Source organism: Vibrio metoecus (assembly GCF_009665255.1).
GTDB lineage: Bacteria > Pseudomonadota > Gammaproteobacteria > Enterobacterales > Vibrionaceae > Vibrio > Vibrio metoecus_B.
Map to the genome: position 1 here is coordinate 865,071 of NZ_CP035687.1, position 57,671 is coordinate 922,741.

Sequence of the window (57,671 nt, forward strand, 5' to 3'; positions counted from 1 at the left end):
GTTCCTGAATAACGGACTAACGCCTGTTTTAAGGCGCTTTTCACTGTGTTATCCAGATGTGTAGTGGGTTCATCTAAAATCAACAGATGAGTGGGTTGCAGAGTTAGTTGGCATAGTTTGACCTTGGTTTGTTCCCCACCGCTTAATGAGCTGATGGGTTGAAGCACCATTTTCCCAGATAAACCAAACTGCGCGAGATGCTGACGGATCGTTTTATCATCGGATTGATGAGCGACCGATTTCACCAGCTGCACTGGCGTGGCATCAAGATCTGACCATTTAAGCTCTTGCTCGAAGTAGCCGATTTTTAAGCCATTGGCTTGCTCGATGTTGCCACTGAGCGGAGGTATTTGCCCAATCAGTGTTTTCAGCAACGTGGATTTACCAATACCGTTAAATCCACGCACCGCCATTTTTTCCCCTCTGCGAATTGCAAATGAGAGGCTTGGGAGCAACGGGCGTGAGTAGCCAATGTACAGTTCAGAAGTCAGCAGCATTTCTTGGGCACGACACGGTGCACTTTTAAAAGAAAAGGCCACGGATTTTTGTTTTTCAGGAGCCGCTAAGCGCTCAATGCGCGCTAACTGTTTTTTGCGGCCATTGGCAATGCTGGCATTTACGCCCGCGCCATTTTTGGCAATAAACTTTTCCAGCTTTTCAATCTGCTTACTCTGCGCCTGATATTGTTTGGTATAAGCCTCTTGATCGCGGCTTTTCTGCGTTAGGGCTTTATCGATATTGCCTTTGTATTTGTAGAACTGCTGATGATCAATATCGCAGGTTGTGGTCGCAATACGATTGAGAAAAGCACGGTCGTGAGAGATCACCATGAATGCCCCTTGGAATACGTTCAAATAGTCCGCCAGCCAATCAATGTGTACGGTATCGAGATAGTTGGTGGGTTCATCCAGTAGCAACACATCGGGCGATTGCAACAGCAAAGCCGCCAAAATCACCTTGTGCCTTTGGCCTCCACTTAGGTACTTAAGTTGCGTGTTTAAACCCAATTGGACAATTCCCAAACCTTGCGCGACATGTTCAATCTGCGTATCCAATGTGTAGAAAGCATGGCTTTCTAACTTGGTTTGGATCTCTGCCGCCCGCTGCAAAGCATGCGAATTAACGCATTGTTCAGGGTCGGCGTAGATGGACATCATCTCCGCCTCAAGCTCATACAGTGCTTTGAAGGTGGATTGCAGATGTTCACGAATCGTGAGTTGCTCATTCATTTGGGCGTGTTGATCCAGATAGCCGATCTGGACATGGCGCTGCCACTCAATCTGCCCGCGATCGGGCAGCAGTTCCGCTTGCAGCAATTTGAACAGGGTACTTTTTCCCACCCCGTTATGGCCAATCACGCCGATGTGTTCGCCCGCGTGCAAAGTAAAGTGGGCATTATGATAGAGAACCTTGTCACCCACTTGGTGAGAGAGGTTTTGGATTGTCAGTAAACTCATTGCATTACATCCATAAAAAACGAGGGCGGTTGATTGGCCGGCCCTCGTCTCAAGAAGTTGAAACTTCAAGTCTGACGTTAATGCACGCCAGAAATGAAAAGCCGACGATGAAGCATCATCGTCGGCCAGTCTTCTGCAATCCTTCAGCTACAAAGTTACGCCTCTTGCTAAAAGCAAAAGGTGAGTCTTATCGCTGATGAAGATTTAAAAGATTAAGCTCCGAGCAACACTTCATCGTGTTAATGCGCGGAGTTCAGCCTTCTAACAAAACTCTTGAAAAGGATGTAAAGCATTGCAGAAAAGTTCCTAAATTATTGCTGGGCGGGAATTTACTCTTTTCTCGAATGGGGGTCAACCAAAGGCACTTTTTAATCGTTTCGTTGAAGTCATCACAGCATTTCCCTTGCTAGGGTGATTGGTGTTACATTTTGTCACGATTTCAACCATGAATAAGAGAGATGATGTATGGCAGGCGCAAGCTTATTGACCCTACTCGATGATATTGCGACGGTACTGGATGATGTGGCTGTGATGTCGAAAATGGCCGCAAAAAAGACGGCGGGTGTGCTGGGGGATGACTTAGCGCTCAATGCGCAACAAGTCTCTGGCGTGGCAGCTGAACGTGAAATTCCAGTGGTCTGGGCAGTCGCCAAAGGTTCGTTTCGTAATAAGCTGATTTTGGTTCCGGCAGCACTTATCATAAGTTCCATCGCTCCTTGGTTGATCATGCCTTTGCTGCTACTCGGTGGTTTATTCCTCTGTTTTGAAGGTGCAGAGAAGATCCTCGAAAAATGGCTGCATCCAGTCCCCAAGCAGGATACCGAACAACGCGCTGCCGCTATGATGACTGAGGGTTTAGAAACAGAAAGCTTGGCGACAGAAAGTGTGGCTGAGTACGAAAAGCGTAAAATTGGTGGTGCGATCCGCACCGATTTTATTCTGTCGGCAGAAATCATTGTGATCGCTCTCGGTACCGTGCTGGGGCAATCCATGCTCACGCAAATTCTGGTGGTCAGTTTGATTGCGGTCATCATGACGATCGGTGTGTATGGTTTGGTGGCAGGCATAGTGAAGTTGGATGATTTAGGTTTTTACCTGCAACGCCAATCCAAAGGCCAAGGACTCAAAGCCAGTTTGGGTGGTGTGTTAGTGCGTTTTGCGCCCAAGTTGATGAAAGGGCTGACGGTAGTCGGAACCGCGGCGATGTTTTTAGTCGGCGGCGGGATCGTGGTGCATAACGTGCCCACAGTGCATCATGCTCTTGAACCGATTCTGAACACGGTTGAAGCATGGCCAGCGGTGGGGGCGCTTATGCCGACCCTCATTAATGGTGTGATTGGGGTGGCGGCTGGTAGCCTCTTAGTGGCTGTGATGGAAGTGTGGCATAAACTTCGCGGTTAATTCTCCCGCTTAGCTGTCGCTCCAAGTCGTTTGGAGAATCTCCTGCTTATCGGCAGCGACAGCTGTGTTGGCGACAACATGAAGTAGGGTATCCGTAAAATTCTCGTTGTTATTTTCGGGAAGGCAAATAAACTAACGGCTTTTGTTTTTCGGCGGTCGATATTATGCAGTGTGAGTTCTTTATTCAAAAACGGTGTACCTCTTGCCACCAGTGTGCGCAGCCGTATTCCCAGCAAGTTGAGAATAAAGATCAGCAGTTGCGTGAGTTGATTGCGCCAGCCATGGATGTGCAGTGGTTACCTCCTGTCACCAGTGCTGATACCGCGTTTCGCAATAAAGCTAAAATGGTGGTGCTCGGTGCGGCTCACGCGCCGATTTTAGGCATTGAAGATGCGCAAGGTCAGCCTTTGTCGCTGGTGACTTGTCCGCTTTATCCTCAGCCGATGCAAGAGCTGCTCGCTTATCTGGAAAATTGGATCCGCATCGCGGGTATTCCGCCCTATAACAAGCTGAAGAAAAAAGGTGAACTGAAGTTTATTCTGCTCACCCGCAGTGAAAACAGCGGCCAATTTATGCTGCGTTTTGTGGCGCGCAGCCATGCTGTACTTGAGCGAATTGAACGCAATTTGCCGACATTGATCACGGCTTTCCCGATGATCGAAGTCATTTCGGTCAATATCCAGCCGGTGCATATGGCGCGTTTAGAAGGTGAAGAGGAAATTTTCCTCACCGAAACGCAAAGCCTGCTTGAACAGTTCAACGATGTGCCTATGGTGATCCGCCCGAAAAGCTTTTTCCAAACTAATCCCCAAGTGGCTGAGCAGCTATACGCGACCGCGCGTGCTTGGGTGCGCGAGATTGCGCCAACGCAAATGTGGGATCTGTTTTGTGGCGTTGGTGGCTTTGCGCTGCATTGCGCCGCGCCAGACACTGCTGTAACGGGCATTGAAATTGAACCAGAAGCGATTGCCAGCGCGCAACGTTCGGCGCAAATGATGGGGATTGATAATCTCAGCTTTGCGGCGCTCGATTCTGCCAAGTTTTCACAAAGCCAGATGAGTGCACCAGAGTTAGTGTTGGTCAATCCTCCACGCCGTGGTTTGGGGAGCGAGCTGACCGCGCAGTTGGAAGCGCTTGCGCCAAAACACATTCTTTATTCCAGCTGTAACCCGCAGACCATGGTCAAAGACATCGCTGAGCTCGCCAGTTACCAAATGATTCGCGTGCAGTGGTTTGATATGTTCCCGCATACGGATCACGCCGAAGTGCTGACCCTGTTGATCAGAAAATAGGTGCTGAATAACGGATTGAAGAATAAGGGGCGGTTTGCCCCTTATTGCATTCTTATAGGATTAAGAGTGACTTAGCTGTGATTGGCCACTTCAGCGCTGCAGATCACCTGTGGCTCAGCATCAAGCAGCCAAGAAATCCAACGCCGACGGGAATTGAGGATGAAGCCTTCATCGGCAGCAATGCTACTCACAATGTAGCCATCCACCTTTTTACGCTCTTCTTTTGTGCCAAATACCCAATCATCGCTGTGAATTTTCTGCCCTTCGAGTATCGCTTCACTCAAGCGTGGATTGGTGATCGCAATCATCAAACCTTGAGTCGAGTGAATACCAATATTGGCTTGTGAAAAGCTGCCAATCGCGACTGGCACTTCTATCGAACACTCTTGTCCTTGCGCATTTTTGGCTTGATATTTTCCTTCACCCACTCGCCCCTTTAACCAAAGAAGCTGCCCTTGGGTCATTTTCGTGATGGTCAGTAGGCCAATGGTTTGCTCGGGTAAGTTGCCATTGAGCTTAAGAGGATCCGCCGAAGCAAGATTCGCCATTGAAACCAGCAGTAAAACTAATAGAGTTCTCATGATAAAAGCGCCTTATCGGTGAAGTGAGAGGAAGAGGGCTGAACCAGTAAGTAAATTAGCCAGAAAGGGCCAATCACGGGGATCACAAATACCCATGCCCACCATCCGGAGCGTTGGGTATCATGCAAACGCCGAACTAAGATGGCGAGCATCGGGATAAAGCTGATGAGGCTGTAAAACAGATCTAACCAGCCTGGGTTGTTTGTGGCGATCTCCACGCCGATCACCGTCAATGTGACCAGTAGATGAGTGAGCATGAACCACCAAAAATCGTCTCTGGTTGTTTGCCCTGAAAAATCAAAGTATTGTTTCCACGCCTGCAAATAGGCGGTCAGTAAAGGTGTCATGTGCGTTTCTCATGTTGGGAATTGGCACAGAGAATGGTGGGGCAATCTGTGGCGAAAAACGTCCTAAAACGGGTTTGAGGACGTACTTGAACGGGTATTAGTCTAAGCTGTGGCGTAATCAGACCGTTCAATGCGGTCTCTCGTTTACTTTTTCAGGGAAAGATATGTTGATGATTCCAGTGCCCTTCGTGGTTTCGCTGATGCTGCTGTTATTGGCGGTGACGCTCTACTTGCGATTGGCTGAGCAGGCGAAAAGTGCTTGTCTGTTTTTAGTGTTGTGTGCGGCAACCACGGCTGTGGTTGGGTTACGTTGGACGGTCGATTGGCCCGCACTGCGCATGGCACAACCTATTTTAGCTTCCCTCATTCCTGTTGCTGCGTGGTGTACCTTTACTCGCACCCATGAAAAAGGCCTGTCGCGTTGTTATAAGCACTTATTTGGCCCAACTCTGGTGTTGGTGAGCTTGTTGGCTCAGCCATTTTGGTCGCTACCTCTGGATGAAACTCTGACCGCGATTTATCTGTTTTACGGGATTTCGTTGGTGCGTTATTCCTCACAAGATGCGTTACGAATCTATGTCGCGTTTAACCATTGGGAAAACGTCAAACGGGCTGAAAATATCGCAGGTTGGATGCTGCTGTTTTCTGCATTGATCGATAGCGCGATGTCTCTCGATTTCATCTACAACCAAGGGCGTTTTTCGCTGTATATTTTGACCGTTGGGCATGTGGTACTGATCCCTGTTTTGGCCTTCGCCGTGATTGTGGTTGGTGTGAGTACATCCAGCACTGATGAAGTCGCTAATTCGGAACTGGCGACCTCGCATGAAGAGAAAGAAACGCTAACCGATGAGGGGATGCCAGAAGCACGAGCACAAGAGATTGTGGCCTTGTTTGATCGGCAAATGAGGGCGAAAACTCACTACTTAGATCCTGAGCTGACCTTATCTAAGCTGTCACGCAAGTTAGGTATTCCCGCGAAACAGATTTCGGCGGCGGTTAACCAAGTGCATCAAAAGAACATTTCCAAGTTGATTAATGAATACCGAATTGATCATGCGTTGCAGGCGCTCACCAAGAGTGAAGATTCCATCACTCAGATTTTTATGAACTCGGGTTTTCAGACCAAATCGAATTTCAACCGCGAATTCTCACGAGTAACAGGGATGACGCCGAGCGATTATCGGAAACAGCATCGGCAGATCTAAAGTCGCGTAATAAAGAATGAAAAAGGAGAGGCGAACCTCTCCTTTGATGTCACTGGACTGAGCTTATTGCACAGCCCACTCGATGTTTTCACCGGCGCGGATTGGCACCACGATATCGCTGCCAAACGGCATGCTTTCCGCAACTGGCCATGCTTGCTTGGTGAGCGTGACGGTCTCTTGGTTGCGAGGCAGGCCGTAGAAGTCAGGGCCATTAAAGCTGGCAAAGGCTTCCAGATTTTCGAGCTTGCCTTCTTTTTCAAACACTTCGGCATACAGCTCAAGAGCGGCATGGGCTGTGTAAGAACCTGCGCAGCCACAAGCGGCTTCTTTGCGGCCTTTGGCGTGCGGGGCAGAGTCCGTACCTAGGAAGAATTTCTTGCTGCCTGAGGTTGCCGCTGCCACTAACGCGTGTTGGTGGGTAGCACGCTTTAGAATCGGTAAGCAGTAGAAATGTGGGCGAATACCGCCAACCAGCATGTGGTTACGGTTAAACAGCAAATGGTGAGCAGTAATGGTCGCCGCAACGTTATCGCCTGCTTTCTGAACAAAGGTCACAGCATCGGCGGTGGTGATGTGCTCAAGCACAATTTTCAGTTGCGGGAAGTCATTCACGATCGGCGCAAGCACGGTGTCTAGGAAGGTCTTTTCACGGTCAAAAATGTCGACTTCGTGCGTGGTGACTTCACCGTGTACCAGAAGCAACATGCCGACTTCCTGCATCGCTTGCAGAACAGGGTAAATGTTTTTGGCTGAAGTGACGCCTGAATCCGAGTTGGTGGTCGCACCGGCAGGGTAAAGCTTGGCTGCAACGACTTTGCCGGACGCTTTGGCTTTGCGAATTTCCTCAGGTGAAGTGTTATCGGTGAGGTAAAGTGCCATCAAAGGTTCAAAGTGCGGCTGTGGCTGAGCGGCCATAATGCGCTCACGATAGGCTAAGGCCATCTCGGTGGTGGTTACAGGGGGAACAGTATTCGGCATGATCAGTGCGCGGCCGTTATAACGGCTGATGTCGCGTACGGTATCGGCAAGTACATCGCCATCGCGAAGGTGAACGTGCCAGTCGTCTGGGCGTGTAATCGTCAGTGTTGTCATTGAGTGCTCCCACCATGAATGCATGAAATGATTGGAGCCTAAAGCGTCGCGCAAACGCTTCCGCTTAGGCGACAGGATGATAGTGGAAAGTGTAATCCATTTCACGTGTTATTTGTTTTGGTCTGTTTTGCCCTTGGTATCTGAATAGAAACCAGAACCCTGATTTGTAACAACGTGTTAGTCTGAGGTGACGATTTGTTCTATGATGTTGCGCAAATGACAACAGCAAAAGGAAGCACCATGTCGTCTGGACTCTTATCTCAAATCAATGTCTTTCCAGTGAAATCGTTAGGTGGGCTGGCGCTGTCGTCCGCTTGGGTAGAAAAGCAAGGCTTAACCTTTGATCGTCGTTTTATGTTGGCACTGTCTGACGGAAGCATGGTGACGGCGCGTAAATTTCCACAAATGGTGCTGATCAAAACCGCGCTGCGTCATGACGGTGTGCTGTTTTCCGCACAAGGTCATCCCTCTCTCACCATCCGTTATGCAGATTTCAAGTTGCAACCTGTACCCGCGCAAGTTTGGGCGGATAATTTCACCGCGTACACCACCACCGATGAAGCAGACGATTGGTTTAGTAAGGTATTGGGGATTCGTGTTGAGCTCTTATACAGCGGCGAGCAATCCAATCGTGTGCGTGAAAAAGTGGGTCACAATGTCAGCTTTGCAGATGGATATCCGATGTTGGTGATCAGCCAAGCATCGTTGGATGAACTCAACCGCCGCAGCCCTGAGTTTCATTCGATGGATCAATTTCGTACCAATTTAGTCGTTTCTGGGACAGAGCCCTTTACCGAAGACAGTTGGAAGCGTATCCGTATCGGTGAGGTGGAGTTTGAAGCCGTCAAACCTTGTGAGCGCTGTATTTTAACCACGGTTGAAGTGAAGAAAGGGGCGTTTAGGCCAACCAAAGAGCCGCTGCGTACTCTCTCTCAATTTCGTGCTAATGAGCGTGGTGGTGTGTTTTTCGGGCAAAACTTGATTGCCAAGAATGAAGGAATGATTCGAGCGGGCGATCCGATTGAAGTGTTGGAATACAAAGAGAAAGAAGTTTACCCAGACCAAGGTATCAGCCACTTCACACTGACTTGTGTTGAGCGCGAAGAAATTGCCCGCGATTTTGTGACTTTCTGGCTAGAGCCAGCCAAAGGCATCGCACCTCAGTATCTGCCGGGGCAACATCTGCCGATTGAAATGGTGATTGATGGTGAGTCTGTACAGCGTTATTACACGCTTTCCTCTAGCCCATCGCGTCCGGGACGTTTGGCGATTTCGGTGAAACGCATTGATGGCGGGCGAGTTTCTAATTGGTTACAAGAGAGTTTGCAGATTGGCACGACCTTGACCGCGCAGCATCCGGCGGGTCATTTCCATCTGGATACTACAGCGCCACAGCCTTTGCTGCTGCTTTCGGCTGGCAGTGGTGTTACGCCAATGCTATCCATGCTGCGTTATCTGGCTGACCATAACCAAGTGGATGATGTGGTGTTTTATCATCAATGCCGAAGTGAGCAGGATATACCTTGCCGAGCGGAGCTGGATGCCTTGGCAAAACAACATACTGGGCTGACGCTCATCTATGCATTAACCCAACCCTCGGCTGAGTGGCAAGGTGAGCATGGTCGTTTAGCCTTGTCGCACATTAAGCACATTCCGGATCTTCCTGCTCGCCAAGTGTTTGTGTGTGGCCCTGATGGCTTTATGCAAAAAGCTAAGAATTTGCTGCTCAAACAAGGGGTAGCCGAATCGGCTTATCATCAGGAAGCTTTCGGTGCGGTGCACGTAGCGCCGCGAGAGAAGAAAGATGTGAAACTCAGTTTCAATGGTATTCAAGTCTCTGCGGATAATCAGAAAACCTTGCTAGAGCACGCCGAAGACGCGGGGGTGAAAATACCCAATAGCTGCCGTGCGGGCATTTGTGGTGCGTGTAAAGTGAAAGTAAAGTCAGGTTTAGTGGAGCAGCCTAAAGTTCCTGCTTTGATGGATCATGAACGCTCGATGGGCATGGCTTTGGCTTGCTGCTCGGTCGCTGACACGGATCTGGATGTCGAGTTTTAGCCGTTCAGATTTGAAGTGATAAAAAAACCTCCCGTTGGGAGGTTTTTGCATTTTGGTGAAGGTTACACTTTGAATTTATTCAAGATTGCATCCTGTTCGCGGATATTTTCCGTTTGGATCTGCATCGACATGTTCGCTTCATCAGCAGATTCAGCAACTTGATCCGACAGGTCTTTGATCTTGACAGTGTTGTTGTTGATCTCTTCTGCAACTAAGCTTTGTTCTTCCGCAGCGGAGGCGATTTGAATGTTCATATCGCTGATCTGCTGAATCGCAAGGCGGATTTTTTCTAACGCTTCATTTGCGCCTTGCGCTTGGTTGACCGCACTCGTCGCCGTATCTTTACTGTGGCTCATGGCAACCGCAACCGCATTGGCTCCAGATTGCAGTTTCTCAATCATGTTACGAATTTCAGTCGTGGATTGTTGAGTACGCTGTGCCAGAGTACGAACTTCATCGGCGACTACCGCAAAGCCGCGGCCAGATTCACCGGCTCGCGCCGCTTCAATCGCTGCGTTGAGCGCCAGTAAGTTGGTTTGATCTGCGATGTCGTTAATCACTTTCAGCACGGTTTCAATGTTTGCGGTCGCGCTTTCCAGCACTTTCACATCGTCCACGGCAGCATCGATGGTGGCTGAAAGGGTATCGATCGCTTTGGTGGTTTTGGTCACCACGTCGGTTCCCGATGCCGCGGCTTCATCGGCTTCTTTTGCCGCAGAGGCAGCGCCTTGCGCATTATTGGCTACATCTGATGACGTAGTGGCCATTTCATGCATTGCAGTGGCAAGTTGTTCCAACTCATGAAGCTGAGAACGCATCGCTTCTGCCGATTGTTGTAGCGTCATTGATGTGGATTCTGAACCGCGTAAGATCTCGGCACCAATCGCTTTTGATTGGATCAACTGCTTCTGTAGCGTTTCAGTAAAGGTATTAAAACCAATCGCCAGTTTGGCGAACTCTTCATCGGTATTGGTGCTCAAACGCTGTGTTAAGTCACCTTCACCAGAAGCCACGTTTTGAATCGCGTCGTTAAGAGTATCGAGAGGTTTCATTAGTACACGAACGATAAACAGTAGAACAAACACGCTGATCACTAGGGCTATCACAGTGAAAATGAGCGTACTTCTTTGTAGTTCATCTAACGCGGCGTAAGCAATCTCTTCATCAATCACCACACCGACATACCAATCTTCGCCCTCTACATCGGAGAAGCTGACCGCATAGGGTTTACCATTGATGATGACTTGATGGGTATCAACATTGATTTTGCTTTCACCCAAAAATTCTGACATGGGTTTGCCATTGAACTCTTTTTTCGGGTGAGCGATGGTGGTGCCATCTTTGGACACAATAAAGACATAACCCGCATCAAACAGTTTTACTTCGTTAACCAGTTCAGCGAGTTCAGCCAAGCTGACATCGTAAAAGATGGAACCGAGGAATTGCCCTGTTGTGCGGTCTTTGACTGGCGTTGCGACAGAAACCAGAATTTCGCCGCTGGCGGAATCGGCGTAAGGTGCGGTAATCACTAATTTACCGGCATTTTTGGCGTCTTTATACCAAGGACGAACACGTGGATCCCAAGTCGGACCTGGGTTCCAACTAGGGTCGTTATTGATATTCGAACCATCTTTCTCTAAACCAAATCCTACTAAAAGGAAGGTGTTTTTGATCAAGGGTTGCGAGATGATCGTGCGCACACTATCGGGTTCAGGATTGCTCTCAATCAAGCTAGTGGCGTATTGAGCGATACTTTTTCTGCCATTGATGACTTCGGCGGTCGTTTTACTTACGCCATCGACAATCTCATCAACACTGTCAGAAACCATGCTGCGGATTTCATCTCGGACTTTGAAGTATTGGCTACCCGAAAGCAGCGCAACAGTAGCAAGCAGAAGTACAGACGACGCAGCAACAATTTTATGGCTGAATTTCATCGTGATTCCTTTCATAACTATGGGTTATTGTTATTAATAAATTTATAGTTATGTTTTGGCACTTCAGCCAGTTAGGGATCACACTTTTATACGGGGTTTGTGATAATGATTTGATTTATATTGATATTTTTTGCAACTGCGCACTTATAGTGTTCGTCCTAAAACTAACGTACAAAGCTGGTGATAATGCTCGGCATTGCCGGAAAATAGTTCCTCGATAATGCTGTGTGTCTGAGCGCCGGATTGGGAGCGTTTGAGCGCTTCACGCACTAGCAGTACCACATGTTGTTCTTTGCTAACAGTCGCATGCGCTTGCGGTTGCCATTCCGCGATGGCTTGGGTGAGTGGCGACATCTTCAGTTTTGGGTCACAAGTGGTCAGCTCAAGCATGAGCAATTGGGTGAGATGAGTAAACGCAGGGTGGTTGCGCTCACAACTTTGTAAGCGATGCAGTAGGGCAAGCGCAAGCTCGGAGCATTTGATTAATCCTGCGTTGTGCGGGAAGCGAGTGTTTAAACGCAGTGAAAAATCAACGCGAGTGATCTGCGTATCAGGAAAAAATGTGAGGCCACACAAGCAGTCGAAAGGAATCCAAAGCGTTTGTCCGCATTCCACGGCATACTCGTGTTTTCCGAGTCGACAGAGCAATAAACCTTGCTCAACGCGGATCAGGCTGTGTTTTAGCGTACGTTTACGTGCCGTTACCTCAAGGTAGGGATAATGGCGCGTTTCAGACTGAATAGCGTAGTTCATAAGATGCCTCGGGAATTTTAAGGGCGCTAAGATTAACGCTTATCGCATCAAAAGCCAATTCCCGTTATTTTGGGATACATTACTCTGGTCTGACCTTAGACATCCTTGCTGATAGCATGGCTAAGTATGCGTAGAATAGGCCAGCTTTTTATCTGATGTACAAACCTATGACCTCAACAACTGATCCTTATATTGATATTCGTCCTTACAATGATGACGAGATTCCGGCTGCACTCTCTCGTCTGATCAATGACCAAGAGTTTATCTCGGCGATTTTACAACATCGTTTCAAACATCATTCTGCTTTACTGCGTACCTTAATGGCACCGCTAGTGAAACTGTACCTTAAACGGAAATGGGCGAAGCTAGACAGCGTCGAAGCCATTCAGCTTGAGGTGAAAAAATACCTAGACCAAACGCTGGAGCAGACCACCAACGGGGTGAGTTACAGTGGTTTGGAGAAGTTAAGCAAAGATCAAGCTTACTTATTTATTTGTAACCACCGTGACATTGCAATGGATCCTGCTTTGGTCAATTACGGCTTATATATGGCAGGTCACCGCACTGTAAGGATTGCGATTGGCGATAACCTGTTGAAAAAGCCTTGTGCGACAGAGCTGATGCGCTTGAACAAAAGCTTTATTGTGAAACGCTCTGCAAAAGGTCCACGAGAAATGATGAAAGCTCTCGGTACTCTGTCGGCTTACATCAAGCATTCACTGGAGACAGGCCATTCCATTTGGATCGCTCAAAAAGAGGGGCGTGCCAAAGATGGTAACGACCAAACCGATCCTGCGATCTTGAAAATGTTCCACGTTGAAGGACGTCGTCAAAAAATTGAGTTTGCGGACTACATGCGCTCTTTGAAGATTGTGCCTGTATCGATCTCATATGAAAACGATCCTTGTGACATCGCAAAAGCGCGCGAGCTGTACGAGAAAGCCACGCAAGGCCGTTACGAAAAAGGTGAATTCGAAGATATTGAAAGCATCATCCAAGGCATTGTGGGTGATAAAGGCCGTGTGCATGTCGCGTTTGGTGACGTGATCGCGCAGCCTTTCGAAACCCCAGAAGCGTTAGCGCAAGAGATCGACCGGCAGATCCACCAGAACTATGTGCTGTTCCCGATCAACCGTTTAGCGGCTGGGCAAGACGATAAAGACATTACGCAAGAAGTGCGCGCTGTGTTACAGGCAAAATTGGCTCACTTGCCAGAGGCAGCGCATCAATATCTGTTGAACGCCTATGCAAACCCTGTCCGCAATCATATTGCGCCCGAAAAGGTGTGATGGTTTGACGATAAACACAAAGAGGAGCTTTTTGCTCCTCTTTTTTATGGTCAATAAACCCCACTGATTAACGGGCGACTGCGCCACCTAGCGTTAATTTTGTTGGCCATTTGCTGATTTGGTTTCCACCAAGGAAAATATTGCCGTTGACCGTCATCGTATCGGGAAACTGAGTGATTTTGGAGCCACCAATATACAAATTACCTTCAATTACCACCCCATCTGGCAGTTCGGTGAGCGGGGTGCGAATCACACTTAAATCCCCTTTCACCGTCAAACGTGGAGGCAAACTGATTAACGGAGTATCGGTAAAATTAAGGTACCCCCGACGGTTATTCCCGATGGCCAAGACTGGATTTTAGTACCAAGTAAATTGGCATAACCTTTGATTTTGGTTCCTCGAGGGATTTTTTCTAACAGACTGTTCGAAGCATCAAGACTGCCATCGATCATGATCCCTTTCGGGAGGGATTTCATAGCCGTTTTGGCGATATTGAGATTGCCTTTGATGTGAAAATTATCAGGCAGGGAAGTGTAAGGTTTGCCACGTAAATCAAGGTTGCCATAGTTATCCAAATGATTGAGCACCATGTATAGATCAAGGGCAACCGCGTGTGAGTAACCAGCAATCAGTGCAAAAGAGAGCGCGATAATACGGAATATCATTGATGACGGTTCATTCTAGATAACGAGTTTGGCAAGTATAAACAGTATCGGCGAGAGGGGGGATAAGCTTTATCCAGAATATGATTGATTTCTTGCGCGGGTAAACAAAAGCGGGCATATAGCCCGCTTCGAATTGTACTTTGCTCTTAGCGAGCTAACGCTCGGGTTTTCAGTTCAAAAATCAGCTTTTCAGCACTGACTTCAAATTTAAAACGAGCGTGTAACTCAGTGGCATCGCTCTCTGCCGGGGCAACTTCATATTCCACGTTGGCGCACACTTGTTTTGCTAGGGCAACGTACTCAGCCAGTTTTCCTTCCAGATGTGCTTTATCGGAGCCAAATAAAGAAACTTCAGCGACATCGTCACCTTCACGAATGATAAAGCCGATTTCACCTGCACAACCACAGGCTTCACATACTTCATTTTCGACACAGGTTTGGTTACTCATACCCTAATCCTCTTACTAATAATGTGGCCATTTTAGACTTCTCTCCTTGCTTATGCCACAAAAATGGTCTGTGGCTTGGGAAGAAATTTAGAGCGGAATATGTGACAAGATTTTTCATTAACAAAAGCTTTGTTGGGTCGCTCAGATACGGACTAATGTGATCTTCTCCGGTAATTTGGAGTTCCAAGTGTCGGAAAATTGTCAGAATTTCGACCAGTTCATTGTCACGCTCAATAGTTTGTTGGATTATTTGCTAACCAAAATATGATTTAGTGTGATGATCGATTTGGACAAGTGACCTTGTTCAAAAAAGTAACAAAGGCTTATGCAAAAGAGTGAATTCACTTATCGAGTGACTAGTATTGAAAGGGCAAGTCAAACAGTGATCGACTCGCTCCCTCTTTGCCTTCGCCCCGATCATTTGAAAAATAACTATTGAGTTTCCTTGCTGTAAAACAGACAAAGAATTGACGTTAGAAAAGAGCCTGACCATGCCTAAGCGTAGTAAAGAAGATACTGAAGTGACGATTCAGACGATTATGGATGCGGTTGTCGACCAGTTGCTTCGACTGGGTTATGACAAGATGTCTTACACCACACTCAGCCAGCAAACCGGAGTTTCACGAACGGGGATCAGTCATCATTTCCCTAAGAAAACCGATTTTGCTTCTGCTCTTGATGGGCGGATTTTTAAAATGTTCATGGAGTACCTCGATTTCGAGCATGATATCGGTGCATTCCGTGCCAGTTGGCTAGCCGCTATGGAGAAATCAGAGTTTGTAGCGATTTTACGCCTCTTATTTCACCATATTGTGACCGCTGAACGTGCTCATGATTTTGCCCATAAAGGGGTGAGCCGCCTGTATAAAATGACAGAAGAGAAGTTTGGTCAAGAGAGCCAGAAAGAAGTGGAATGGCTGCTTGGCCGTTCTCTGGTTAGCATGGTGAACTGAGTCAGCTCACCACTAACTCAACAGCTTATATCGATGTGAAAACCGCTAAGTATCCTACTTAGCGGCTCTATTTAGCTGGGTGCCTTACTCGAAAGCTATCTGAACGACTCTGCTGATCTCGTGTTTAAATACCTACGTGATTATGTGAGCTTTTCATTGGATATCATGCCGGATAAACCATAGGGAAATCTCGGGTAGGGTGTGCCGCAACGAGAGCTCGGTAGCCATACACACTTTCAATGCGTTCCGATGTAAGTGCTTGCCATGGCGCGGCATCACACACAATTTTTCCTTGGTGGAGCAAGATTAGTCGATCGGCATATTGCGCTGCAAGATTGAGATCATGCAATACCACGACCACCGCACAAGCTTCTTCATCGGCTAATTGGCGTGCCAGTTGGAGAGTATTGTGTTGGTGTGCCAGATCGAGTGCCGAGGTTGGTTCATCAAGCATCAAAATCCGTTGTTCTCCGGCTTGGTGAAGTTGAGTTAACACGCGAGCTAAATGCAAACGTTGTTTTTCACCGCCAGAGAGGGCTGGATAGAGACTATGGGCAAGATGCAACACCTCGGTTTTTTGCATGTAATGCCTCGCCACTTTCTCGACTTCCTTACGAGGTAAATTGAGAGGGATCGCGCCAAGTTCAACGACTTCCTGCGCGGTGAACGGAAAACTTAACGAGCTTTGTTGAGGCAAAATACCTAAGTGGGTCGCTAATTTTTCTGCAGGCCAATTCTGAGCTGGAATACCAAAATAATGCAGCGAACCCGCACCTCTCATTTCTCCACAGAGTAACTTTAGTAAGGTGCTTTTTCCTGCTCCGTTTGGGCCAAGCAATGCCGCGACTTCACCACGACGTAAAGTGATATCGACATGGTCGAGTACCGAGCGTGAACCGTAAGCCACACAAAGGTCTGAGCCTTGGATTGCAATTGTGTGCATCAGAAAATGCGCCCTTTTTGTTGAAATAACAGGTATAAAAAGAAAGGCGCGCCAACCAGTGCCGTGACGATACCAATCGGTAATTCGGCAGGAGCAACCGCCACGCGCGCGACCATGTCCGCGAGAGTTAACATCAGTGCGCCAAGCAGCGTCGATATCGGGATCAAGTTACGATGATCGGGTCCAACTAACATTCGGCCAATATGCGGTACCACTAAGCCGACAAAGCCAATCATTCCTGCTGCGCTAACCGCAATCCCGACTCCCATGGCCGATAAGATAATCATCTCTCGTTTGAGTTTTTGTACTGGCACACCAAGATGACGCGCTTCTGCTTCGCCAAGGAGTAGGGCGTTGAGTGCCATGGCTCGCCAACGAAAATAACCAAACAGAATGAATAACGTGATGCCACTGAGCACAATGCTAGATGTGCTTGCACCAGCCATGGAACCCATCGACCAAAGTGTTAAATCACGTAGCATTTGATCACTAGCTAAATAGTTGAGATAGCCAATTCCTGCACCGGCAAGAGCCGATATTGCAACCCCCGCAAGTAACATGATGGTCACTGAGGTGCCAAATTTCGAGGTACCAAGACGATAGACTAATACGGTGGTTATTGCGCCCCCGAGAAAGGCGGCGAGAGGTAACACTAAGCTATTTAACCAAGCGAACTCGAACGTCAATTCACTCAATAAAACGATAGCGAGCGCGGCACCGAGAGATGCACCTGAAGAGACACCAATAATTCCAGGTTCTGCTAACGGGTTACGAAATAACCCCTGCATTGCTGTGCCGCAGAGCGCCAGAATAGCGCCGACCAGTAAACACAGCAGTGTTCGTGGTAAACGAATATCGTGAATCACCAAATGAACGGCGCCCGCGAGCTGATCGGAACGAAAAAGTAAGCTTTGAATACTGTCGGTGATGGTGATGTTCATTGGGCCAACGGTAATGGAGTAGAGCCCGGAAAACAGCACCGCCAATAGCAGAAAACTTGTGGTGATGACAAAAGAGAATGGTCTTAACACTGGGAGCCTCAAGGGTAAAGCAGGTCTTGAATACGTTTTGCTTCTTGTAAACTTTTCAATCCCAACCCTCCGACGAGGGCATGGCCATCAATCGCCACGATGTTTTTGTTCTTGCCGGCAGGCGTGGCGGCCAACATAGGAACCGCTTTCAATACGGCCTCTGTTCCGCCCAGCTTTTCTAAGCTACGGCCACTGACTAAGACCATATCCGGTTGCATTTCAATCATCGATTCCATTGAAAGCGGTTTGTAAGAAACGAGCATCTCTGCTGGGTTTTTAGCACCAGCCAAGCGAATTATCGTGTCTGGTACCGTATCGCTGCCTGCTACATTCGCTGCCCTCCCTTCGTGCAGCAGTAAAAACAAAACCTTCTTGGCTGCGGTAGGTTGTTTGGTTTGCAAGGCGGTGATCTGTTGTTGCACGGTTTCTTTTAAATGCTGTGTCGTGACATCATCGGTTTTCGTGAGCTGAGCAATGTGATCAATACGGTTCAATAAACCTTGCGCCGTAGCCTCACTATTAATGATATTCACTTGGATGCCAGCACTACGCAGTTGTTGCAATGCCGTTTCTGGTCCCATCTCATCAGAGCCGATCAATTGAGTAGGGTTTAAAGCCAGTAAACCTTCCGCCGCTAGACGACGGTGATAACCGATCGTTGGCAGGCTAAGTGAATCTGGAACTTCGCTAGTCACATCTACGGCGACCAACTGTTTTTCAGCCCCGAGAGCTAACATCAGCTCAGTGACGGCGCTGCCTGCACTGACGATTCTTTCTTGAGCCACGCCGATACCCGATGTACAGCAGGCTAGCAACACAACGAAGGATTGAGTAAGTTTCATCTTGTTTCCATTAAGAGTGAGGAGTATCCGTCAGCAACTGAGTTGCTGGAATGCCATGTTCTTGTAAAAAGCTCAGCAGTTTGACCAACTGTTGAACTTCTGCACTTTGGTCAGCAGCAATCACAATGGGTCGTTGATTGCTTTGTACGGCTTCAAGCAGCGCCAATGAGAAGTTGTGCCAATCAAGGTAAGTTTTCCCATCGATCGCCCAATAAGGCTCGGTAGCTAAGATATTGATCGTGATAGATTCTTTATTTACGTCGCTCACCACTGGAGAGTCAGTCGTAGGTAGAGCCACATCTAAAGATTCCAAACGTACTGAAGCTGTCAGCAATAAAAACACCATTACGATGAAAATGATGTCGAGCAATGGAGTGAGATCGGGGGTTAAGCCTAAATCAGCAGGTTTGGTAGAAGATTTAATCATTGACTTCCACCGTTAAAGCTTGGGGGGAGACCACGGAAATCGAAGCATGGGCATTGAGAGTCATGCCTTCTAGCCAAAGGTTGACGTAATTCAACGAGTGTTCCAATTTCGCCATAGTGCGATCCGCCCACAGATTGAGCAATTGAGCCCCGGCTACGGCTGGTACGGCTATCATCAAACCTGCGGCGGTGGTGTACATTGCAACCCCTAAACCATCGGCTAACACGTTCGGAGTAATACTTCCGGTAGTGGCGGCGACACCTTTAAACATTTCAATTAGGCCAAGCACTGTACCCAACAGACCAAGCAGAGGGCTGATCACGCCAATCAGCGTCAACAACCGTAGCCCAGAATTAAACTGGTGACGTTGCTCCTGTAACCAGATGCCTGCGGCATCTTCACGCAGGGATTTTTCAAACTGATGATGAGCCAGTAGCATGGCGACACCACGATAAAGTACAGGACGTTTACCCGTGAAATGTTCGGTCAATTCTGCAAGCTGCGTGGAGTTGTTAGGGGAAACATTTTGCAGTGCTTGGCGAATGGCACCTTTGCCTACGGTTAAACTAAGCAACACTTGGAAAAGGCGCTCAGCCAGTAGCATCACCGTTAATGCTGAACAAATGAAAAGTGGCCACGCCATTAAGCCAAGTTGTTGTTGGAGTTGTTGTAACGATTCCATTAGCCTTCCAATTTGAAACGAACAGGGATATGAACACGGTGTGCCACAGGCACACCATCGAGAACGCGTGGAGAAAACTTCCACTGCTTAATCGCTTCGAGAGCGGATTGATCCAAAATTGCGGTGCCAGATGAGGTGAGCAGTTGTTGTTTGATCTGATTACCTTGTTCATCAAGCCAAATTTCATACATCACCGTACCTTCGATCCCCCTCTTTTGCGCGATTCGTGGGTAACGAGGTTGTACTGGCGTCGTCACAAAAGCGGGTTTGTCGACCAAAATAGGCTGACTGCTGACCCCTTGGCTGGCTGCGGTTGGTTTCGCCTGCGTTGGTTCGCTTTTGGGCTCATTCAGCGTAGTGTCGAGTTTTTCGGTATCGGTTCTGCTAGTGGGAGCTTGTTTTGCTTGTGCTGCAGGAACGGGCTTTTTCACCACTTTGGGTTTGGGTGCGGGTTTGGTTTTTTCGATTTTCGGTTTAGCTGGCGCCGGTTTTACCCGCTCTTCAGGTGGCACCGGTTGGTTGGTTACCGGCTCGGCAGGGGCTGAAGGTTTGGGCATCGCGACCAGATTAATCGAAACCGATGGATTTGGGTTTCCAGCAGGCATGGCAAATACTTGGGCTTCATCCGTCGTGATAAGTAATACAGCATGAACAGCCATAGAAAGCCCCCCTGCAATAACATATCTCTTCAGATTCACGACTTCCTTCCTCACTGATCGGTGCCATTTCCGTGCTGAATGGCAAATTCATACTGCTGAGAGAGTGCTGACACGAGCGCACTCTAACCGCCTAGCTCATTGAGTCACTATTATTATCCTATATTTAAATAATATCAATTATCAATTGCATTATCATTAGCATCATTTTATGATTTTGATTCTATGAGATGAAATGAAGCGCAACCCTTATCACATGGGTGTTAGCGAGAGAAATGGCATGTTGATTTTAGATAATTTTGATGAATCGATTGTGGGGGCAGACACGTCTGATCCGCTGCGTTTTGCTTTCAGAAATAAGCATTCTGCTCACGCAGGAGGCATTGCGAGCCCAGTTGCTGCAAATGAGCAAGCGCAGGTTTGGCAACAAATTACACAATCGATCAGTGTGCGCCAACATGCTCGTTGCCTTTACATTCATGTGCCTTTTTGTCGAGTGCGCTGTACTTTCTGTAACTTCTTTCAAAATGCGGCCAGTCGTCAGCTGGTTGATGCGTATTTTGCCGCTCTATTGGCCGAGATTAAGCAAAAAGCGGCGTTGCCATGGACGCAAGCCGGGCTTTTTCATGCGGTTTATATTGGCGGAGGGACTCCTACGGAGCTTTCTCCGCAGCAAATTCGCACGCTAGGTGAGACGATTCGTGGTTCATTTCCACTATCGACCGATTGTGAAATTACTCTAGAAGGCCGCATCCATCGCTTCAGTGATGAAATGTTTGAACAAGCCCTCGAAGGAGGCTTTAATCGCTTTTCGTTTGGAGTACAGAGTTTTAATACTCAGGTTCGCCGCCGAGCCAAACGCTTGGATGATCGTGAAGTCGTGATGGAACGTATTGCTTCTTTAGCCGCGACCCAACAAGCGCCCATCGTCATTGATCTGCTGTATGGGTTGCCATATCAAACGGCGACGGTGTTTGAACAAGACCTACAAGATTTCATGCAAACTGGCGCACAAGGGATTGATTTGTATCAGCTTGTCGTCGGTGGTGGTGCGCCGATGCTCAATCTGGTTGAAAAAGGTAAATTACCACCGCCAGCCACCACACCCGATAAAGCCACCTTGTACCAAATCGGGGTGGAATTTATGGACAAGCATCATCTGCGTCCATTGAGCGTAAACCATTGGACTCGCGACAACCGCGAGCGCAGCCTTTATAACAGTTTGGCCAAAACCTATGCCGAAGTGCTACCGATTGGTTGTGGCGCGGGCGGGAATATGGGCGGTTACTCACTGATGCAACATCGCCAGCTCGATACTTACCTTGACGCGATGAAAAATGGTCAATCGCTTGTCGCCATGATGGCTCGCCAACATGAATATGAACCCCTGTTTGCCGCCTTGAAAGCCGGATTCGACTCAGGCGTCATCGCCAAACAGCGTTTACCTAAATTTTATCACCACCAAACCTTTGACTGGTTAAAGCCACTCTTTTTACGTTGGCAACAAATCGGTTTGGTTGAGGTGGAGCAAGACTATCTCACTCTGACTACAGCCGGACGCTTCTGGTCGGTAAGCCTTGCGCAGGCTTGTATTCAGGTGCTTATTCATTCGTACAAATATCAACAGCAGCGTATCGCATAAGCATAACTAGACTGGAAAAAACAATGGAATCATTACAACAGCAAGTCGCTCAACTGCTTGAACAGCAACCCACTTTATTACCTGCCGCCATGGCCGAGCAACTCAATGTCACTGAGTTTGACATCGTGCATGCTCTTCCTGAAGAGATGGTCGCGGTGGTGGATGGCTCTCATGCGCAAACCATTTTAGAAAGTCTGCCAGAATGGGGCCCTGTCACCACGATCATGACCATTGCGGGTTCTATTTTTGAAGTCAAAGCACCTTTTCCAAAAGGGAAAGTTGCACGGGGTTACTACAATTTAATGGGTCGTGATGGGGAACTGCATGGCCATTTGAAACTCGAAAATATTAGCCACGTGGCTTTAGTCAGTAAGCCATTTATGGGACGCGAGAGCCACTACTTCGGCTTCTTTACCGCTCAAGGTGAAAACGCGTTCAAAATCTATCTGGGACGTGATGAGAAACGCGAATTGATCCCAGAGCAAGTCGCACGCTTTAAAGCAATGCAGCAGCAACACAAACAATAATAAACCATCGTTGAGGAGAAAGAGATGGATCAGCAAGTTAAGCAAGAGCGTTTGCAGGGTCGTTTAGAGCCAGAAATCAAAGAGTTCCGTCAAGAGCGTAAAACACTGCAACTGGCGACTGTGGATGCGCAAGGTCGCCCGAATGTTAGTTACGCGCCTTTTGTGCAAAACCAAGAAGGGTATTTTGTGCTGATTTCACAAATTGCTCGTCATGCGCGTAATCTTGAGGTGAATCCACAAGTTTCTATCATGATGATTGAAGATGAATCGGAAGCTAAGCAACTTTTCGCACGTAAGCGCCTCACGTTCGATGCCGTTGCCAGCATTGTTGCTCGTGATAGCGAATTATGGTGCCAAGTGGTTGCGCAGATGGGCGATCGTTTTGGTGAGATCATTGATGGGTTGAGTCAGCTACAAGATTTCATCCTTTTCCGTTTACAGCCGGAACAAGGCTTGTTTGTGAAAGGTTTCGGTCAAGCTTATCAAGTTTCAGGGGATGATCTGGTTGATTTCATCCATCTGCAAGAAGGCCATCGTAAAATCTCTAACGCATAAACTTCATAACGAGGGTGTTCGTTATCCTGCTCACCCTAAAACGTATTCGTGGCGTAAATCTAAAGATAAATCATGACTGAGCGGTTGAAAAATCAGCCGCTTAAGTGCGACTGCCAATCTGCAAAATGTTACTGCACTAAAATCGTTCCCTGCTTTCCGACAAGAAATAACGTGACTTGCAGCACGTAAATTTGTTACTCCCAATTTTCTTTTACTCTAGAACTGCTACCTAATTAGCGTTCAGGTTCGACTCGACAAATACCCGTAGAAAAAAAGCGTAATTCGCCTACAAGTTTGCCGTACATCTTCTAAGCTGAAAGTAACAACAAAAAAGTCATTATAAATGACCGAAAAGGTACTTTTTTTTCCCTAGAAGGAACTTCCATGAAAATTAACACAACTATGAAGCTTGTTTTTGCCGCCATAGGAATTGGCATTGCTGTGAGTATGGTGACAGTATTTCAACTTGATAGCCTTGAAAGACAAGCGGATCAACTTGCACAAATTCGATACAAATCTTATCAAGCAGCTGATGAGCTACGTCAAAGCTCAGATGATTTGACTCGTCTTGGGCGCACATACGTGGTCACTGGCGATGACAAATACGAAAAAATGTATATGGATATTCTCGATATTCGTAACGGGAAAAAGCCTCGCCCAGAAAACTATCACACCATTTATTGGGATTTGGTGCTGCAATATGGCCAGAAACCCAAGCCAGATGGTAATTCGATTGCTCTGCAACAAATGATGAAAGATCTTGGCTTCACCGATAAAGAGTTTGCGTTGCTTAAAGAAGCACAAAATAACTCAGATGCTCTGGTGAATATGGAAGTCAAAGCCATGAATGCGGTCAAAGGTTTGTTCCCTGATGCCAGTGGCAACTACACGGTGAAAGGTGAGCCCGATAGAAATATGGCGATCCAATTACTGCACAGTGATGAATACCACCGTGAAAAAGCCAAAATCATGGCACCGATTGACCGTTTTTTCCAAGAACTTGAGAATCGAACCTCGCAGCAATTTAACCAAGCGGCGGAACAGGTAAAAAATGCGGTATTCATTGGTAACATCTCGTTGGTGCTTGTCGCGATTATTGCGATTATAGGTTACGCCATCGTCAATCGTAAGATTGTTGCCCCCGTTGATCGTATGGCACTGATTCTACAAAAAGCGGACGATAACTCGGATCTAACCCTGCGTGTTGAAGATAAAAGTGATGATGAGCTAGGTGTGATTGGGCGTACGATCAATAAGGTGTTGATGAGTTACGGCACCACCATTGATAAGATCAACCAAGTGAATCACACCATCTCCTCGATATCAGATACCATTCGTAGTATCACGGATCAAAATATGAAGATGTCGAGCCAACAAGATCAAGAGTTGGAGATGGCGGCAACGGCAATGGAAGAGATGACTTCAGCGCTCTCCAGTGTTTCACAAAGTACCAATATGGCGGAAGAATACGCAGGCAGCGCCGAGAAAGAAGCGAACAACAGCAAACAAGTGTTTGAGAAAACCATTCGGGAGTTTGCGGACTTGGACGGCGAATTCCAGAAAACATCTGAAATTATTCAACAATTGGCGACTGAATCAAATAATGTGGGCAATGTGTTGGATGTGATTAAAGCAATAGCAGAGCAGACCAACTTGTTGGCGTTGAACGCAGCGATTGAAGCTGCCCGTGCGGGTGAACAAGGCCGAGGCTTTGCGGTGGTAGCCGATGAAGTGCGTTCTTTGGCACAGCGTACGCAAGAGTCGACTGGCGAGATTGAAACCATGATCTCTATGCTGCAAGAAAAAGCGGAAATGTCGACCAAAACTATTCGTGTCAGTGCCGATAAAATGCAATCGACGAGAGGGAATATGGGTGTCGCCAATGATTCTTTAGTTGCGATTCAAGGCTCCGCAAAAGAGATCCACAAACTCAATACCTCAATTGCAGCGGCAACCGAAGAGCAATTGGCGGTGAGTGATGAGATTTCAAGTAACCTCAGCACGATCAAAACATTATCAGGTGAAATGAACCTTGCTATCAAACAACTCGGGCCAGTGGTGGTGGATTTGCAACATAACGTCGACGATCTCAATAGCGCAATAGCACACATCCGCACCTAATCAATACCTCTATTTCACTCCCATAAAAGCTGCCAGCGGGCAGCTTTTCTTTTTGTGCATAATCACAAAAATGAGTAATGGTGATGTTGGAAATTGACAAGTGCGCTTATAAGTCTGCGCTGAGCGGGTAGGGAGTCAGTCATGATACTGGATAGTCAATTAGCGCAACAAATTGTCGATCGCACCATGGCGATCATCGGCTACAACATCAATGTGATGAATCAAGCTGGAGTGATCATTGGCAGTGGCGAGAAAAATCGGATTGGCCAAGTGCATGATGGTGCAATTTTGGCACTCAAACATGGCGATTCGGTAGAGCTAACGGCAGAAAGCTGCGTGGCACTGAAAGGTGTAAAACCAGGCATCAACATGGTGTTGAGAAATCAGCAGCAAGTGGTAGGGATTGTGGGGATTACCGGAGAGCCGAAAGATATTCGTGATTTTGCCAATCTGGTCAAAATGAGTGCCGAAATGATCATTGAGCAAGCAGCCTTGGTCGAACAACTGCAATGGGATCGGCGGCATCGTGAAGAGTTCATTTCCGCTTGGATACACAATACCTTATCGGCCGCTGAGCTTGATGCATGGGCGGCGAGACTTTCCATTGACCTCTCTAAGCCTCGCGTGGCAGTGGTCATCGCCTTTCGTCAACCGAAAAGTGGACAAAGCTTGGATCAGATCCGTCAAGTGGTTGAGCTTTTGGAGCACCCTGAACGGGACAATCTGGTCGCTGTGGTTTCTATGCAAGAGATAGTCGTGCTCAAACCTTGTCGAACACCAGAGCATTGGACCAGCGAATACGAAAGTTTGCGGATTGATAAGTTGATGGCGAGGCTCAAAGCCTATGACATCACAGGATATGACATTGCTTTAGGCCAGCTTTTTATCAACCCAAACGCGATCCATCTCTCTTACCAAAGTGCCAAGCAGGTACTGAGGATTGGCCAAGTACGCCAGCCAGAAAAACAGAAACATCTCTACGAGGAACTGCGTTTGCCGGTATTGCTTTTGCCATTGAATGAAGGATGGCAAGGTGAACAGTGGCGACGAGTCATGCAGGAGTTGCAGACACAGGATAAGTCAGGGCAACTCGTGAAAACGTTAAAGGGACTATTTGCGGCAAATGGCAACTTGAATCTTTGCGCCCAACAACTGTTTATCCACCGAAATACGCTGCGCTATCGATTAGAGAAAATTACCGAATTCACGGGGATTGATACCAACTCGTTACTGGGGTTGGCCGAACTGTATATTGCGTACCAGCTCACAAGTTATGATTGAAATTGTGCGTTTGCACAGTTTTTAACATTTTATTGATAATTGTATTTGTTGTTCTGCCTAAAGGAATCAAGCGGATCAATGAGGATAATAGCTCGACCCTACGAAGAGGCTGGGGAAACTGATTCACCTAGCCTCAGAACATAAAGACATGGAGTTATTATGAGTCTGATCTTAATCCTATTAGCGGTAATTGCCTTTATTGTGCTCGCTACCACCAAGTTTAAAATACACCCTTTCTTAGCGTTACTTCTGGCCGCATTCCTTGGCGCATTTGCTTATGGTTTGCCTGCCGACACGATTGCCAAAACCATTACCACAGGCTTTGGTGGTATCCTCGGGTATATCGGCTTAGTGATTGTACTGGGTACCATCATTGGCGTGATTCTAGAAAAAAGCGGTGCAGCCATTACCATGGCGGATACCGTCATCAAGCTATTGGGTGAGCGTTTTCCAACGTTGACCATGAGTATCATCGGTTACATTGTTTCGATTCCAGTATTCTGTGACTCAGGCTTTGTGATCCTCAATTCATTAAAAGAATCGTTGGCCAAACGTTTAGGCACCTCCAGTGTGGCCATGAGTGTGGCGCTTGCTACGGGTCTCTATGCTACGCATACCTTTGTTCCACCGACTCCGGGACCGATTGCGGCGGCGGGTAACTTGGGCTTGGAATCCCAACTAGGCTTGGTGATTGCGATTGGCCTGTTTGTCGCGGCAGTTGCTGCGGTTGCTGGTATGTTGTGGGCGAACCGCTTTCAAGCCGTTGAGGCTGATATCATTGATCCACAAGAAAGCCCAAAACAAGACTGGCAAGCACTTAAGGCTTCTTACGGCCAGTTACCCTCTGCCAGTCAAGCGTTTGCTCCCATCTTCGTGCCAATTTTGTTGATCTGTCTTGGTTCTATCGCGAAATTCCCGAGTTTCCCTTTTGGTCAAGGTATGCTGTTTGAGGTGTTGGGCTTTCTTGGTCAGCCACTGACGGCACTGCTGATCGGTTTGCTTCTTGCGGTGCGCTTATTGAAATCTGCCGACAAAGTGGCTGAATTTGGCGAGCGTATTAGCCAAGGCATTACCGCTGCCGCCCCCATTCTGCTGATTACCGGAGCCGGTGGTGCATTTGGTGCAGTTTTGAAAGCCACACCACTTGGTGACTATCTCGGTACCACGTTGTCGGCTTTGGGTGTCGGCATCTTTATGCCATTTATTGTGTCTGCAGCACTGAAATCGGCACAAGGTTCTTCGACCGTGGCCTTAGTCACTACTTCTGCGTTGGTTGCGCCACTTTTAGGCCAACTAGGGTTGGATAGTGAAATGGGACGAGCTTTAACCGTAATGGCGATTGGTGCAGGTGCAATGACGGTTTCTCATGCCAATGACAGCTTCTTCTGGGTTGTTTCACAGTTTAGCCGTATGAGTGTGAGCTTGGCGTACCGCGCACAAACCATGGCGACCTTAGTACAAGGGATCACTGCGATGGCTGTGGTATATGTTCTAAGCTTAGTATTGTTATAAAAATTAGGAGCGCGTGATATGAAAGTGGTTATCGCCCCAGATTCCTTTAAAGAAAGCCTAACCGCAAAGCAGGTGTGTGATGCGATTCAGGCTGGCCTTGCGCGGGTATGGAATGATGCAAAATTTGTCGCTATCCCGGTTGCGGACGGTGGCGAAGGGACTGTGCAGTCACTGGTCGATGCAACACAAGGACGGATAGTGGATGTCAACGTAATGGGACCACAAGGTAAGCGAGTGGACGCTTTTTACGGAATGCTGGGCGATAGCCAAACCGCGGTGATAGAAATGGCCGCGGCTAGCGGCTTACATCATGTGCCGATGACGCAGCGCGACCCTAAACTCACCACCAGTTTTGGTACGGGGGAATTGATTCGGCACGCTTTAGATCAAGGTGTCACTAAGCTGATTATTGGTCTAGGTGGTAGTGCGACCAATGATGGCGGTGTTGGCATGCTCGCGGCACTTGGCGCGCGCTTTACCAACGCTGATGGAGATCCCATTCAACTGACTGGCGGCGGTTTACGCGAGTTAACTCACATCGATTTACAAGATTTCGATCCAAGGTTACAGCACTGCGATATCTTGGTGGCCTGTGATGTGAACAACCCATTATGTGGCGATAAAGGTGCGTCTGCGGTATTTGGTCCGCAAAAGGGGGCAACGCCAGAAGATGTTCAATTATTGGATGGAGCCTTACGGCAGTTTGGTTTACTCACGGAAAAAGTGACTGGCAAAATGGTTTTAGAGAGTGCCGGTGCGGGGGCGGCAGGGGGATGGGCGCGGCGCTTTTGGCCTATACTCAAGCAATATTACGGCCGGGTATTGAGATTGTGTTGGAGACGGTTCAACTTGCTCATCAAGTCAGTGATGCAGATTTAGTGATCACTGGTGAAGGGCGCATCGATAGTCAAACCGTACATGGTAAAACCCCAATGGGGGTGGCCAAAGTTGCCAAACGCTTTGACGTTCCTGTGCTTGCGTTGTGCGGCTGCACTGGCGATAACTATCAAGCCGTGTACCAGTGCGGAATCGATGCGGTTTTTGCTGCGGTGCCGCGGGCCATGTCGCTTGAAGATGCGCTTAAAGAGTCCGATTTTAACCTTGCCGATTTGGCCGAGAATGTCGCCAGATTGTGGGTGGTCTCCAAATAAATGTAAAAGCTGACGAAAGTCGGCTTTCTTTTCTGGCTTAAGTCATGCTCTATTTCAGTTCCTTGCTCCAATGTTGAACACCTGCTTAGGCAGTTACGTATAACGAAAACGATGATTTAGAAAGGACTCTCCTATGTCAAAATGGCTTCGCTTACTCCTACTTTGTACTCTGCTAATCGGGTGTGGTACTAAGTTTGTTTATCACCATCTCGATTGGTTCACGATTCACTACATCGAAGATTTTGTGGATCTTAATGAACAACAAAAGACGATGATAGAAGCGGTGATGCCAAGCCTTGTTGAGTGGCATAAAGCCGAAGCTCTACCGAACTACGTGAAGCAAGTCGATGAATTATTAGTCCTGCCGCTACGGGAGGTGACGGTTGCACAAATAGCTCAGCACCAAGAGCGGGCTCGTGTGCACTATGAACAGTTGGTGAAGAAAGTGCTTCCCAACGTAGCGCACGTCGCCGTTACGCTCAGTGAAAAACAAGTTGACCAGTTCATGGAGTCGGTTTTAAAGAGACACGAAAAGTTTGCGAAAAAATACCGAGATATGAATGGCTCAGAATTGCGTGAATTTTATCAAGAGAAGGTCACTGAGGACTTGGAAGAATGGTTGGGGCCGCTCACTCCAGAGCAAACAGAAGTAGTAAAGGCTTGGAGTCTTAACATTCAATCCACGATCAGTGATTGGGTGGTAGTGCAGAGGACGTTTCGTGAACAAATTCAAGCTTTGTTTGATAAACGCCAGCAACCTGAGCAATTTCAGGCGCACCTTGAGCAACTCCTTTTGAACTCAGAATCGTATTACAGCCCGATATTAAAAGCCAAAATTACCTACAATCGTGAGCTGGCTCAACGGTATTTAGTGGATATTTTGCAGATTAGTTCACCTAAACAAGAGCTGCATTTCCGACAGGAATTGCAAGACTGGAAAGAAATTGGCTTGGATCTTTTGGCTACAAATTAAGTAAAGGTGTGAATCCTCCGGTTGAAAAGCGCGAATCAAGCGGTTAAATTTCGAGTCATAAAACAAAACAATAGGATAACCAAATGAAAAGGACGTCGTTGTTGGCTGCACTGGCTTTATTCCTGCCTTTGGCCGTGAATGCTGCACCTTCATACAGTCATTACACCTACATTGCGGGTGGTATGCAGTTTGCCGATATTGATAGCGATGATTTAACTCAGTACATCGGAGCACCCTATTCCAATATGGATGCTCAACAGCTTTACGGGGTTTATTTTAATGCCAGTTTTTCCACTTCCCGCATTCCGGTATTTTTCAAAGCAGAATTAAGTGGTATGTATTCCAGTGAACTGGAAATTGAGAATAGCTTTGGTGGAATTGGTGTTTACCAATATTTTGGTAATCACTCAATTTATGGGGCATTGGGTTACAACAAAGTCGAACTTTCTCGTGAAACGGATCAGTTTGTGCGTGAATTCAATGAAGGTGGCGCCAGTGGTGAAGTGGGCATGAACTTGCAAGTATTGCCGGTTTATAAAGTCGTACCCAGAGCACGCTTTACACGCTTAGCTGGTGAGATGATGAGTGACTATCAACTGAGTAACCAGATCATGTTTGGTCCCGTATTAGCGGTTGAATTGAACGTTGGCTATAACCAGTTCCAAGATACCTCACAAACCAATTACCAAGTAGGTATTCGTTTTTCGTTTTAAATAACATTACTTGCCTATTCGGACGCGAATGAGTTGCTCGTAAGCATCGCGTTGGGCGGATAGATAAACAGCCAGCAACCTATTGATTCAGTCTGATTCAATCACGTTGTTGGCTGTTTTTTTATGTTGGTCTTACAGCGTTTTTAGCCACTGTTGCCACTCTTGTGGGCGGCCATAGTAATGGCTCGGACTTAAGGTGTACCACTCGTTATTTTTTTCAATCGCGAGTGAAGGAAAACCTCCTAAGCCAAGCTGCTGCATTAAGCGCTGAGTTTGAGCAATTTCGTGTTGCACTTGTGTGGCCGCTTGTAACATAGCGTTTTGCCATGTTTCAGGTGTAATATCCAGTGCTTGTGCTAACTGCTGCAATACCTCAGTTTGTGTCACATCCAGACCTTGCTGGTAGTGTGCACGCTGAATGGCTTTCAGCATGTCGAAATCACGTTTGCCAGCAAGACGTGCCGCAATGATGGCTTGGGCTGTGAAGTACGAATCGAGCATGAGTGGTTGACCACTGCGTACACGCTCTAAATACGCCTCGCCAAACTCTGCGCCAGTTTCACGCTGAATGCGTTGGTCGGCTTGCAAAATATGCGCACGAAAATCAGGACTGATCTGTGCTTTATCCATCATGCCACCGGGGTGTAGTACCAGTTCAAGATGGGATTGTTGTGCCAGTTGTTCCATCAGTGAGGTGGCGCCGAAGCACCACCCACACATAGGGTCAAAAATGTAGTGAACCCTTACCATTTCATTTCACCAGTATGCACTTTCGCACCAATTTCAAGCGCCATAGGCAGGCCTGCATCCGGATAGATTTTGCTCATTGTTTCAATCAGTTGCGCACTGTTTTTACTAGAGGCTTTCGCTTTAGCAAAATCAGCTAGGTATTTTTGTGAAAACGTAATGGCACTGCTATCCATCGCCGTACCTGAAGTCATATGCCCTGGAATGACCACTTTCGGCTTAAGTGCTGCCATCTCGTCGAGTTGTTCAGCCCAAGCTTTGCGCTCACTGTCTGTTTGTGCATCGGCCATCCATAGATGAACGTTACCGTATACAGCCACATTCCCCAAGATCGCTGCATTGGCAGGGATCCACAAGTAAGGACGATGTTTTAACTCACCTTCGGTACCACGAATTTCGATTGTTTGGCCATCAATTTCCAGTGTTTTACCTTGGTATGCGGTTGGCAGAACCGGTTTCACTGGCGCGTTGGCGCCCATTTTCGGTGCCCAGAAATCCAGCTTACCTTGCAGTTTCTGTTCGATTTTCGCTTTCACACCTGGGGTTGCAATCACTTCTGCTTGCGGGAACATCTGCTTTAACACTTCTGCACCAAAGTAGTAGTCTGGATCCGCTTGCGAAATGAAAATGGTTTTTAAGGTTTTACCTGAATCCAACACTTTTGCGCCGATGCGCAGCGCATCTGCTTTGGTAAAGCCAGTATCCACCACCATCGCTTCGGTTTCACCATACACCACGGTTGCATTCACATGGAAGCTGTTACCATCGGCGTTGTAGACATCTAAAGTCAGTGGGGTCGCAGCCATGGCTTGAGCAGATAAGGTCATGGTAGCAGCAAGTAGTTTAGTCAATGTGTTCATGTAAGACTCCGTTGTTAGGACGTTTGTTTTGTTGCGGTGAGTTTAAGCAAAGCATACGGTTGGATATATAGCGACTTGGCAACATGATTGTTTCTTATATTGAACTAATTGATAGTGAGTTTTGAAGATTAGTTGATTTTCTATGTCTACCATACTCAACATTGCCGCAGTGTTGGCGACGTCCGTTCATTCCAATTACATGGTCTGTCTATGAGTTTGGGGGATGAATTCACGGAGTTCCTATCTACAATGACCAGCCCTTTGGGGCATATCGCGGAAAATGGACATAAAAAAAGCACCCTGAGGTGCTTTTTTCATCGGCGTGGTTTGAGTTACAAACCGCCTTGTTTTTGTGCTTCTTTCACCATTTGTTGGCGCTGAGCTTCCATGTCAGATGCAACGTCACTGTCCTGATGTGTTGAGTGTTCCAAAGCCTGTGGAACCAAAACATAGTACTTGTTGATTGTCATCATCGATTCTCTTAAAAGCGAAATGTGCAGAAAAAAATAGAGGATGTCGGTAAAACCGACATCCTCCCTGAACGGCGAAATTATAGGCTGAGACGAAAGAAGTAGCTAGCTCTAATTTCATCCTTATCAGTATGAGACTTTCTTACTAGGTGTGATTACACGTCGTAAGTGGTAGACGCCGTATTACCGCCTGTACCCGTCCAGTTAGTGTGGAAGAACTCACCACGCGGACGATCGATACGCTCATAAGTGTGCGCACCAAAGTAATCACGCTGTGCTTGCAGCAGGTTCGCAGGCAGGCGAGCGGTGGTATAACCATCTAGGAAGGTCAGTGCTGAAGTCGTACATGGCATTGGAATGCCGACTTCCAGCGACTTCGCAGCCACTTTGCGCCATGCTGCCAGACAGTTGTCCAGAATACCTTTGAAGTACGCATCAGAGCCTAAGAAAGCCAGTTCTGGGTTCTTTTCAAACGCATCACGGATGTTGCCTAGGAATGCAGAACGGATGATACAACCACCGCGCCACATCAGAGCCACGTTACCGTAGTTCAGGTTCCAACCATTCTCGTTTGATGCTTCACGCATCAGCATAAAGCCTTGTGCGTAAGAGATGATTTTTGAAGCCAGCAGCGCTTGACGCAGTGCATCAACCCAAACTTGTTTGTCACCTTCCACTTGCGTTTCAGTTTTACCAAACAGTTTTTCTGCTTCAACACGTTGATCTTTCAGCGCAGACAGGCAGCGAGAGAACACAGATTCCGTGATCAGAGTCAGTGGAATACCCATGTCCAGCGCGTTGATGCCAGTCCATTTACCTGTGCCTTTTTGGCCAGCAGTATCGAGGATCTTCTCAACCAGTGCTTCACCATCTTCATCTTTGTAGCCAAGGATGTCAGCGGTGATCTCAACCAAGTAGCTGTCTAGCTCAGTTTTGTTCCAGTCAGCAAACACGGCTTGCATTTCATCGGCCGACATTCCCAGACCATCTTTCATGAACTGGTAAGCTTCAGTGATAAGCTGCATGTCGCCGTATTCGATACCGTTGTGAACCATTTTCACGAAGTGACCTGCACCATCGTTACCAACCCAGTCACAGCAAGGCTCGCCAGCGTCAGTTTTGGCAGAAATGCCTTGGAAAATTGGTTTCACCGCTTCCCACGCTTCAGGTGCGCCACCCGGCATGATGGAAGGTCCGAAACGTGCGCCTTCTTCACCACCAGAAACACCCGTACCGATGAAGTGAATGCCTTTTTCACGCAGTGCTTTGACACGGCGGTTAGTATCAGGGAAGTTGGTGTTACCACCATCAATGATGATGTCGCCTTTGTCGAGCAGTGGAACCAGTTGCTCGATGAAGTCATCAACCACTTGACCCGCACGTACCATCAGCATCACTTTGCGTGGCGTCGCCAGTTTATCAACCAGCTCTTGCAGAGTGTAAGCGCCAACAATGTTAGTGCCTTTTGCTGGGCCTTCTAGAAACTCGTCCACTTTAGCCGCGGTACGGTTGTGTGCCACAACTTTGAAGCCGTGGTCGTTCATGTTGAGGATCAGGTTCTGGCCCATTACTGCAAGGCCGATTACACCGATATCACCTTTCATTTATTTCTCTCCTTCACGCAATCTTTGCTGCGGCGTCTGAATCTAAGTACCACTCGGTCACTCCTGAAGTGGAGTGAATTTTTGCTGCCGGATAAGGCAGTTGCTCGGCTGGAGTGGTGTGAATTTGTTCTACGATCTCGGCTTTACCTGCGCCAAGAACGAGATAACTGATGCGTTTTGCGGCTTGCAGCACTTTCGCGGTTTTCGAAACGCGTCGCTGTCCGGATTCCGGATGGCTTGCCACCACCGAAAGATTCGCGTCTGCATAGTCGGTTTGCCCTGGGAACAGGGATGCGGTATGACCATCTGCACCCACACCCAGTAGGATCCAATCAAATACTGGCGTGCCGTTTTCCGTTGGGATCACATGCGCCATCGCTTGAGCAAAACGTTCGGCTTCAGCTTGTGGCTCGTTTTCACCCAGAATGCGGTGAATGTTTTGCGCAGGCATATTGATTTTGCTAAACAGCAACGCATTGGCTTCACCATAATTACTTTCTGCATCATCCGGTGCCACACAGCGTTCATCACCCCACCAGAAATGCAGGTTTTGCCACTGAATGTCGTTCGCGTAAGGCTGGCTTGCCAGCAGCTTAAACAGCATTTTTGGCGTGCTGCCGCCAGACAAGGAAATATGTACTGGCTGACCTTGCTGGCTGTACGCCAACATATCGTCAGCAAGGCTTTTCACCACGGCATCCGCAGTTGGGAAAATTTTATGGTTGATCATAATTCGCAGTAATCCGTGTTAGTGAGGTTTTTACAAGGGAAGCGCCACTCACGGCCGTCACGGCGTAGCAAGTCATCCGACTCTTTAGGGCCCCAAGTACCACAGGCGTAGCCATACAGCGATTGCGGATCTTGTTTGAAATCGAGGATCGGCTGCACAAACTTCCAACAAGCTTCTACCGCATCAGTACGGGCAAACAGTGTCGCGTCACCATTGAGTGCATCGAGCAGCAAACGCTCATAAGCGGTCAGCATTTTGATCTGCTCCAATGAGGCGTAGTGGAAATTCATCGACACTTCTTTGGCTTTGAAACCTGCGCCCGGCTCTTTCAAGCCGAAGCTCATCAGAATGCCTTCATCAGGCTGAATACGGATGATCAGCTTGTTCTCTGGTGCATTTTGCCCAAAGACAGGATGCGGTGTACGTTTGAAGTGAATGACCACTTCGGTGACACGCGTTGGTAAACGTTTACCGCTGCGCACATAGAATGGCACACCATTCCAACGCCAGTTATTGATGAACATTTTCAGCGCAACGTAAGTTTCGGTGCGTGAATCAGCGGCCACGCCCGGTTCATTACGGTAGCTGGGTAAAAACTGCCCACGAACTTCCGATTCGGTGTATTGACCAAGCACCAGATTGTTGCGCAGATCAGATTCAGAAAGCGGTTGTAGGCTTTGCAGTACCTTGTTCACTTCGTTACGAATGGAATCCGCGTTGATCGCCGCAGGCGGCTCCATGCCCACCATAGCCAGCACTTGCAGCAGGTGGTTTTGGAACATATCGCGCACCGCACCAGAACCATCGTAATAACCGCCGCGTTCTTCCACACCCAGGAATTCTGCGCCTGTGATCTCCACGTAATCAATAAAGTTACGGTTCCACAGTGGCTCAAACATGCCATTGGCAAAGCGGAACACCAGCAGGTTTTGCACGGTTTCTTTACCAAGGTAGTGGTCGATACGGTAGATCTGATGCTCTTTGAAGTGGTGGTGGATTTCCACATCCAGATCTTGTGCAGATTGCAGATCGTAACCAAAAGGTTTCTCGATGATCAGACGCTTCCAGCCTTGGCTCTCATCGTTGAGGCCATGTGCCGCAAGGCAAGCTGGGATCACGCCATACAGGCTTGGCGGCGTTGCGAGATAAAACAGCGTATTGCGCTGTTCAAACTGATAATCGTTAGCCAGTGTATCAAGGCGAGTCGCTAAGTGCTGATAATCAGCTACTTCGGCCGTGTTCAGCGCTTGATAATGCACGTGCTGCATGAAGGCTTCGAGAGCGGCTGGTTCGGTTTTTTCCAGCTCTTGCAGCGAACGTTTTAGCTTCTCGCGGTAAGACTCGTCACTGTACTCGGTACGGCTCACGCCTAAAATCGCAAACGATTTAGGCAGTTGCTGACTGGCATAGAGGTGATACAACGCAGGAATAAGCTTACGGTACGTCAAATCTCCCGAAGCACCGAAAATTACGATGCTGCTGTTTTCAGGTATTACCATCATCTTTCCTTTAGAAACGAGGTACTCCCTTGATTTTGCAGTGAATCAATATCCATGTTCACCGGAAAATCTTTGGGTATTGGTAGCATGCGCCAACCCTAGCAGCGCAATACACAAATCAAAAACCGATCTTACCTATAGGTTTAATAGGAAAAATCAATCGGTGGGGAAGAACGGCGTGCTAGCGAAACTCATCCCCAACTCGGGGGCGTATTGTCTACGACTCTTTGACATACATCAACTATTGATAACGCAATCGATTGAATTGTGACACGATAAAAACTTAACTCTACGTTTTTAAAAGGAAAACATATTAAAGGTTGTTAGTCGCTGTAAGAGGGTTTTAGGGCTAATAAACCTCTCGTAAATAAGTTTGTACTTTTCGGATATGCTCTTGAGTCTCTATCACGCCATTTTGGTACTGTTCTGGGTTGAGAAAACGCTCGGCGTAAACAAGATGGAGATTCTGTTGTAGAAAGAGCAGGTAGAGTTTGGGGTCGATGTGTCCGCTGGTGGCCATCTCGGTCATGATGGTAATGCACTCTTGCAAGCTTTTGGCTTTTTTATAGGGACGATCGCTGGAAGTCAGTGCTTCAAACACATCGGCAATCGCCATAACTCTAGCTGGAATAGAAAGCTGAGAAGCATCCAAGCCTCGGGGTAGCCTTGGCCATCCATGCGTTCATGATGACCGCCTGCAATTTCAGGCACGCCTTGTAAATGTTTTGGATAGGGGAGGCGTTGCAGCATCAAAATGGTTTGCACAATGTGATCATTAATCATAAAGCGGTCTTCTGCGGTGAGTGTGCCGCGTTTGACTTTCAGGTTATGTAGCTCTCCTCGGTTGTATTGGAGTGCGGGTGGTTTGAGACAAAACTCTTCTTGCCATATCTCTTGCGGGGTTTTGCCTTGTGGCCATTCGAATTGATGCACGAGTTTATCGGCCAGTAAGGATTCCCATACCGGCAAGGCGGAAGAGGGGGCCGCGCGAGATTTTTCAATCCAAGACACCCCAATTTGATCGTCTAATGTCCGCTTCCACTGCCGTTGAGCAATCTGCTCAAGTCGTTCTATATCGGCATCACTCATCCCTTCACTGCCTAAATTGCATTGAGCAACAAAAGCAAATTCTGCATCCAATTGTTGATGCTGCGCTTTCAACTCTTGCTCTGCTTGAGTTGGGTCTCCCCCTTGAGCGCAAGTGTGCCAGTAGTCGCGCTCGGCTTGCATTTTCAGGAGTTCAAAACGCATGCGCACCTCGTGAATACGGTCATAAATCGTTTCCAGTTTGGTGGCTTTGTCGACCACAAATTCTGGTGTGGTGACTTTACCGCAATCGTGCAGCCAAGCCGCGAGCGTTAACTCTTCCCACTGTTCGGCATTCATCGTAAATTCCGGGAAATAACGTTTATCTTTGGCGGCGGCTTCGGCCAACAAACGAGTCAATTCTGGAACGCGTTGGCAATGGCCTCCGGTATAGGGTGATTTGGTATCAATGGCTGATGCAATCAACTCAACAAACGCTTTCAGCATCTCTTTTTGCTGCTGAATTTTATCAATGTTGTCTTTGGCTATTTCGGCAAAACTGAGTAACTCACGCAAAAAGGCGTGCTTGTCAATTTGAGCCTCTTCTACCGCTCGTTCATAACCTAAACAGACAATGCCGACTAACTGGCGCTCGCGGTTAAGCAACGGGAAAAAGTACAAGTCAGAGTTGTAAAGCTGGTCGAGATAAGCGCGCAGAATATTGTCTTTTCGATTGAGATGAATAGTTTCACCCTTACGCAATTCGGCTAAAAGCCATGGGCTGCTACTGAGCAACTGATTAATGTCGATCTTCAATGGGATAATCGCATGGTTGGCTGCGACCGAAAATTCATGCCCTTCTTGATCAAGAACATACAGAAGAATGGTTTCTGCTTTGGTGATGACATAGCTTTGGTGAGCAATGGTTTTGGCTAACTGAGAGAAATCTTGGTTATTGGTGGTTTCGCGCAGTAAGCCAAGCAAATCGTGCAACGCATGTTCCATCAATTGGATGGATTGGCTTAAATTGGCTACCTCAGTAATCAAAGTTTGTGGGTAGCGCGTTTTCTTGAAGTTAAAACGTGCAATATTATCAGTGAGTTGAATAAGGTTATGCATCGGGCTAAAGAGGCGCTTTGCTACCCAAATCACCACAGGAAAACAGAGCAGAAGCAACACAATGGCGCTGGTGATTTGTCGATTTCGTAAAGTGATTAAATCTGCCAGCAACTCCTCTTTTGGGGTGGCTTGCGCTAAAAAAAGATTGAGTTGTTGATTGAGTTTGACTGGGGTGAGCGTGGTCACCCAATCTTTACCTTGGCTATGGGGTGTGTCGTATTGAGGTTGGCTACTGATACGATTCATGACCGACGCGAAGGGCGTATCGTCATTGAGCAATGATTGTTTAATTTGCTCTGGCTTGTTACGTAAATCGAGCCCAGAATTATGTTCAGCCAATGGGCGTAGCTGTTGATCTAGCAAGATCAATTGTGAATGGTCGGAAAACCCGAGTTTGCCCAGTTCGTTTGAGAGAGCTTTGAGGGTTAAATCTGCACCCACGACCTGTTTACCATTAAACGAGCGACGAGATAGCGTTAAGCCATACGTTTGTAAGGTAAAAAACAGATAGGGTTCGGTGAGTCGGACAACGCCATCATTCTCCGCATTCAAATACCAAGGGCGTACTCTTGGATCAAAAAAGTGGGCGACTTCTTTGTATTGACCCACCAACTTCATGTCTTGATTGAGAAAGTAGATATCATTTGTGCCAGAAGTATTGCTGTAATTCATCCACAATACCGCATCATCCGGTGCGGCGAAGGTCGCGCGATCCGCACGGCTGAGCAGAGGTCGAAACATAAAAAACTGCCCAGTTTCATTAGCAAAATAGAGCGCGTTAAGATTCGCAGATTGTTGAAAGGCGCGAACGATGGATGTTAACCAGCGCTGCTCATGCAGTGGTAGTGTGGTGTTTTCGATAAAAGTGCTGGTGGCGAGAAAATCAAGCGTGGTCAAAATTGGTGCCACATTTTGTGTGAACACGGTTTCGAGTTTTTGGCTATTCTCATGCGCCAAGGTTTTCGCACTACCCGCCAAAAGCTGTTGAGAGCTGTGGTAACTGATGGCAATCAACACACTACCGATAAACAAGATCAGAATAAAAAACAGGCTGCTGATGTGAATAGAAAGAGAATAGCGACGCTTTTTCATAATGTTACCTAAGCCAAATAACATAATTAAGTATTGTCTATCCTCGCTAGGTTGCAAAAAAATCAGCCTATTTAATGTGTTCGCTCTTACTGCGGTAGAGTACCGAACGGGAATCTGTAGAGCGCGATAGTCGTGGTTCAAAGCCGTGATATGAACGATTCAACATAGCAACCCTAAGGGTAGGCTGCTACACTGGCCGACAATGCGTTTGGAAGGACTGTTGAAATGAAATTAGCCGTAGATACTCACACTCACACTTACGCCAGTGGCCATGCTTATAGCACGCTGATTGAAAATGCGCGTGCGGCGAAACAGAATGGCTTAACGCTGTTTTGTACCACTGACCATGCCGAATCTATGCCCGGAGCGCCGCATTACTGGTTTTTCTCCAACCAACGCATTTTGCCCCGTTTTCTTGAAGGCGTGGGCGTAATTCGTGGTGTGGAGGCCAACATCCTCAATCCGCAAGGCGAAATCGATTTGCACCCAAGCGTTGACCAAAATTTGGATTGGGTCATTGGCAGTTTCCACGAACCAGTATTTCATCCCGCCGATAAAGCCGTGCATACCCAAGCCTTGATTGAAACCATCAAAGGCGGTCGAGTGGATGCGCTAGGTCATCTGGGGAACCCGCATTTTGATTTCGATTTTGAACAGGTGATTGCCTGTGCCAAAGCGCACAATGTGGCGATTGAAATCAACAACAGCACTTTAAAAGGGCATAGTCGAGTGGGCAGTATTGATCGTTGTTACGAGATTGCTCGTGTCGCGAAATCGCTCGATGCCTACATCACCACTGGCAGTGATGCCCATTTTTGTCTAGATATCGGCGGTTTATCCCTAGCCAGTCAACTGATTGATGAAGTGGGCATTAACCCGAAACGCGTTATCACTCATACCGCGCGTCAGTTCCTCGATTTTCTTGAGTTACGTGGTCGCCAGCCAATTGAAGAGTTTGCCGACCTACTTTAATTTTGCAACAAAACTCAGCTCACTTTTGCAGGCAGAATGGCGTACAATTCCAGTCCCTTCAAAAGTGAGTAGAAAAATGAAAAGAACACTGATTCTAACGGCGGCATTGCTCGCCACTCCGGTTTTTGCCGCTGGGCATGATCTTAAATCGATCATGCAAGACATGAAACTGGCGTTTAAACAAGCCGCGGAAGCCCAAACCGTCGAAGCAATGCAAGCGCCAGTGACCACGCTGGAAAGCTTAGTTAAGCAAGCGAAACAGAGGTCGTATCCCGCTGAAAAAGAAGCCACTTATCAAGAAGGTTTCAACAAACTTGACGTCACACTGGGGCAAGTTGAAGCGCATTTGCAAGCTGGTGAGCTTGAAGCCGCAAAAGCGAGCCTAAAAACTGTCGATGATTTGCGTGTTGAATACCATGGCAAGCGCAATCCAAGTATCTGGAAACGTCTATTTGGCTAATCTTCTCTCCCTTCCGTTTTGTGGTTTCGCGTAAAACTGGAAGGGAAAAATAATGTTTGAGATGTAAGCAACCCTCAGTTTTTGTTAAAACTTGGGTGTAACACACTGTTATGGTTATCACTAACGGTTATAGTAGTGAGCAATCCATAAAGAGTGTTGTTATGAACCCGCAACGTACCTTTCACCGTTTGATGCTGAAACTCAGCCTGCTTAGCTGGCTGCTAGTTTCGATCATGCCTGTGCTGAACGCGCACGGTAATGCGGCGGGCGTTTGGGCAACACTCTGTACCATCAATGGTTTTGAACTGGTCAAAATTGAAGATGGCAAACCGCAAACTCAGCACAGTAAGCCGTGTCCGTTTGCCCATTTCTCCAATTTTCATCACACCGAACTTCCAACCACACGACTTCCAATTCGACAAACGACGGCGCAAGTAGACGGTTACACTTTTTTGGCTCTAAGTGTCCGTTTTGAAAGTGCTGTCCCGCGTGCTCCGCCTGCGGCCTAACTGAATTCATTACCCAATAACAATAACCTATTAGTAAAGTCACACGCTCATATCCCATTTGGTTTCTCGACCGAAGGGATAATTTGCGTTTAAAAAAGGAAGAAATACGTTGAGTACCGTTACTACACCTCAACCGACGGCGGCTGCGCGTCGTAAAACCCTCTATTTTCTCACTTGGCGTTGGCATTTTTATGCGGGCCTGTTTGTGGTGCCTTTTATGTTGATGTTGGCGCTGACGGGCTTAGTCATGTTGTTTGATGATGAAATTGAACAAGCCCGCTACGCCGAGGTATTAAACGTTACACCACAAACGCAGGTCATGCCTGTTTCTCAGCAGCTTGCGGCAGTACAAAAGGCGTATCCAGAAGCGCAAGTTACCCAGTTTATTCCTGCGCTTCAGCCGGATTTAGCCAACCGTTTTTCTGTACTGTTTAGCGATGGCTCAACCCAATTTATCACGGTTAATCCGTATAGCGCTGTGGTTCTGGGCGCCATTGATCGTAGCGAAAGCTGGTATGAATGGGCGAACAGCATTCACGGCACCTTATTGATTGGCGATTGGGGCGATTATTTGATTGAAGTCGCGGCGAGCTTGGGGATGATTTTACTGGTGAGTGGCATCTACTTATGGTTGCCGCTCGATAACGCGCGTAAAGCGGGGTTTCTCAACATCCGAGTAGGCAGTGGTGCGCGAATTTTCTGGCGTGACCTGCACGCAAATTTAGGTGGCATGCTGTCCTTAGTGCTGCTGTTTTTCCTGATTTCCGGTCTTTCGTGGGCAGGCATTTGGGGCGGAAAACTGGTGCAGGCATGGAATACTTTCCCGACGTATTACACTTGGGGAGAAAAGCCGCAATCTTTGCTCACTCACGCAGAACTGAATCATGGTGCGGAAAAAGAGATGCCGTGGAACTTGGAGCAAACACCAGTACCGCAATCTCATCATCATGGGGGGAGCATGAGAGAGTCGCGACCAATGCCACTATTGGTATTGACCAAGTGATCGCTCAGGCCAAGGCGCTCGGTTTTACGCAGTACCGCGTTGCTTTTCCGCGTGGGGAAACGGGCGTGTATACCGTTTCTGCCAATACCATGGCGGGTGATATTGTCGATCCACGTGATGATCGCACCGCGCATTTTGACCAATATTCTGGTGCGTTACTCACCGAGGTCACTTGGCAAGATTATTCGCCATTTGCCAAAGCGATGGCGGCGGGGATTTCGCTACACCAAGGCGATCTCAGTGTGTGGAACAAAATAGCCAACGTGCTGTTTTGTCTCGCTTTCATTCTGATCTCTGTTACAGGTGTGATGATGTGGTGGCTGCGCCGCCCGACCGGTCAGGCTCGGCTAGGTGTTCCGCCCCGTTTTGAACAAGATGGGATCTGGAAAGCAGGCTTAGTCACGTTACTGGTGATTGGCGTGGCATTCCCACTGGCGGGAGCGACGATAGTGTTGGCTTTGCTGCTTGATGGGTTACTGGTGAGCCGTATTGCTAAGCTGAAAATCGCTTTCAGTTAAGTGCAAAACTAGGAAAGTAAATAGAGGCCAGATTTTATCTGGCCTTTTTAGTTCACATGAGTACGAGTCGACCTCGTTTAAGCCTGATACAACTCAAGTGGCAACCCATCCGGGTCAGCAAAAAAGGTGTAGGCTTTGCCTGTGTATTCATCAATGCGGATCGGTTCCACACTCACGCCTTGTTGCTCGAGCTGAGCCTTTATTTCCGCCACATCATCCACCACAAACGCCAAATGGCGCAGCCCTTGTGCTTCAGGAAAACTTGGCCGCTCAGGTGCGTTAGGAAAAGAGAACAACTCAATCTGCGAACCATCGGGCAGGGCTAAATCCAGCTTGTAAGAGTCTCGCGCGGCGCGGTAGTTTTCGGCCAATACGCGCAACCCGAGAATTTCTGTATAAAACGCTTTCGAGCGTGGGTAATCCGAACAAATGATTGCAGCATGATGAATGCGTTTTAGCATGTGGACTCCTTACCATTGAGCTTGGGACTGAGGTGTTCGAGCACAAAATCAATAAACACTCGCAAGCGAGCCGGCATGTATTTGGTCTGCGCGTACTGCATAGCAATCGCGCCGTGATAATTACTCTTAATATTCCACTCTTGCAGCACTTGCACTACCTTGCCAGCCGTCAGCGCATCGTGCACCACAAAATCATGGAAAATGCCGATGCCGAGGTGATTCTTCACCCCAGTTAAACGCAGTTGCGATTGGTTCACGGCGTAACGACCACTCACCGCAACTGTGTGTGTTTCGCGGCCTTTGGCAAACGTCCAGATATGATCTTTATCGGTTTCCGCGAGGTAGAGACAATCATGCTCGGCTAGATCGGTGGGGTGAATCGGCGTGCCACGCTGCGCCAAATATTCAGGGCTGGCACACAGCACCAAATTGGTTTTGCACAGTTCGCGCAGCACGAGGTTTTCATCCGGCTTATCTGTCAGGCGAAAGGCGACATCAATATTGTGTTTGAAGAGATCAATGTCACCATCGGCGGCGCGAAGCTTGAGCTGAATATGCGGATATTGGGCGAGAAATGGCACCACAAACGGCTGCAATACAGAGTTTAAAAATGCCTCTGGTGCAGCAACAGTCAGGGCGCCAGCAGGCTCGGCATGTTCCGAGCTGGAGATTTCGATCGCTTGCTGCGCCGCATTGACCATCAATAAGCTTTGGTCATACACCTTTTGCCCCGCTTGGGTGATGATGAGTTTGCGCGTCGTACGTTCAAACAGCTTGACCGACAAGGCTTGCTCAAGGCGAGTAATCAGTTTACTGAGCGCAGAAGGTGTTACGCCAAGTTTGCTGGCCGCAGCGGTAAAACTGCCTTCATTGACCACCACAATAAAAGTGGCGAGGTCGGGCAGTAGGGCAATCAATTTTGGAAGTAACATAAGTGTCGATGAGTCGGGCAACCAGTGGCGTCACTGTCGCAGAATCATCGGGTAAATGCAATTTGGTGAAACTAAAGTGAGGGGTTGTCGGGCAAGAACAGTATCCCGCCTAGATCTAGATATAGGCGGGGCAAGGTACGCATCGCTTAAGCGTTCAATGCTTGTTCTAAGTCGGCCAGAATATCATCGATGTGTTCAATGCCGACAGAAAGGCGGATCATCTCCGGTTTCACGCCCGCTTTGAATTGCTCTTCTTCACTCATTTGGCGGTGAGTAGTGGATGCAGGGTGGCAAGCGAGTGATTTTGCATCCCCGATATTGACCAAGCGTTTGAAGATTTGCAGCGCATCGTAAAAACGCACGCCTGCTTCATAACCGTCTTTCAAACCAAAGGACAAAATCGCCGAAGGTTTACCGCCCATGTATTTTTGCGCCAGCGCGTAATACGGCGAGTCTTCCAATCCGGCATAGCTGACCCAACTGACTTTCGGATGCTGCTTGAGGTACTGCGCGACTTTCAGCGCGTTTTCGGTGTGGCGTTCCATACGCAGTGGCAGCGTTTCCAAACCTTGCAGGATCATGAAGGCGTTCATGGGTGAGAGGGCAGAGCCAGTATTGCGCAGCGGCACAGTACGCGCGCGGCCAATAAAGGCAGCATCGCCAAAGGCTTCGGTGTACACCACGCCGTGATAAGACGGTTCTGGTTGATTAAATACGGGGAAGCGGTCTTTGTGTTGCGCCCACGGGAACTTACCTGAATCGACAATCACGCCGCCCAACGTGGTGCCGTGTCCGCCACAATATTTGGTCAGCGAGTGGACGACGATGTCCGCACCAAAGTGAATGGGTTTGCACAATGCAGGGCTGGCGACCGTGTTATCGACCATCACTGGCACACCTTTGGCGTGGGCTAAATCCGCGAGGCGTTGTAAATCAATAATGTTACCCGCTGGGTTGCCAATGCTTTCGCAGTACACCGCTTTGGTCTTGTCATCGATAAGCTCAATCAAACTCTCGGGGCGATCGTCCTTGGCGAAGCGCACTTCAATCCCTTGGCTTGGCAACATATGCGCAAATAGGGTGTAGGTGCCGCCATACAGTTGCGGTGTGGAAACAATGTTATCGCCCGCTTGCGCCAACGTCAGAATCGCGTAGTTGATAGCGGCGCTGCCCGCACTCACTACCAACGCGCCAATCCCGCCTTCGAGTGCGGCCATGCGCTTTTCCAACACATCATTGGTTGGGTTCATGATCCGCGTATAAATGTTGCCCGGCACCGCCAAGTTGAATAGGTCTGCGCCGTGTTGTGCGTTATCAAATTCGTAAGCGACCGTTTGGTAAATCGGAGTGGCCACCGATTTGGTGGTCGGGTCGGTGGTGTAACCAAAATGGATAGCAAGAGTTTCGTCTTTCATCGTCTGTCCTTTGACTGGATTAGTGAAATTTCCTTTCTACTTGAAGCTGCTGCTCCAAGCCGTCTGGGTATAAGCCATCTTTGAAGTTTCATGCTCATAAATCAAGCGTTCGCGATTCAACACGAGATGCATGACACAACGAATCCTCGATAAGATTGGCTAGAAAAGTGTATCTGTGCCTGAGATTCACGAATGCTTTTCCGTTACCGCAGATAATCGCTTGCGTGAGCTTGGATTACACTAAGGGAAAGGTTTTTACAGTGTAAATATACCCTTGCGACTTGAAGCATTGCCGCTAAGTGTCTTAGGTATAGATCCTGTTACCCACAAAACAAAAACAAGAAGGAACACGCAATGTCTTCTGCTTTTTATCAGCAAATCCGAACTCAGCTTGAGGAAGTGAAAGCTGAGGGGCTTTATAAATCCGAACGTGTGATCACCTCGCAGCAACAAGCGGCGGTCGAAATTTCTACGGGTGAACAAGTACTGAACTTCTGTGCGAACAACTATCTTGGCTTGGCCAATCACCCAGCGCTGATTGAAGCAGCGAAACAGGGGATGGACAGCCACGGCTTTGGTATGGCGTCGGTGCGTTTCATCTGTGGTACGCAAGATATCCATAAACAGTTGGAACAGAAACTCTCTCAATTCTTAGGTAAAGAAGACACCATTCTTTACACCTCATGCTTTGATGCCAACGCGGGTTTGTTTGAAACTCTGCTTGATAAAGAAGATGCGATCATCTCTGACGCACTAAACCACGCTTCGATCATTGATGGTGTGCGTCTGTGTAAAGCGATGCGTTTCCGCTATTCAAATAACAACATGCAAGAGCTGGAAGAGCAGCTCATCGCGGCGGATGCAGCCGGTGCTCGTCACAAGCTGATCGTGACTGATGGTGTGTTCTCAATGGATGGCGTAGTCGCTAACTTGCCTGCCATCTGTGACTTGGCGGATAAATACAACGCCTTAGTGATGGTGGATGATTCTCACGCAGTGGGTTTCATGGGCGCGAATGGTCGCGGCACACACGAATACCACGATGTGATTGACCGCATCGACATCATCACCGGTACGCTAGGCAAAGCCATGGGCGGTGCATCCGGCGGTTACACCTCGGGCAAGAAGGAAGTGATTGATTGGCTGCGTCAACGTTCACGTCCATACCTATTCTCTAACTCAGTTGCACCTTCGATTGTTGCAGCATCTCTGCGCGTGCTGGACTTACTACAAGAAAGCGGCGATCTACGTGAGCGCCTATGGGAAAACGCAGCGCACTTCCGTACTCGTATGGAAGCGGCGGGTTTCACCATGGGCGGCGCTGATCACGCCATCATTCCCATCATGCTAGGTGATGCCAAAGTGGCTGCAGAATTTGCAGAACGCGCACTGGCCAAAGGCATTTACGTTATTGGTTTCTCATTCCCGGTTGTACCAAAGGGACAAGCGCGCATTCGTACGCAAATGTCAGCCGCACACAGCCGTGAACAACTGGACAAAGCCATCGACGCCTTCATTGAAGTGGGTCGTGATATGGGACTCATTTAATTATGAAAATCAAAGCACTTTCAAAACTGAAACCGGAGCAGGGCATCTGGATGAACGAAGTGGACATGCCTGAGCTTGGCCACAACGACCTGCTGATCAAAATTAAGAAAACCGCGATTTGTGGTACGGATGTACACATTTATAACTGGGATGAGTGGTCACAAAAAACCATTCCAGTTCCTATGGTAGTCGGCCACGAATACGTGGGTGAAGTGGTTGGCATTGGCCAAGAAGTGCGTGGTTTCCAAATTGGTGATCGCGTTTCTGGTGAAGGTCACATCACTTGTGGTCACTGTCGTAACTGCCGTGGCGGCCGTACGCACCTGTGTCGTAACACCATTGGTGTGGGCGTAAACCGCACCGGTTGTTTCTCTGAATATTTGGTGATCCCAGCGTTTAACGCATTCAAGATCCCAGATGGTATTTCAGATGATCTGGCGTCTATTTTCGACCCGTTTGGCAACGCCGTACACACCGCGCTTTCATTCGACTTAGTGGGTGAAGATGTGCTTATCACCGGAGCTGGCCCAATCGGCATTATGGCCGCTGCGGTTGCGAAACACGTTGGTGCGCGCCATGTGGTGATCACCGATGTGAACGAATACCGCCTCGATTTAGCTCGTAAAATGGGCGTGACTCGCGCTGTGAACGTTGCTGAGCAAAACCTAGACGACGTGATGAAAGAGCTCGGCATGACCGAAGGCTTTGATGTGGGCTTAGAGATGTCTGGCGTACCAAGTGCGTTCAGTGCCATGCTCAAAACCATGAACCACGGTGGCCGCATCGCTCTGTTAGGTATTCCACCATCATCCATGGCGATTGATTGGAACCAAGTGATCTTCAAAGGTCTGGTGATCAAAGGCATCTACGGCCGTGAGATGTTTGAAACTTGGTATAAGATGGCGAGCCTCATTCAATCGGGTCTCGATATCAGCCCAATTATCACTCACCATTTCAAAGTGGATGACTTCCAAAAAGGCTTCGACATCATGCGCAGCGGGGCTTCCGGCAAAGTTATCCTCGATTGGCAGTAACCGAAAATCTCTCCACAGAGCGCTCCGAAAGGGGCGCTTTGTTTTTAGCTAAAACTGTTTTTATAAACAGTGAAGTGGAAAATATGACCCGATTTAGCCCTCGCTTTGGTCCCATTTTGGTCCCATCTCACTTTGTAATGGGACCACGTTCAGTTTGTTTTGGTCCCATCATCGCAACACGTAGAGGCGAAGATGTTCTATGTAATAATTGGACAAAAGTGAATTTAATAACAACTTCAGCTCGAGCAGTTGATATTAGAAAAAGCATCTTGAAACCTTAAGCGTCTGTATAGGTTGACAAGTATGACCGTTTGGGCTGAAACTTTTTTCCACATCCCTCATTATGTATGCTGTTTAATTGTAATGAAGTCATTTCTGTTAACATGCATTATGTCAATGGCTACCTGAATGGGGACCATAATGCTATCATAAAGTGTTAGCGCTTGAGGTTTGATTGTACGAAATCGCTATCAGTATCAGGCTCCTCAATAAACTAGTTATTACTTTCGACTGATAAACAATTGAAGTTCAGGAATGTGATATTCAGGTTTGGGGAAAGATTGTATTAGAGGCAAAACATAAATAATAAAAATAACAAACACCGGGTTGGTTAAATGGGAAAACAAGCAAGAAATTACTCACAGCAAACGTTGAAAAAGCTCTTTGCACTATCTGGAAATCAATGTGCGTTCCCAGGTTGTACTAAGGCACTTGTAAACACTGACAATGCAAAAGAATCTAATATATGTCATATCGAAGCAGCTAACGAAGACGGTGAGCGTTATAGGGAAAGCATGTCAGACAAAGAGCGTGCAGATTATAACAACCTTATTCTTTTGTGCGTTCAGCACCATACCGAAACTAACGACGTTACAACATATACAGTTAACAAGCTTAAGCAAATGAAGGAAGACCATGAAGCAAAAATTGCTGTGATAAACCTAGGTCGTTCTCCCTCTATGCTCAAAACTGCAGTAGATAAAATTTCGAAAATTGGCTTAAGCGCACTAAAAGACGCCGATGCAACAAAAAGTTTTAACATAACAGACAAACTAAATCACAATGGCGTAGCTGATAAGCGACGTCTAATCAATGACTTAAAGGTTTACTATCATAAGTTAAACCTGCTTTACGATGAATTAGATGACACAGGATCTTTGAAAAAAGAGAACTTATTAGATAACATCCGTCACATTTATTTGGATGTATCTGGGCGATATATAGGCAAGAATGACGACTATATGCCTATCATAAAGCAGAACGCAGATGCTATCTTTGAAGATGTATTTGATGAGTTACTACAATTTATTGATTTTGGTGATGTTAGTATTGAAGATCTATCACCGGCCTTAAGAGTTGTAATGGTCGATGCATTCATGAGATGCAAAATTTTTGAAGAACCAATTTAGGGTTAAGGCTAGGCATAGATGATTATTAGCAAAAATATCAATCCAGATAAAGACCTCTATGTCATTGGAGCTCACATCATTGATGTTCTTAAATCTACTAAAGGAAAGTCAATCGATTATTTTGAACTTTACCAGAAGCTTAAAAATCATATTGATGTTTCAATGCAACTATTTTCTCTTTCAGTTAGCTGGCTATTTCTTTTAGGTGTTATTGATAAAAATGGCGAAGGGCGAATAACTAAATGTTTTTAGAATCATTAATTGTCAAAAATGGTGATAATATAATTAGGGAAATACCATTTCATAAAGGAATAAATCTAATTGTAGATTACACTGCGCCTAACTCAAAAAAAACAGACTCGGGTAATAGTGTTGGTAAAACTACGGTTTTAAGGTTAATAGATTTTTGCCTGGATGGTAATGCTAAGAATTTATACAGCGACCCTGAATTTAAAGACTCAAATGATAAGATAAAAAATTTTCTGACCCAAAACAATATAAATATAACTTTAAATTTAATTGAAGATATAGAAAGCCCTGATTCAAAGAAAATTTCCATCTGTCGAAATTTTTTATCTCGAGCAAAAAAGATTCAGACAATAAATGGAGAAAAATGTTCTAATGATGAGTTCTCTTCAAAACTGAAAAAACTCATATTTAAAACGACTTCCGAAAAGCCTACTTTCAAGCAATTAATATCTAAAAATATTAGGGATGAAAAGAACAAGCTTGTTAATACTATTCGCGTATTAAGTCCGTACGATACAGATGTAGCCTACGAAACACTTCATCTATTTTGGTTTGGTGTAGACATTAACCAAGACAAAGATGAATTGGTGCGTAAGCAAAATTTAGAAAATAGGCTTCAAGCACGTTTGAAAAGAGAAAGCACTCTTTCTCAAGTGAAACAAACACTCTTAATCGTGGACAGTGAGATTGAAAGACTCACACTCATGAAAGATAATTTCAATCTGAATCCGAATTATGAAAGTCAACTAAATGAATTAAACTTTGCAAAACAGAGTATTAATGCACTAAGCGAAAACATTTCTCGCCTAGAGTTAAGAAAAGAACTTATTCAAGAGAGTGTTTGTGATTTAAATAAAGGTTTTTCAAAGGCTAGCGTTGAACATATTAAAAAAATGTATGAGCTAGCTAAAGCATTGATTCCTAATCTTCAGAAAACATTTGAAGAAACCCTTGAGTTTCACAACAGTATGATTCAAGAAAAGATTGATTTTATCAGTCAAGATTTAAATAAACTGGATGAGGAGCTATTTGCTAATAAGCAGAGCCTTACATTTTATCTTGTTGAAGAAAAACGTCTATCTATAAATCTTAAAAAATCTGGTGCGGTAGAAGAACTTCAAAATATCATTAGTGAATTGAACGCATTCTATGAACAAAAAGGGAAATTAATTGAACAACAATCCGTATGGGAGAAGAGTAATAATGAGCTTGAGAAAATAGAAACTGCGTTGAGTAGAATGTCTAATGAAATCGAATCAAAAGACATTTTAATCCAAGAAAAAATTGCGGATTTCAATAAGATTTTTTCCAAGTTTTCAAGCCAACTCGATGGTATACATTCATTGCTCAGTGCCGAATCTGATAAAGGAACTTACAAGTTTTCAATAACGAATATAGAAGGTAACCCTGGAACTGGTTCTAAAAAAAGTCAGATGGCATCTTTTGACTTGTCTTATATAGCGTTCGCAGATGCAAACGAGATACCCTGCTTGCACTTTGTGCTTCAAGACCAAATCGAGAATGTACACGCAAACCAGATAACAAACTTATTTACAGAATTAGTAAATCAAGTTAACTGCCAATATGTTCTACCTGTTTTAAGAGATAAGTTACCACTTGATATCGATATATCACACCTTGAAGTTTTATCCCTTTCTAACAAGGATAAGTTTTTCAAGTTACCGTGAGGTTGTGAAAGAGAATGCATGAATTGCATTTAATCAGCCCCACTGTTATAAACTTTAGCTGAAATGTGTATTTATTATCATGTTAGTAAAATTTGGTCGATACGTACAACGCTTCCTGAAGCGGTATTACACTTTGGGGCAAAAGTTTGTTGTCATACCCACTTGTTTGGTCATGTACAGTTTCGATACCCCATTCTATAGGATCAAAAAACCGCCTTTTGGCGGTTATTGATTCCTTACTTTTTCTAGTTCTTGCCATACCCGTTCGGATTCTTTCTTGTTCGATTCAACCAGCCATTTACCGTAGACCCTTGCGAACATGGTGATATCTGCGAGGCCCATTTGTTGTGCCAAGTAACTCACGTTGACGTTAGCGTGGGTAATCATCCAACTGGCGTAGGTATGTCGAAGTTGATACTGATTACGGTAACGGACGCCTCCTTTTTTACACAGTGGCGACCTCATTCGGCTGGGCGCATGTTTGCCGTAATGTTTTAACCGTTGGAAGAATGAAAACTCATACGCTCTATATCCGATGGAGTGGTGGTATTGGTCATTTTAGCGATCAGTCCCCCAATTCGTTTGCGCATCTCACGTCTATCCACAATCATATCTAGAGCGCCATGCTCTAAGAGGAATTCACTTTGCTGAAAGTCTTCTGGTAGTTTCTCTCGAACGGTTTGTTCTATAACTCGGCGCCCAGCAAACCCGATCCTTGCTTTCGGCTCGCCAATATTAATGTCACCCAACATGGCGACACTTGCAGATACTCCCCATAAGTTTGATCGGTTAACACTGAGATGTAGGGCAATTTAGCCATTGATAACTGATTCAATGCAGCACTGGTTCTAGCCATCTGCATCAATGCAATGAGTGATTCTTGCATTCGAGCGCCCCCACAAGCAGAAAAGCACACCAATCCACAATTTGCATCAATAGCAGCGTCAACAGCCCGAACAAAACGCGCGCCTACCACTGATCCCATTGAGCCGGCCATAAAAGAGAATTCGAATGCGCAAGCGACAACAGGTAAGCCCATCACTTTTCCCTTAATCACAACCAGTGCATCTTTTTCACCAGTGTTTTTCTGTGCTTGAGTAAGGCGCTCTTTATAGCGTTTTAAGTCCTTAAAGTTGAGCAAATCTCTTGGTTCAAATTCGCTTGCTATTTCGATTCGCTCTTCTTTATCCAAAAAGCTGTCTAATCGTTGGCGAGCACCCATCCGCAGATGGTGATCGCATTTGGGGCATACTGAGAGATTATCCTGGAGTGCTATTCGGAATAAGATCTGCTCGCATGAGGGGCATTTAGTCCATACACCTTCTGGAATTGATGCTTTACGTACATTGATGATGTCTTTCTTATCCAATAGCTTTTCTAGCCAACTCATGGGGAAACCTTACTCAAATACCGTTAAGAAAGAGTATTGTATTAGCCTGACTTGGGTAATAAAGTGGCAATTCTTGGTTTAATAATCCCACTAAATGGGACTAAATATATGCTTGATAAGATTGAACAGCAGTGGTTAAAAAGTTTTCATTGTGTCTATGAGAACAACAGCTTTAAACGAGCGGCGGAATTTTTAGGTTTACCCACATCCAATGTCAGCCGTCATGTTGCCCTTTTGGAAGAGCGGTTGGATATACGGCTATTTGATAGAACGACACGCCGCATTGCAGCGACGGATGCGGGTGATCATCTTTATTTGCGTACACAACCATTGTTGGAAAAGCTGAATGATGCTCTTGAGGAGGTGACTCTTCATGCAAACCAAGTAATAGGCCAGCTTAACGTGTTAATGCCTGACTCACCGGCTTTAGCTCAAGCCGTGGTTTCTTTTTGTCTCCGGCACCCCTCTATTTCATTATGTTGTGATACGAACATCAGCCCGAAAGAGGATCTGCTTGATGGTTTTGACATCGTTTTAAGTTTTCATCGGGGTAAGCTCGAAGATAACAGTTGGGTTGCTCAAGAGATTAAACGGTGGCCAAGTGCTGTTGTGGCATCGCCCCAAATACTACAGCACTTTCCAAGACCCTTTCAGATGAGCGATTTAAAACATGTTCCATGTATTAATAGTTTTACCGCAATAAATGGCGCGCCATGGATATTTAAAAACGCTAAAGGTGAGCTGATTATTCAAAAAGTACAATCGGCTTTTAAAGTTAACAGTGGGCATCTTGCCAAAACAGGGGCAATATCTGGTTTAGGCTTTGCGATACTTCCTACCGAATTTTGCCAGTCTGAGATAGAGGCAGGGACTTTGGAAGTGGTTGAAATGGAATATCAACCCGCTGATCTTGTTCTATATGCTTTTTATTCCTCTAGAAAGCACTTAGCTAAGAAAATTAAGATGTTTATTGAACATCTGAAGTATCACGCAAATATCGTCAACTGAACTGAATACTTGATTCGAAAGACGCTGGGGCTTTGTTGCGTAACTCAGCCCCACAATAAACCCACCCCATTAGATGTATAAGAAGCAACATGGCAATTTGGCTCAGGGGTGGGTTTGGCTGCTAACTTTTGTAATCACTGATTTTGGCAATTTGCTCTTGGCTGCGTTGCTTTTTGTATTGTTTCGCATCGGCCGGGATCGGGGTGACTTTGCCGGTTTCTAACCAAGTTCTCAAACGGGTGGCATCACCGACAGGGGAAAGTTTGCCCTTGGTATCTAGCACAACAAAAGCGACTTGGCGTTTACCCATTTGTGTGCGCATCACAAGACAATGTCCTGCGGCATTGGTAAACCCTGTTTTGGTTAGGTCAATTTTCCAATTGTCGTTGTGCACCAATCGGTTAGTGTTGCGAAAATCGAGCGTGTATCTCGGTTTGGCAAAGGTGACGGTTTTCTTGTCTGTAGAGCTTAACTGACCCAACATAGGGTATTTTTTACTGGCTTTAAGTAATAGAACAAGGTCACGAGCGCTAGAAACATTTTGTTCAGATAGACCTGTGGGTTCCACAAAACGAGTATTTTTCATTCCTAAGGCTTTAGCTTTAGCATTCATGGCTTTGATGAAGGCTTTATAACCACCGGGATAATGATGGGCAAGGCTGGCTGCCGCTCGGTTTTCTGATGACATTAAAGCCAGTAATAACATCTCTTTACGGCTGATTTCACTGCCGATACGCACTCGGGAGTGAACCCCTTTCATTTCTTTGGCTTCTTTGATGGTGATGGGGAGTTTGGTATCCATGGGCAGTTTAGCGTCTAACGTGACCATTGCGGTCATCAATTTCGTGACAGAGGCGATCGGTTTAACCGCATCTGGGTTACTTGAATAGATCACTTCATTGGTTTTAAGATCAATCACGAGTGCGCTGTGTGCGGCGAGTTCTTGCTTCTTTACGGTTTTCTTCACCGTGGCTTTTGAGGTGGCAGTGGCCGAATCGGCGGAATGCGTTGGTGTAGCAAGCATTAAACTGCTGCATACCAAAAAAACACTACCAAGGAGAGAGAGCATCTTCATGTTGATTTCACTGAGTGGTTGGTTAAGTCAAAGGTTCGGTATGTAACAGGGTTGCTGATAAGTATAAGAGGCCTAGTTGCAGACAAATAGGAAGCAAATTGAAAATATATTTGTGCTCAAATACTGGAAATTCCCTGATCGCAGTATACGATTTTGAGCGCTGAGCTTATGTGAAATACGCGCGTTAGAAAAGGTGTCCATCTGACGCAAGTCGCACTTAATGATAAAGTTTAATGATTTAAGTGCGACTTAATGAGGAACCATGTCTTATCCATCATGAGTGTGATGATGGGTTGGCGATTTAATGAGCCACTGGTGCACTTAATTCTTCAAATTGAGAGATATCCCAATCACTTAAACTATCGGTGACTTTACCAACCAAGGGGAGTAATCGCCAGGCTTCACGTTCACGAAACGGGTGGTTTGTGATCACCGCATAACCGGCAATGCAACAACGGCCGCCTTTAGAGCGAATAAAATCGGCAATCGTATTCACGGCTTCATCACTGTATGACTCGATCTTATAAAGATTATCCATGTTGTTATCCTCCGTTTGGGGAACATGGAATTTATTGCATATTTGATGCCATGATGGCACGCCAAGGCTGCATTAGACGAGTGTTATGAATGTTTGCAAAAAGTGATGCAAGTTGCAAAAGTGCATTATTGATGTACCTAAATGATGCAAATTGATTTCCATCAAGTTTGTGTGGTTTTTGTGTGCTACTGTGCGCGCAACAGAAAGATAACAATAGCCCTACACAAAAAGGAAAACGTAATGAAAAAAACACTTTGCGGTTTATCCGTGCTTGCAGCCCTTATGTCTACTCACGTTATGGCACATCAAGAAGGTGATGTTATTGTCCGTGTCGGTGTCGCTTCGGTAGTGCCTAATGACAGCAGTGACAAAATCTTAGGCAGCCAAAGTGAACTTGCCGTTAACAGCAACACTCAACTGGGTTTAACTCTTGGTTATATGTTTACGGATAACATCAGTTTTGAAGTGTTAGCCGCAACGCCATTCTCACACAAAATTTCAACGGACCTCTTGGGTCTCGGTGATATTGCTGAAACCAAACATCTGCCGCCAACGTTCATGGTTCAATACTACTTTGGCGAATCAGGCTCGACTTTCCGTCCTTATGTTGGTGCCGGTTTGAACTACACCACCTTCTTTGATGAAGGTTTTAATAGCACGGGCAACAATGCCACGCTGACGGATCTGAAATTGGATGATTCATGGGGACTGGCTGCGAATGCGGGGTTTGACTACAAACTTAACGAGAGTTGGTTCCTTAACGCCTCTGTCTGGTATGCCAATATTGAAACGACTGCCAGCTACAAGTTTGGTGGCGCGGCACAATCGACGGATGTAAAAATTAACCCTTGGGTATTTATGATCGCCGGTGGTTATACATTCTAGACCGAGATCCTCAAATAAAGCCGCAATTGTGCGGCTTTATTTTTTTGTGCACCTCATGTGATATTCATTCAGAGTGCTAAACGTTCGTCAATCCTGCCATTCTATTGATAAATAGGTGTCTAATTTTAAAGACGCAAACCTATCAATAGAAACCTATCTCAATGATTTCATTTGTCTTTCTTCTTCTGTTCACCCAATGCATATTGGCTTAATGAGTAGTTTGTGACACGTAAATTTCACACTGTGTTTTAACATTTATTTAACCTCGATTTGGTGTTTTTCATCAAGCTGTACCACTGTGATTGGACGCGAAATGTCGCGTGCAATCGGCGTTGATGGGAGCTGTTCAACGCTTAATAACCCAACATCTCTAGGATTGAGAAATGAAACAGATACAACGTCCTTTAAATTGGCTAGTTCTGGCTGGTGCTACCACCGGTTTTCCTCTGTATGCGGCACAAATGGTGACGATTGATGACGCCTCTTTTGTCCAACAAGCTTTAGTTCAACAGCAGTACAGCATGGTATCTACCGTCGATGGTTTTAAAGCGGTCAATACCGTTCATTTACCGAATGGCAAGGTGAAAGTACGTTACCAGCAACTCTACAATGGGGTGCCTGTGTACGGTACAGCGATTGTTGCCACACAGTCTGGTAAAGATATTTCCCAAGTATATGGGCAAATGGCACAGCAGTTGGATGCTGATCTCTCCACCGTAACTCCTGACATTGATACCCAGCAAGCGATTCGCTTAGCGGTGGAGCATTTTAGTCAGTCAAGCGGCGTGGAGAAGAGTGAGCCATTGCCGGTTGAAAATGCTAAGGCGCAACTTATGGTGCGCTTGGACGATAACCAACAAGCCCAGTTAGTTTATCTGGTTGATTTTTTTG

General features: G+C 46.7%; 50 protein-coding genes and 5 pseudogenes (2 of these 55 cut by a window edge). 27 read left to right on the top strand and 28 right to left on the bottom strand.

Features of this window, described 5'->3' with window-relative positions; all coding sequences use genetic code 11:
* Positions 1 to 1,457 carry the 5' portion of an ABC-F family ATP-binding cassette domain-containing protein gene (locus EPB59_RS17290; protein WP_154174052.1) on the bottom strand. Its footprint begins 100 nt before the window's first position, so the window shows 1,457 of its 1,557 coding nt (coding positions 1-1,457); its start codon is at positions 1,455 to 1,457; its stop codon lies beyond the left edge, outside the window.
* Between the two features lie 465 nt (positions 1,458 to 1,922).
* On the opposite strand from EPB59_RS17290, the gene EPB59_RS17295 reads away from it, so the two are divergent.
* Together EPB59_RS17295 and rlmC are read left to right on the top strand one after the other, a co-directional pair.
* A complete protein-coding gene (locus tag EPB59_RS17295) occupies positions 1,923 to 2,858 on the top strand; it encodes a DUF808 domain-containing protein (RefSeq protein WP_154174054.1) in 936 nt (311 codons plus the stop codon).
* Positions 2,859 to 3,022: 164 nt separating this feature from the next.
* Positions 3,023 to 4,150, top strand: coding sequence for a 23S rRNA (uracil(747)-C(5))-methyltransferase RlmC (rlmC, locus tag EPB59_RS17300; protein ID WP_154174056.1), 1,128 nt, complete (start codon positions 3,023 to 3,025; stop codon positions 4,148 to 4,150).
* A 71-nt stretch (positions 4,151 to 4,221) separates the two neighbouring features.
* Here the strand turns inward: rlmC and EPB59_RS17305 are convergent, their stop codons facing one another.
* Entirely contained in the window at positions 4,222 to 4,731 is a 510-nt protein-coding gene (locus EPB59_RS17305) for a hypothetical protein (RefSeq protein WP_154174058.1), read from the bottom strand.
* A complete protein-coding gene (locus EPB59_RS17310; protein ID WP_154174060.1) occupies positions 4,728 to 5,078 on the bottom strand; it encodes a DUF805 domain-containing protein in 351 nt (116 codons plus the stop codon). Before EPB59_RS17310 ends, EPB59_RS17305 begins: the two co-directional genes overlap by 4 nt.
* A 164-nt stretch (positions 5,079 to 5,242) precedes the next feature.
* Between EPB59_RS17310 and EPB59_RS17315 the strand changes: the two genes are divergently transcribed.
* Complete coding sequence (locus EPB59_RS17315) at positions 5,243 to 6,286, top strand: helix-turn-helix domain-containing protein (RefSeq protein WP_154174062.1); 1,044 nt, start codon at positions 5,243 to 5,245, stop codon at positions 6,284 to 6,286.
* 63 nt (positions 6,287 to 6,349) lie between these two features.
* On the opposite strand, the gene pyrC is transcribed toward EPB59_RS17315, so the two are convergent.
* Complete coding sequence (pyrC, locus tag EPB59_RS17320) at positions 6,350 to 7,378, bottom strand: dihydroorotase (protein WP_154174064.1); 1,029 nt, start codon at positions 7,376 to 7,378, stop codon at positions 6,350 to 6,352.
* A 240-nt stretch (positions 7,379 to 7,618) separates the two neighbouring features.
* Between pyrC and EPB59_RS17325 the strand changes: the two genes are divergently transcribed.
* Complete coding sequence (locus tag EPB59_RS17325) at positions 7,619 to 9,436, top strand: hybrid-cluster NAD(P)-dependent oxidoreductase (RefSeq protein WP_154174066.1); 1,818 nt, start codon at positions 7,619 to 7,621, stop codon at positions 9,434 to 9,436.
* Between the two features lie 62 nt (positions 9,437 to 9,498).
* Here EPB59_RS17325 and mlp37 read toward each other — a convergent pair whose 3' ends face one another.
* Together mlp37 and EPB59_RS17335 are read right to left on the bottom strand one after the other, a co-directional pair.
* Complete coding sequence (gene mlp37, locus EPB59_RS17330) at positions 9,499 to 11,373, bottom strand: methyl-accepting chemotaxis protein Mlp37 (RefSeq protein WP_055064739.1); 1,875 nt, start codon at positions 11,371 to 11,373, stop codon at positions 9,499 to 9,501.
* Between the two features lie 144 nt (positions 11,374 to 11,517).
* The gene (locus tag EPB59_RS17335; RefSeq protein WP_055031431.1) at positions 11,518 to 12,126 is read right to left on the bottom strand and encodes a hypothetical protein; all 609 of its coding nucleotides are present in this window, start codon (positions 12,124 to 12,126) and stop codon (positions 11,518 to 11,520) included.
* Positions 12,127 to 12,293: 167 nt separating this feature from the next.
* Here EPB59_RS17335 and EPB59_RS17340 point away from each other — a divergent pair, with 167 nt between their 5' ends.
* Entirely contained in the window at positions 12,294 to 13,415 is a 1,122-nt protein-coding gene (locus EPB59_RS17340; protein ID WP_195707136.1) for a 1-acyl-sn-glycerol-3-phosphate acyltransferase, read from the top strand.
* A 67-nt stretch (positions 13,416 to 13,482) separates the two neighbouring features.
* On the opposite strand, the pseudogene EPB59_RS17345 reads toward EPB59_RS17340, so the two are convergent.
* Together EPB59_RS17345 and EPB59_RS17350 are read right to left on the bottom strand one after the other, a co-directional pair.
* Positions 13,483 to 14,081: pseudogene (locus EPB59_RS17345) on the bottom strand (hypothetical protein).
* 146 nt (positions 14,082 to 14,227) lie between these two features.
* Positions 14,228 to 14,530 carry a YfcZ/YiiS family protein gene (locus EPB59_RS17350; RefSeq protein WP_055027347.1) on the bottom strand — a complete coding sequence of 101 codons (303 nt, stop codon included), beginning with the start codon at positions 14,528 to 14,530 and terminating at the stop codon, positions 14,228 to 14,230.
* Positions 14,531 to 15,021: 491 nt separating this feature from the next.
* Here EPB59_RS17350 and EPB59_RS17355 point away from each other — a divergent pair, with 491 nt between their 5' ends.
* On the top strand, positions 15,022 to 15,483 hold the full coding sequence (locus EPB59_RS17355) for a TetR family transcriptional regulator (RefSeq protein ID WP_195707137.1): 462 nt from the start codon (positions 15,022 to 15,024) through the stop codon (positions 15,481 to 15,483).
* A gap of 163 nt (positions 15,484 to 15,646) precedes the next feature.
* Here EPB59_RS17355 and EPB59_RS17360 read toward each other — a convergent pair whose 3' ends face one another.
* From EPB59_RS17360 to EPB59_RS17385, 6 genes are read right to left on the bottom strand one after another with little or no spacing between them, the layout of a single operon-like run.
* Positions 15,647 to 16,426, bottom strand: a complete 780-nt coding sequence (locus tag EPB59_RS17360) for a heme ABC transporter ATP-binding protein (protein WP_154174072.1) — start codon at positions 16,424 to 16,426, stop codon at positions 15,647 to 15,649.
* The gene (locus tag EPB59_RS17365) at positions 16,426 to 17,457 is read right to left on the bottom strand and encodes a FecCD family ABC transporter permease (RefSeq protein ID WP_154174074.1); all 1,032 of its coding nucleotides are present in this window, start codon (positions 17,455 to 17,457) and stop codon (positions 16,426 to 16,428) included. The genes EPB59_RS17360 and EPB59_RS17365 overlap by 1 nt, the downstream gene beginning before the upstream one ends.
* Positions 17,458 to 17,465: 8 nt before the next feature.
* Complete coding sequence (locus tag EPB59_RS17370; RefSeq protein ID WP_055050347.1) at positions 17,466 to 18,299, bottom strand: heme/hemin ABC transporter substrate-binding protein; 834 nt, start codon at positions 18,297 to 18,299, stop codon at positions 17,466 to 17,468.
* A 10-nt stretch (positions 18,300 to 18,309) separates the two neighbouring features.
* A complete protein-coding gene (locus tag EPB59_RS17375) occupies positions 18,310 to 18,726 on the bottom strand; it encodes an ExbD/TolR family protein (protein WP_055050348.1) in 417 nt (138 codons plus the stop codon).
* Positions 18,719 to 19,408 (bottom strand): MotA/TolQ/ExbB proton channel family protein, encoded by a 690-nt coding sequence (locus EPB59_RS17380; protein WP_055050349.1) that lies wholly within the window; start codon positions 19,406 to 19,408, stop codon positions 18,719 to 18,721. Before EPB59_RS17380 ends, EPB59_RS17375 begins: the two co-directional genes overlap by 8 nt.
* Complete coding sequence (locus EPB59_RS17385; RefSeq protein WP_154174076.1) at positions 19,408 to 20,106, bottom strand: TonB family protein; 699 nt, start codon at positions 20,104 to 20,106, stop codon at positions 19,408 to 19,410. The genes EPB59_RS17380 and EPB59_RS17385 overlap by 1 nt, the downstream gene beginning before the upstream one ends.
* Positions 20,107 to 20,344: 238 nt before the next feature.
* Between EPB59_RS17385 and hutW the strand changes: the two genes are divergently transcribed.
* The 9 genes and pseudogenes from hutW to EPB59_RS17430 all read left to right on the top strand — a co-directional run bounded on the left by hutW (position 20,345) and on the right by EPB59_RS17430 (position 30,539).
* Complete coding sequence (gene hutW, locus EPB59_RS17390; protein ID WP_154174259.1) at positions 20,345 to 21,706, top strand: heme anaerobic degradation radical SAM methyltransferase ChuW/HutW; 1,362 nt, start codon at positions 20,345 to 20,347, stop codon at positions 21,704 to 21,706.
* A 23-nt stretch (positions 21,707 to 21,729) separates the two neighbouring features.
* Positions 21,730 to 22,233 carry a heme utilization cystosolic carrier protein HutX gene (gene hutX / locus EPB59_RS17395; RefSeq protein WP_000445093.1) on the top strand — a complete coding sequence of 168 codons (504 nt, stop codon included), beginning with the start codon at positions 21,730 to 21,732 and terminating at the stop codon, positions 22,231 to 22,233.
* Positions 22,234 to 22,257: 24 nt separating this feature from the next.
* Entirely contained in the window at positions 22,258 to 22,788 is a 531-nt protein-coding gene (gene hutZ / locus EPB59_RS17400; RefSeq protein ID WP_055031437.1) for a heme utilization protein HutZ, read from the top strand.
* A 384-nt stretch (positions 22,789 to 23,172) separates the two neighbouring features.
* Positions 23,173 to 24,909 carry a methyl-accepting chemotaxis protein gene (locus tag EPB59_RS17405; RefSeq protein WP_055050352.1) on the top strand — a complete coding sequence of 579 codons (1,737 nt, stop codon included), beginning with the start codon at positions 23,173 to 23,175 and terminating at the stop codon, positions 24,907 to 24,909.
* Between the two features lie 141 nt (positions 24,910 to 25,050).
* Positions 25,051 to 26,190 carry a PucR family transcriptional regulator gene (locus tag EPB59_RS17410; RefSeq protein ID WP_032473694.1) on the top strand — a complete coding sequence of 380 codons (1,140 nt, stop codon included), beginning with the start codon at positions 25,051 to 25,053 and terminating at the stop codon, positions 26,188 to 26,190.
* A gap of 159 nt (positions 26,191 to 26,349) precedes the next feature.
* On the top strand, positions 26,350 to 27,702 hold the full coding sequence (locus tag EPB59_RS17415) for a GntP family permease (RefSeq protein WP_154174079.1): 1,353 nt from the start codon (positions 26,350 to 26,352) through the stop codon (positions 27,700 to 27,702).
* A gap of 18 nt (positions 27,703 to 27,720) precedes the next feature.
* Positions 27,721 to 28,853: pseudogene (locus EPB59_RS17420) on the top strand (glycerate kinase).
* A 133-nt stretch (positions 28,854 to 28,986) separates the two neighbouring features.
* Positions 28,987 to 29,826, top strand: coding sequence for a DUF6279 family lipoprotein (locus EPB59_RS17425; RefSeq protein ID WP_154174081.1), 840 nt, complete (start codon positions 28,987 to 28,989; stop codon positions 29,824 to 29,826).
* A gap of 83 nt (positions 29,827 to 29,909) precedes the next feature.
* Positions 29,910 to 30,539, top strand: a complete 630-nt coding sequence (locus tag EPB59_RS17430; RefSeq protein ID WP_233267689.1) for a hypothetical protein — start codon at positions 29,910 to 29,912, stop codon at positions 30,537 to 30,539.
* A gap of 132 nt (positions 30,540 to 30,671) precedes the next feature.
* Here the strand turns inward: EPB59_RS17430 and EPB59_RS17435 are convergent, their stop codons facing one another.
* From EPB59_RS17435 to EPB59_RS17465, 7 genes and pseudogenes are all read right to left on the bottom strand, one after another.
* Positions 30,672 to 31,226 (bottom strand): DsbA family protein, encoded by a 555-nt coding sequence (locus tag EPB59_RS17435; protein WP_241666255.1) that lies wholly within the window; start codon positions 31,224 to 31,226, stop codon positions 30,672 to 30,674.
* Between the two features lie 56 nt (positions 31,227 to 31,282).
* Positions 31,283 to 32,146, bottom strand: coding sequence for an MBL fold metallo-hydrolase (locus EPB59_RS17440; RefSeq protein ID WP_148526223.1), 864 nt, complete (start codon positions 32,144 to 32,146; stop codon positions 31,283 to 31,285).
* 332 nt (positions 32,147 to 32,478) lie between these two features.
* A complete protein-coding gene (locus tag EPB59_RS17445) occupies positions 32,479 to 32,619 on the bottom strand; it encodes a hypothetical protein (RefSeq protein ID WP_195707196.1) in 141 nt (46 codons plus the stop codon).
* Between the two features lie 152 nt (positions 32,620 to 32,771).
* Positions 32,772 to 34,220 carry a decarboxylating NADP(+)-dependent phosphogluconate dehydrogenase gene (gene gnd, locus EPB59_RS17450; RefSeq protein WP_000675468.1) on the bottom strand — a complete coding sequence of 483 codons (1,449 nt, stop codon included), beginning with the start codon at positions 34,218 to 34,220 and terminating at the stop codon, positions 32,772 to 32,774.
* Positions 34,221 to 34,233: 13 nt separating this feature from the next.
* A complete protein-coding gene (pgl, locus tag EPB59_RS17455; RefSeq protein ID WP_053037161.1) occupies positions 34,234 to 34,950 on the bottom strand; it encodes a 6-phosphogluconolactonase in 717 nt (238 codons plus the stop codon).
* The gene (zwf, locus tag EPB59_RS17460; RefSeq protein ID WP_002045383.1) at positions 34,947 to 36,449 is read right to left on the bottom strand and encodes a glucose-6-phosphate dehydrogenase; all 1,503 of its coding nucleotides are present in this window, start codon (positions 36,447 to 36,449) and stop codon (positions 34,947 to 34,949) included. Before zwf ends, pgl begins: the two co-directional genes overlap by 4 nt.
* Positions 36,450 to 36,798: 349 nt before the next feature.
* Positions 36,799 to 39,686 (bottom strand): annotated as a pseudogene (locus tag EPB59_RS17465) (HD domain-containing phosphohydrolase).
* A 225-nt stretch (positions 39,687 to 39,911) separates the two neighbouring features.
* Here EPB59_RS17465 and EPB59_RS17470 point away from each other — a divergent pair.
* The 4 genes and pseudogenes from EPB59_RS17470 (at position 39,912) to EPB59_RS17485 (ending at position 43,148) form a co-directional block, all read left to right on the top strand.
* Positions 39,912 to 40,658 carry a phosphatase gene (locus EPB59_RS17470; protein ID WP_055050356.1) on the top strand — a complete coding sequence of 249 codons (747 nt, stop codon included), beginning with the start codon at positions 39,912 to 39,914 and terminating at the stop codon, positions 40,656 to 40,658.
* A 76-nt stretch (positions 40,659 to 40,734) separates the two neighbouring features.
* On the top strand, positions 40,735 to 41,118 hold the full coding sequence (locus EPB59_RS17475) for a cytochrome b562 (protein WP_095459100.1): 384 nt from the start codon (positions 40,735 to 40,737) through the stop codon (positions 41,116 to 41,118).
* Positions 41,119 to 41,279: 161 nt separating this feature from the next.
* The gene (locus EPB59_RS17480) at positions 41,280 to 41,627 is read left to right on the top strand and encodes a hypothetical protein (RefSeq protein WP_170937897.1); all 348 of its coding nucleotides are present in this window, start codon (positions 41,280 to 41,282) and stop codon (positions 41,625 to 41,627) included.
* Positions 41,628 to 41,736: 109 nt separating this feature from the next.
* Positions 41,737 to 43,148, top strand: a pseudogene (locus EPB59_RS17485) (PepSY-associated TM helix domain-containing protein).
* A 77-nt stretch (positions 43,149 to 43,225) separates the two neighbouring features.
* On the opposite strand, the gene gloA2 reads toward EPB59_RS17485, so the two are convergent.
* From gloA2 to EPB59_RS17500, 3 genes are all read right to left on the bottom strand, one after another.
* Positions 43,226 to 43,609, bottom strand: coding sequence for an SMU1112c/YaeR family gloxylase I-like metalloprotein (gene gloA2 / locus EPB59_RS17490; RefSeq protein ID WP_088128182.1), 384 nt, complete (start codon positions 43,607 to 43,609; stop codon positions 43,226 to 43,228).
* Positions 43,603 to 44,541 (bottom strand): LysR family transcriptional regulator, encoded by a 939-nt coding sequence (locus tag EPB59_RS17495; RefSeq protein WP_154174085.1) that lies wholly within the window; start codon positions 44,539 to 44,541, stop codon positions 43,603 to 43,605. The genes gloA2 and EPB59_RS17495 overlap by 7 nt, the downstream gene beginning before the upstream one ends.
* Before the next feature lie 146 nt (positions 44,542 to 44,687).
* On the bottom strand, positions 44,688 to 45,956 hold the full coding sequence (locus EPB59_RS17500; protein WP_032474352.1) for an O-acetylhomoserine aminocarboxypropyltransferase/cysteine synthase family protein: 1,269 nt from the start codon (positions 45,954 to 45,956) through the stop codon (positions 44,688 to 44,690).
* 354 nt (positions 45,957 to 46,310) lie between these two features.
* Here EPB59_RS17500 and EPB59_RS17505 point away from each other — a divergent pair, with 354 nt between their 5' ends.
* From EPB59_RS17505 to EPB59_RS17525, 5 genes are all read left to right on the top strand, one after another.
* Positions 46,311 to 47,504, top strand: coding sequence for a glycine C-acetyltransferase (locus EPB59_RS17505; protein WP_148559483.1), 1,194 nt, complete (start codon positions 46,311 to 46,313; stop codon positions 47,502 to 47,504).
* Positions 47,505 to 47,506: 2 nt separating this feature from the next.
* Positions 47,507 to 48,538 carry an L-threonine 3-dehydrogenase gene (gene tdh / locus EPB59_RS17510; RefSeq protein ID WP_000692621.1) on the top strand — a complete coding sequence of 344 codons (1,032 nt, stop codon included), beginning with the start codon at positions 47,507 to 47,509 and terminating at the stop codon, positions 48,536 to 48,538.
* A 614-nt stretch (positions 48,539 to 49,152) separates the two neighbouring features.
* Positions 49,153 to 49,947, top strand: a complete 795-nt coding sequence (locus EPB59_RS17515; protein ID WP_154174087.1) for an ABC-three component system protein — start codon at positions 49,153 to 49,155, stop codon at positions 49,945 to 49,947.
* A gap of 18 nt (positions 49,948 to 49,965) precedes the next feature.
* Entirely contained in the window at positions 49,966 to 50,199 is a 234-nt protein-coding gene (locus EPB59_RS17520; protein ID WP_154174089.1) for an ABC-three component system middle component 6, read from the top strand.
* Positions 50,190 to 51,884, top strand: a complete 1,695-nt coding sequence (locus tag EPB59_RS17525) for a DUF2326 domain-containing protein (RefSeq protein ID WP_154174091.1) — start codon at positions 50,190 to 50,192, stop codon at positions 51,882 to 51,884. The genes EPB59_RS17520 and EPB59_RS17525 overlap by 10 nt, the downstream gene beginning before the upstream one ends.
* 225 nt (positions 51,885 to 52,109) lie before the next feature.
* Here the strand turns inward: EPB59_RS17525 and EPB59_RS17530 are convergent, their stop codons facing one another.
* Positions 52,110 to 52,271 carry an integrase gene (locus EPB59_RS17530; RefSeq protein ID WP_154174093.1) on the bottom strand — a complete coding sequence of 54 codons (162 nt, stop codon included), beginning with the start codon at positions 52,269 to 52,271 and terminating at the stop codon, positions 52,110 to 52,112.
* Between the two features lie 107 nt (positions 52,272 to 52,378).
* A pseudogene (gene accD / locus EPB59_RS17540) lies at positions 52,379 to 53,274 on the bottom strand (acetyl-CoA carboxylase, carboxyltransferase subunit beta).
* A 108-nt stretch (positions 53,275 to 53,382) separates the two neighbouring features.
* Between accD and EPB59_RS17545 the strand changes: the two are divergent.
* Positions 53,383 to 54,282, top strand: a complete 900-nt coding sequence (locus EPB59_RS17545) for a LysR family transcriptional regulator (RefSeq protein WP_154174095.1) — start codon at positions 53,383 to 53,385, stop codon at positions 54,280 to 54,282.
* Positions 54,283 to 54,403: 121 nt separating this feature from the next.
* Here the strand turns inward: EPB59_RS17545 and pbpG are convergent, their stop codons facing one another.
* A complete protein-coding gene (gene pbpG, locus EPB59_RS17550; protein ID WP_055044046.1) occupies positions 54,404 to 55,357 on the bottom strand; it encodes a D-alanyl-D-alanine endopeptidase in 954 nt (317 codons plus the stop codon).
* A gap of 301 nt (positions 55,358 to 55,658) precedes the next feature.
* Positions 55,659 to 55,895 carry a hypothetical protein gene (locus tag EPB59_RS17555; protein ID WP_055034238.1) on the bottom strand — a complete coding sequence of 79 codons (237 nt, stop codon included), beginning with the start codon at positions 55,893 to 55,895 and terminating at the stop codon, positions 55,659 to 55,661.
* A 240-nt stretch (positions 55,896 to 56,135) separates the two neighbouring features.
* Between EPB59_RS17555 and ompW the strand changes: the two genes are divergently transcribed.
* Both ompW and EPB59_RS17565 read left to right on the top strand, forming a co-directional pair.
* A complete protein-coding gene (ompW, locus tag EPB59_RS17560) occupies positions 56,136 to 56,780 on the top strand; it encodes an outer membrane protein OmpW (protein ID WP_055027365.1) in 645 nt (214 codons plus the stop codon).
* Positions 56,781 to 57,163: 383 nt separating this feature from the next.
* Positions 57,164 to 57,671, top strand: partial view of a M4 family metallopeptidase gene (locus EPB59_RS17565; RefSeq protein ID WP_154174097.1) — the 5' portion only. Its footprint extends 1,331 nt past the window's final position; the window shows 508 of its 1,839 coding nt (coding positions 1-508); its start codon is at positions 57,164 to 57,166; its stop codon lies beyond the right edge, outside the window.

Bases quoted from the DNA above. Each gene is read 5' to 3' on its own strand.
- EPB59_RS17525 (WP_154174091.1), top strand. From the start codon at position 50,190: ATGTTTTTAGAATCATTAATTGTCAAAAATGGTGATAATATAATTAGG.
- EPB59_RS17350 (WP_055027347.1), bottom strand. From the start codon at position 14,530: ATGAGTAACCAAACCTGTGTCGAAAATGAAGTATGTGAAGCCTGTGGT.
- EPB59_RS17360 (WP_154174072.1), bottom strand. From the start codon at position 16,426: ATGCACACAATTGCAATCCAAGGCTCAGACCTTTGTGTGGCTTACGGT.
- EPB59_RS17440 (WP_148526223.1), bottom strand. From the start codon at position 32,146: ATGAACACATTGACTAAACTACTTGCTGCTACCATGACCTTATCTGCT.
- EPB59_RS17325 (WP_154174066.1), top strand. From the start codon at position 7,619: ATGTCGTCTGGACTCTTATCTCAAATCAATGTCTTTCCAGTGAAATCG.
- EPB59_RS17405 (WP_055050352.1), top strand. From the start codon at position 23,173: ATGAAAATTAACACAACTATGAAGCTTGTTTTTGCCGCCATAGGAATT.
- tdh (WP_000692621.1), top strand. From the start codon at position 47,507: ATGAAAATCAAAGCACTTTCAAAACTGAAACCGGAGCAGGGCATCTGG.
- pyrC (WP_154174064.1), bottom strand. From the start codon at position 7,378: ATGACAACACTGACGATTACACGCCCAGACGACTGGCACGTTCACCTT.
- EPB59_RS17475 (WP_095459100.1), top strand. From the start codon at position 40,735: ATGAAAAGAACACTGATTCTAACGGCGGCATTGCTCGCCACTCCGGTT.
- hutZ (WP_055031437.1), top strand. From the start codon at position 22,258: ATGGATCAGCAAGTTAAGCAAGAGCGTTTGCAGGGTCGTTTAGAGCCA.
- hutW (WP_154174259.1), top strand. From the start codon at position 20,345: ATGTTGATTTTAGATAATTTTGATGAATCGATTGTGGGGGCAGACACG.
- EPB59_RS17480 (WP_170937897.1), top strand. From the start codon at position 41,280: ATGAACCCGCAACGTACCTTTCACCGTTTGATGCTGAAACTCAGCCTG.
- EPB59_RS17295 (WP_154174054.1), top strand. From the start codon at position 1,923: ATGGCAGGCGCAAGCTTATTGACCCTACTCGATGATATTGCGACGGTA.
- EPB59_RS17515 (WP_154174087.1), top strand. From the start codon at position 49,153: ATGGGAAAACAAGCAAGAAATTACTCACAGCAAACGTTGAAAAAGCTC.
- EPB59_RS17495 (WP_154174085.1), bottom strand. From the start codon at position 44,541: ATGTTACTTCCAAAATTGATTGCCCTACTGCCCGACCTCGCCACTTTT.
- mlp37 (WP_055064739.1), bottom strand. From the start codon at position 11,373: ATGAAATTCAGCCATAAAATTGTTGCTGCGTCGTCTGTACTTCTGCTT.
- EPB59_RS17520 (WP_154174089.1), top strand. From the start codon at position 49,966: ATGATTATTAGCAAAAATATCAATCCAGATAAAGACCTCTATGTCATT.
- hutX (WP_000445093.1), top strand. From the start codon at position 21,730: ATGGAATCATTACAACAGCAAGTCGCTCAACTGCTTGAACAGCAACCC.
- EPB59_RS17310 (WP_154174060.1), bottom strand. From the start codon at position 5,078: ATGACACCTTTACTGACCGCCTATTTGCAGGCGTGGAAACAATACTTT.
- EPB59_RS17435 (WP_241666255.1), bottom strand. From the start codon at position 31,226: ATGGAACAACTGGCACAACAATCCCATCTTGAACTGGTACTACACCCC.
- EPB59_RS17545 (WP_154174095.1), top strand. From the start codon at position 53,383: ATGCTTGATAAGATTGAACAGCAGTGGTTAAAAAGTTTTCATTGTGTC.
- rlmC (WP_154174056.1), top strand. From the start codon at position 3,023: ATGCAGTGTGAGTTCTTTATTCAAAAACGGTGTACCTCTTGCCACCAG.
- EPB59_RS17315 (WP_154174062.1), top strand. From the start codon at position 5,243: ATGTTGATGATTCCAGTGCCCTTCGTGGTTTCGCTGATGCTGCTGTTA.
- EPB59_RS17445 (WP_195707196.1), bottom strand. From the start codon at position 32,619: ATGATGACAATCAACAAGTACTATGTTTTGGTTCCACAGGCTTTGGAA.
- EPB59_RS17410 (WP_032473694.1), top strand. From the start codon at position 25,051: ATGATACTGGATAGTCAATTAGCGCAACAAATTGTCGATCGCACCATG.
- EPB59_RS17555 (WP_055034238.1), bottom strand. From the start codon at position 55,895: ATGGATAATCTTTATAAGATCGAGTCATACAGTGATGAAGCCGTGAAT.
- zwf (WP_002045383.1), bottom strand. From the start codon at position 36,449: ATGGTAATACCTGAAAACAGCAGCATCGTAATTTTCGGTGCTTCGGGA.
- EPB59_RS17470 (WP_055050356.1), top strand. From the start codon at position 39,912: ATGAAATTAGCCGTAGATACTCACACTCACACTTACGCCAGTGGCCAT.
- EPB59_RS17530 (WP_154174093.1), bottom strand. From the start codon at position 52,271: ATGATTACCCACGCTAACGTCAACGTGAGTTACTTGGCACAACAAATG.
- pgl (WP_053037161.1), bottom strand. From the start codon at position 34,950: ATGATCAACCATAAAATTTTCCCAACTGCGGATGCCGTGGTGAAAAGC.
- EPB59_RS17425 (WP_154174081.1), top strand. From the start codon at position 28,987: ATGTCAAAATGGCTTCGCTTACTCCTACTTTGTACTCTGCTAATCGGG.
- EPB59_RS17375 (WP_055050348.1), bottom strand. From the start codon at position 18,726: ATGATTAAATCTTCTACCAAACCTGCTGATTTAGGCTTAACCCCCGAT.
- EPB59_RS17370 (WP_055050347.1), bottom strand. From the start codon at position 18,299: ATGAAACTTACTCAATCCTTCGTTGTGTTGCTAGCCTGCTGTACATCG.
- gloA2 (WP_088128182.1), bottom strand. From the start codon at position 43,609: ATGCTAAAACGCATTCATCATGCTGCAATCATTTGTTCGGATTACCCA.
- EPB59_RS17500 (WP_032474352.1), bottom strand. From the start codon at position 45,956: ATGAAAGACGAAACTCTTGCTATCCATTTTGGTTACACCACCGACCCG.
- pbpG (WP_055044046.1), bottom strand. From the start codon at position 55,357: ATGAAGATGCTCTCTCTCCTTGGTAGTGTTTTTTTGGTATGCAGCAGT.
- ompW (WP_055027365.1), top strand. From the start codon at position 56,136: ATGAAAAAAACACTTTGCGGTTTATCCGTGCTTGCAGCCCTTATGTCT.
- EPB59_RS17380 (WP_055050349.1), bottom strand. From the start codon at position 19,408: ATGGAATCGTTACAACAACTCCAACAACAACTTGGCTTAATGGCGTGG.
- EPB59_RS17340 (WP_195707136.1), top strand. From the start codon at position 12,294: ATGACCTCAACAACTGATCCTTATATTGATATTCGTCCTTACAATGAT.
- EPB59_RS17430 (WP_233267689.1), top strand. From the start codon at position 29,910: ATGAAAAGGACGTCGTTGTTGGCTGCACTGGCTTTATTCCTGCCTTTG.
- EPB59_RS17305 (WP_154174058.1), bottom strand. From the start codon at position 4,731: ATGAGAACTCTATTAGTTTTACTGCTGGTTTCAATGGCGAATCTTGCT.
- EPB59_RS17355 (WP_195707137.1), top strand. From the start codon at position 15,022: ATGCCTAAGCGTAGTAAAGAAGATACTGAAGTGACGATTCAGACGATT.
- gnd (WP_000675468.1), bottom strand. From the start codon at position 34,220: ATGAAAGGTGATATCGGTGTAATCGGCCTTGCAGTAATGGGCCAGAAC.
- EPB59_RS17335 (WP_055031431.1), bottom strand. From the start codon at position 12,126: ATGAACTACGCTATTCAGTCTGAAACGCGCCATTATCCCTACCTTGAG.
- EPB59_RS17415 (WP_154174079.1), top strand. From the start codon at position 26,350: ATGAGTCTGATCTTAATCCTATTAGCGGTAATTGCCTTTATTGTGCTC.
- EPB59_RS17505 (WP_148559483.1), top strand. From the start codon at position 46,311: ATGTCTTCTGCTTTTTATCAGCAAATCCGAACTCAGCTTGAGGAAGTG.